32 protein-coding genes, 2 tRNA genes and 1 riboswitch are annotated in these 48,395 nt (G+C 41.9%); of the genes, 10 read left to right on the plus strand and 24 right to left on the minus strand.

Features of this window, described 5'->3' with window-relative positions; genetic code table 11:
* From ACLL8Z_RS12630 to ACLL8Z_RS12650, 5 genes are all read right to left on the minus strand, one after another.
* On the minus strand, nucleotides 1–1,805 hold a 1,805-nt coding region (locus ACLL8Z_RS12630), incomplete at its 3' end, for a homocysteine S-methyltransferase family protein (RefSeq protein WP_411275143.1).
* A 155-nt stretch (nucleotides 1,806–1,960) separates the two neighbouring features.
* Nucleotides 1,961–2,061, minus strand: a riboswitch (SAM riboswitch).
* A 273-nt stretch (nucleotides 2,062–2,334) separates the two neighbouring features.
* On the minus strand, nucleotides 2,335–3,072 hold the full coding sequence (locus ACLL8Z_RS12635; RefSeq protein ID WP_411275144.1) for a Bax inhibitor-1/YccA family protein: 738 nt from the start codon (nucleotides 3,070–3,072) through the stop codon (nucleotides 2,335–2,337).
* Between the two features lie 32 nt (nucleotides 3,073–3,104).
* A complete protein-coding gene (locus ACLL8Z_RS12640; protein ID WP_411275145.1) occupies nucleotides 3,105–3,671 on the minus strand; it encodes a hypothetical protein in 567 nt (188 codons plus the stop codon).
* Nucleotides 3,672–3,709: 38 nt separating this feature from the next.
* A complete protein-coding gene (gene murQ / locus ACLL8Z_RS12645; RefSeq protein ID WP_411275146.1) occupies nucleotides 3,710–4,534 on the minus strand; it encodes an N-acetylmuramic acid 6-phosphate etherase in 825 nt (274 codons plus the stop codon).
* Between the two features lie 114 nt (nucleotides 4,535–4,648).
* On the minus strand, nucleotides 4,649–6,859 hold the full coding sequence (locus ACLL8Z_RS12650) for a TonB-dependent receptor family protein (RefSeq protein ID WP_411275147.1): 2,211 nt from the start codon (nucleotides 6,857–6,859) through the stop codon (nucleotides 4,649–4,651).
* Nucleotides 6,860–7,015: 156 nt separating this feature from the next.
* Here ACLL8Z_RS12650 and ACLL8Z_RS12655 point away from each other — a divergent pair, with 156 nt between their 5' ends.
* A complete protein-coding gene (locus ACLL8Z_RS12655; protein ID WP_411275148.1) occupies nucleotides 7,016–8,629 on the plus strand; it encodes a S41 family peptidase in 1,614 nt (537 codons plus the stop codon).
* A 2-nt stretch (nucleotides 8,630–8,631) separates the two neighbouring features.
* On the opposite strand, the gene ACLL8Z_RS12660 is transcribed toward ACLL8Z_RS12655, so the two are convergent.
* The 3 genes from ACLL8Z_RS12660 to era all read right to left on the minus strand — a co-directional run bounded on the left by ACLL8Z_RS12660 (nucleotide 8,632) and on the right by era (nucleotide 11,182).
* A complete protein-coding gene (locus ACLL8Z_RS12660; RefSeq protein ID WP_411275149.1) occupies nucleotides 8,632–8,835 on the minus strand; it encodes a hypothetical protein in 204 nt (67 codons plus the stop codon).
* A 25-nt stretch (nucleotides 8,836–8,860) separates the two neighbouring features.
* On the minus strand, nucleotides 8,861–10,162 hold the full coding sequence (der, locus tag ACLL8Z_RS12665) for a ribosome biogenesis GTPase Der (RefSeq protein WP_411275150.1): 1,302 nt from the start codon (nucleotides 10,160–10,162) through the stop codon (nucleotides 8,861–8,863).
* A 141-nt stretch (nucleotides 10,163–10,303) separates the two neighbouring features.
* Entirely contained in the window at nucleotides 10,304–11,182 is an 879-nt protein-coding gene (era, locus tag ACLL8Z_RS12670) for a GTPase Era (protein WP_411275151.1), read from the minus strand.
* Nucleotides 11,183–11,337: 155 nt separating this feature from the next.
* Between era and ACLL8Z_RS12675 the strand changes: the two genes are divergently transcribed.
* A tRNA-Met gene (locus ACLL8Z_RS12675) sits at nucleotides 11,338–11,410 on the plus strand.
* 72 nt (nucleotides 11,411–11,482) lie between these two features.
* A tRNA-Glu gene (locus ACLL8Z_RS12680) sits at nucleotides 11,483–11,554 on the plus strand.
* Nucleotides 11,555–11,732: 178 nt separating this feature from the next.
* On the opposite strand, the gene ACLL8Z_RS12685 is transcribed toward ACLL8Z_RS12680, so the two are convergent.
* Nucleotides 11,733–12,248, minus strand: a complete 516-nt coding sequence (locus tag ACLL8Z_RS12685) for a winged helix-turn-helix domain-containing protein (RefSeq protein ID WP_411275152.1) — start codon at nucleotides 12,246–12,248, stop codon at nucleotides 11,733–11,735.
* A 128-nt stretch (nucleotides 12,249–12,376) separates the two neighbouring features.
* Between ACLL8Z_RS12685 and ACLL8Z_RS12690 the strand changes: the two genes are divergently transcribed.
* Nucleotides 12,377–15,091, plus strand: a complete 2,715-nt coding sequence (locus ACLL8Z_RS12690) for a cation-translocating P-type ATPase (protein ID WP_411275153.1) — start codon at nucleotides 12,377–12,379, stop codon at nucleotides 15,089–15,091.
* A gap of 119 nt (nucleotides 15,092–15,210) precedes the next feature.
* Here the strand turns inward: ACLL8Z_RS12690 and ACLL8Z_RS12695 are convergent, their stop codons facing one another.
* The 15 genes from ACLL8Z_RS12695 to ACLL8Z_RS12765 form a co-directional block, all read right to left on the minus strand.
* The gene (locus tag ACLL8Z_RS12695) at nucleotides 15,211–23,910 is read right to left on the minus strand and encodes a GH36-type glycosyl hydrolase domain-containing protein (RefSeq protein ID WP_411275154.1); all 8,700 of its coding nucleotides are present in this window, start codon (nucleotides 23,908–23,910) and stop codon (nucleotides 15,211–15,213) included.
* Between the two features lie 326 nt (nucleotides 23,911–24,236).
* Nucleotides 24,237–25,091: a universal stress protein gene (locus ACLL8Z_RS12700; protein ID WP_411275155.1), complete on the minus strand. Its 855-nt coding sequence runs from the start codon at nucleotides 25,089–25,091 to the stop codon at nucleotides 24,237–24,239.
* A gap of 102 nt (nucleotides 25,092–25,193) precedes the next feature.
* The gene (locus ACLL8Z_RS12705) at nucleotides 25,194–25,379 is read right to left on the minus strand and encodes a hypothetical protein (RefSeq protein ID WP_411275156.1); all 186 of its coding nucleotides are present in this window, start codon (nucleotides 25,377–25,379) and stop codon (nucleotides 25,194–25,196) included.
* A gap of 165 nt (nucleotides 25,380–25,544) precedes the next feature.
* Nucleotides 25,545–26,735, minus strand: a complete 1,191-nt coding sequence (locus ACLL8Z_RS12710; RefSeq protein WP_411275157.1) for an efflux RND transporter periplasmic adaptor subunit — start codon at nucleotides 26,733–26,735, stop codon at nucleotides 25,545–25,547.
* 1 nt (nucleotide 26,736) lies between these two features.
* Complete coding sequence (locus tag ACLL8Z_RS12715) at nucleotides 26,737–27,900, minus strand: efflux RND transporter periplasmic adaptor subunit (protein ID WP_411275158.1); 1,164 nt, start codon at nucleotides 27,898–27,900, stop codon at nucleotides 26,737–26,739.
* 1 nt (nucleotide 27,901) lies between these two features.
* The gene (locus tag ACLL8Z_RS12720) at nucleotides 27,902–29,158 is read right to left on the minus strand and encodes a TolC family protein (RefSeq protein ID WP_411275159.1); all 1,257 of its coding nucleotides are present in this window, start codon (nucleotides 29,156–29,158) and stop codon (nucleotides 27,902–27,904) included.
* Between the two features lie 3 nt (nucleotides 29,159–29,161).
* Nucleotides 29,162–31,054 carry an efflux RND transporter permease subunit gene (locus ACLL8Z_RS12725; RefSeq protein WP_411275160.1) on the minus strand — a complete coding sequence of 631 codons (1,893 nt, stop codon included), beginning with the start codon at nucleotides 31,052–31,054 and terminating at the stop codon, nucleotides 29,162–29,164.
* A 10-nt stretch (nucleotides 31,055–31,064) separates the two neighbouring features.
* Nucleotides 31,065–32,324, minus strand: a complete 1,260-nt coding sequence (locus ACLL8Z_RS12730; protein WP_411275161.1) for an efflux RND transporter permease subunit — start codon at nucleotides 32,322–32,324, stop codon at nucleotides 31,065–31,067.
* A 327-nt stretch (nucleotides 32,325–32,651) separates the two neighbouring features.
* Nucleotides 32,652–33,851: an MFS transporter gene (locus ACLL8Z_RS12735; protein WP_411275162.1), complete on the minus strand. Its 1,200-nt coding sequence runs from the start codon at nucleotides 33,849–33,851 to the stop codon at nucleotides 32,652–32,654.
* Entirely contained in the window at nucleotides 33,851–34,297 is a 447-nt protein-coding gene (locus tag ACLL8Z_RS12740; RefSeq protein ID WP_411275163.1) for a rhodanese-like domain-containing protein, read from the minus strand. Before ACLL8Z_RS12740 ends, ACLL8Z_RS12735 begins: the two co-directional genes overlap by 1 nt.
* Nucleotides 34,298–34,340: 43 nt before the next feature.
* Nucleotides 34,341–34,670, minus strand: a complete 330-nt coding sequence (locus tag ACLL8Z_RS12745; protein WP_411275173.1) for a YeeE/YedE family protein — start codon at nucleotides 34,668–34,670, stop codon at nucleotides 34,341–34,343.
* The gene (locus ACLL8Z_RS12750; RefSeq protein ID WP_411275164.1) at nucleotides 34,573–34,821 is read right to left on the minus strand and encodes a rhodanese-like domain-containing protein; all 249 of its coding nucleotides are present in this window, start codon (nucleotides 34,819–34,821) and stop codon (nucleotides 34,573–34,575) included. Before ACLL8Z_RS12750 ends, ACLL8Z_RS12745 begins: the two co-directional genes overlap by 98 nt.
* Before the next feature lie 46 nt (nucleotides 34,822–34,867).
* Nucleotides 34,868–35,017, minus strand: a complete 150-nt coding sequence (locus tag ACLL8Z_RS12755; RefSeq protein WP_411275165.1) for a hypothetical protein — start codon at nucleotides 35,015–35,017, stop codon at nucleotides 34,868–34,870.
* On the minus strand, nucleotides 34,975–35,208 hold the full coding sequence (locus ACLL8Z_RS12760) for a hypothetical protein (RefSeq protein ID WP_411275174.1): 234 nt from the start codon (nucleotides 35,206–35,208) through the stop codon (nucleotides 34,975–34,977). The genes ACLL8Z_RS12755 and ACLL8Z_RS12760 overlap by 43 nt, the downstream gene beginning before the upstream one ends.
* A 54-nt stretch (nucleotides 35,209–35,262) precedes the next feature.
* Nucleotides 35,263–36,156 (minus strand): AraC family transcriptional regulator, encoded by an 894-nt coding sequence (locus tag ACLL8Z_RS12765; RefSeq protein WP_411275166.1) that lies wholly within the window; start codon nucleotides 36,154–36,156, stop codon nucleotides 35,263–35,265.
* A gap of 165 nt (nucleotides 36,157–36,321) precedes the next feature.
* Here ACLL8Z_RS12765 and ACLL8Z_RS12770 point away from each other — a divergent pair, with 165 nt between their 5' ends.
* The 6 genes from ACLL8Z_RS12770 to ACLL8Z_RS12795 all read left to right on the plus strand — a co-directional run.
* Nucleotides 36,322–39,552, plus strand: coding sequence for a SusC/RagA family TonB-linked outer membrane protein (locus tag ACLL8Z_RS12770; RefSeq protein ID WP_411275167.1), 3,231 nt, complete (start codon nucleotides 36,322–36,324; stop codon nucleotides 39,550–39,552).
* Nucleotides 39,553–39,586: 34 nt separating this feature from the next.
* Complete coding sequence (locus ACLL8Z_RS12775; protein WP_411275168.1) at nucleotides 39,587–41,290, plus strand: RagB/SusD family nutrient uptake outer membrane protein; 1,704 nt, start codon at nucleotides 39,587–39,589, stop codon at nucleotides 41,288–41,290.
* Between the two features lie 178 nt (nucleotides 41,291–41,468).
* The gene (locus tag ACLL8Z_RS12780; protein ID WP_411275169.1) at nucleotides 41,469–43,694 is read left to right on the plus strand and encodes a PQQ-binding-like beta-propeller repeat protein; all 2,226 of its coding nucleotides are present in this window, start codon (nucleotides 41,469–41,471) and stop codon (nucleotides 43,692–43,694) included.
* A 62-nt stretch (nucleotides 43,695–43,756) separates the two neighbouring features.
* On the plus strand, nucleotides 43,757–45,136 hold the full coding sequence (locus ACLL8Z_RS12785; RefSeq protein WP_411275170.1) for a DUF1080 domain-containing protein: 1,380 nt from the start codon (nucleotides 43,757–43,759) through the stop codon (nucleotides 45,134–45,136).
* 36 nt (nucleotides 45,137–45,172) lie between these two features.
* Nucleotides 45,173–46,087 carry a DUF6807 family protein gene (locus ACLL8Z_RS12790; protein ID WP_411275171.1) on the plus strand — a complete coding sequence of 305 codons (915 nt, stop codon included), beginning with the start codon at nucleotides 45,173–45,175 and terminating at the stop codon, nucleotides 46,085–46,087.
* A 106-nt stretch (nucleotides 46,088–46,193) separates the two neighbouring features.
* Nucleotides 46,194–48,395 (plus strand): PVC-type heme-binding CxxCH protein (locus ACLL8Z_RS12795; protein WP_411275172.1); only part of this gene is annotated, 2,202 nt, incomplete at its 3' end.

Consider the following 48,395-nt stretch of genomic DNA (forward strand, 5'->3'; position numbering starts at 1 on the left):
ATCTCTTCATACACTTCGAGCATTCCTGCATTGACTATACCCATATCGAGTCCGGCCTGGATGGCATGGTAAAGGAAAGCAGAGTGCATTGCTTCACGCACGGTATTATTACCCCTGAACGAGAATGAAATATTACTTACACCACCGCTAACTTTTGCAAACGGTAAATTTTGTTTAATCCAGCGCGTTGCTTCAATAAAATCGACAGCGTAATTGTTATGCTCCTCAAGTCCCGTAGCTACCGTAAGAATATTGGGATCGAAAATAATATCCTGAGGAGGGAAATTCACTTCGTTTACAAGGATATCGTAAGATCGTTGACAAATTTCTTTTCTTCTTTCCAGTGAGTCTGCCTGGCCATTTTCATCAAAAGCCATCACAACTACTGCCGCACCATATTGTGCTATTTTCTTCGCTGAATTAATAAACGCTTCTTCGCCCTCTTTCAGGGAAATAGAATTCACAATTCCTTTCCCCTGAAGACACTTTAAACCAGCTTCAATAACCGACCACTTCGAAGAATCGACCATGATAGGCAATTTGCAGATATCAGGCTCAGATGCAATAAGGTTCAGGAATTTAACCATCGATGCCTCTGAATCGATCATCCCTTCATCCATGTTGATGTCGATAATCTGAGCGCCGCCTTCTACTTGCTGGCGGGCAACTGAAAGCGCCTCCTCAAAATCGCCATTCAATATCAGTTTCGAGAATTTCGGTGATCCGGTGATGTTTGTACGCTCACCAATATTTGCGAAATTTGTTTCTGGAGTCATCGTCACTGGTTCCAGTCCGCTCAGCCGAAGATAAGGCTCCGGGACCGGTGGAACCCGCGGTGGAAACTTCGCCGCTTTTTCAGCTATACACTTAATATGTTCCGGCGTTGTACCACAGCATCCTCCAACCACGTTCACAAAACCGCTTGCCATAAAATCTTCAACTAAATGGGCAGTTTCATGAGGGAGCTCATCGTATGCGCCAAACTCATTAGGCAGACCCGCGTTCGGATATGCAGAGATATAACATCCAGCTTTCTGAGAGAGCTCCTCGATATGAGGGCGCATATCTTTAGCACCTAAGGCGCAGTTCAGACCAATACTTAAAAGATTTGCATGGCTCAACGAATTTAAAAACGCCTCGACTGTCTGACCAGATAAAGTTCTTCCACTGGCATCTGTAATGGTGCCGGAAATCATAATCTCTATCTTCCTGCCTATTTCGTTCTCATAATTCTTAGCAGCAAAAAGAGCAGCTTTGGTGATTAATGTATCGGTGATCGTTTCGAACAGAAGTACATCAGCGCCACCTTCAATAAGTCCTTTAACCTGCTCGTAATAAGCAGATACAAGTTCATCGAAAGTAACAGCACGGTAGCCGGGATCATTCACATCCGGCGACATAGAAGCCATTTTGGTAGTTGGCCCCAATGCTCCGGCCACAAAACGTGGTTTATCCGGATTTCTCAGAGTAAACTCATTTGCAATTTCTTTAGCAATGCGGGCACCTTCAAAACTCATTTCGTAAGAGATGTCCTCCATCTGGTAATCAGCCATAGAAATCCGCTGGGTACTGAAGGTGTTAGTTTCAATAATATCTGCGCCTGCCTCGAGATATTCGGCATGAATAGCCTTGATAATGTCAGGACGGGTTATATTCAGCAGATCATTATTACCCCTTACATCACAAGGATGATCTTTAAATCGTTCGCCACGAAAATCCTCTTCAGTTAGCTGATAGCGCTGGATCATAGTACCCATCGCACCATCAATCACAAGTATGCGTTTTTTTAGTTCTTCTCTTATCATATAGAATCAAGTAGCAAGTATCAAGTATCAAGTAGAGGGGTGTCGTAAGTAGGGACGGGTCGTGCCAAATTTAGCGCAGACCATGTCTTGATACTTAATACCTGATACTTAATACTTTTACAGCTTATCTAGAAAAGTCGGTATGCATTGACTTTCACTTATCTGTTCCGCCTGTGGCGGATAGAATGTAGCACCTTGTTAGCACAGGTTGCTAAGACTTCGTCGGGTCTAATCCCTCCGTCTTTCTGAATAAGCAGTGCAAAGGTGGGGGAATTTTGGGTCAATTGCAAATTTAGTTAGAGTTATCAGTTACCAGTTACCCGATGCCAGGCTGGTCTTCTAGCTGGCGAGTTAATATAACGTGTGATGGCAAGGGTTCTAAAGTGCACGGTGATTCGATGCATTCTACAAGAATTCGTTCGCAATTGCTTTTTGCTCGCTAGGTACGTATGCTAGTTCGGTAGCCTGGTAACGGGCAACTTGCTAGTTCGGTAGCCTGGTAACTGGTAACGGGTAACAAAAGTGACAATTATTTCCTACCTCCAAATAAACGCAACAACATTATGAAAAGATTAATAAAATCGAGATACAGCGTCAACGCACCCATAATCACCATTTTATTTGCTGATGCATCGCCGTATTCAATGCCGGCTGCAATTCGTTTTAGACGCTGCATGTCGTAGGCGGTGAGGCCGATGAAGAGAGCGACTCCAATAAAGCTGATGATATAATCAAGCTGGCTGCTGCCTAAGAAGAAGTTCACTACACTTGCAATAATAATTCCGACCAGGGCCATCATAAGGATCGAGCCAAATTTGGTAAGGTCGGTTTCGGTAGTGTATCCGGCTATAGCCATTACGGCGAATAATACAGAGGCGGAGATAAAACATCCCAGAACCGAGGAGGATGTGTAAACTAATAAAATATAACTTAAACTAATACCGGTTACGGCTGAATAAAGCACAAAAATCAGTGCGAGCACAGGAAAGGACAAACGGTTTAAACCGAACGACATCAGGAGGACGAAGGCAAGAGGTGCAAACATCGCAATTGTACCTAAGCCCGTTCTGCTTCCTGTAACCGGGTCAATTAACAAGCTTAATAAGCCTGCATCTGTCGAAAAGAAATATGCAAATCCTGCAGATAGCCCCAAAGCGATAAACATCCAAAGGAAAACATTTGGAAGAAAGTTTCTGGAAGTAATTGTTCCACCACGCTCAACTAATGGGTTTTGATCAAATTCAAAGGTATTTCTGACTTCTGGCATAAAATGTTTTTCTAAATTTAATTAATTTTTATTCAATTGAGCCTTTTTCCTAATTCCAGCTCCACATTTTTGAACAACTGCAATGGCTTAAGGCTCCTCCAGTTCATGTCATCAAGATTTCCCCCGAAGTTAATGTAGTAATCAATGTTATTACGCTTAAATTCGCTGACAACATGTTCCCGGAAATTTATGCCGGCTATCCAACCATCATCTGCATCCTGAAACCACTCTTCATAATAACAATCGTCTGAAGAATGAAAATTAAGCACATTCTCCCCGATAAGGATGAACTTATTTAATCCGTCAATTACCATCAGGTCAAGAATCTCGCGTTTGAGCAGCATAATATCGTTATGAAGCGCGTCATTCCACTCCCCGATAAATTCCAGAACAACATAACCCCTATCGTAATCTGCGTAAAGAACTTTTAAGTAAAGAGTCTGCGAACCAAAGAAGTCCCATTGAGGATGGATGAGGTAATTGTAGATTTGCTTATCGAATTCGAACTCATTATATCTCGTTTCAAAGAAGGGTGAACGGGGGTCCTCAGCAGCAATATAATCATCGCGCCATCTGTAATATGGTTCTATTTCATGCATTGGTTTTCTAGTTCTGAACGACGAACCTATCAATAATTTTATGCCAGATCCACGTTAGTTTTAGAGGCATTGTCAATAGCATTGCGAACGCTGCCATATAGGTCGAGTAACTTTTGCGCCGATTCCTGATCCAGGTTCGTGGATTGCATAACCATATTGACGGCACGACCAACAAGTTTAATATTGGTCATTTGCATGTCAACCATTTTATTCCCTTTCACTTTTCCCAGCCTGATCATCGTTGCCGTACTTATCATATTAAGAATTAGTTTTTGGGCTGTTCCCGATTTCATACGGGTTGACCCGGTGACAAATTCCGGCCCTACCACTACTTCTATCGGGTATTTAGCTTCCGCGGCGATGGCACTATTTTCATTGCAAACTATACATGCAGTTTCCAATCCGTTCTCATTCGCTTTTCGTAACCCGCCGACAACATAAGGCGTAGTGCCTGAAGCAGCTATGCCTACTACCACATCTTTATCATTAATTCCGTAAGTCAAAAGGTCTTTCCATGCCTGCTGCATGTCATCCTCAGCATTTTCTACTGCTTTCCGGATGGCTTTATCTCCACCTGCAATAATACCTATTACCATATCGAAAGGTACACCATAGGTTGGTGGACATTCTGATGCATCAAGAATCCCCAATCTACCGCTCGTTCCGGCGCCGATGTAAAATAAGCGGCCCCCTTTATTGATCTTTTCAACAATTACAGTCACAACTTTTTCAATGGCAGGTATAACTTTCGCAACTAATCCAGGCACTGAGGCGTCCTCTTTATTTATTCCATGCAGTAATTCTGCAACAGACATCTTTTCAAGATCATTATAATTAGAGTCCTCTTCGGTAGTTCTTTTCATAGTTCACAACTAGGCTATAAAAATCAGAAAATTATCCGGAAACCGAAAATATACACGCTAATAAAAATACTATCCTGAATTTTTAAAGCATGATATTGAACGGGTAGTGAGAGATTAAAAATTAATTTCTAAACCTGCTGTGAGCATCCGTGGTAAGCTCACGCGAATGCCTTCAGGCCGTCTGGTTGTAATATAACGCTGATCTGTTAGGTTTTTTACAGCTACATTAAGTACAGCATTTGTTTTAGAGATTTTGTAAAAAGCATTCCCATCTACGACAAAACGGCTGTCCATTTTCCCTGTTCTTCCGTTTGCTGAAGCGGCTTGGGTATTTAATTCATCTGTAAACTGAGCCCCTATATAGTTTCCTGATACCCTAAACCCAAAGCCATTTTGCAGATTTATTCCCAATGCGTTCCATAGCATCACCTTTGCTGAATAAGGGAGCTGATTGTTTTTTATGTTAACCGCTTGTCCTTTTACTGCAATAAAACGATCGTTGTTGTATTTTGAGTTTTGTAAGGTAATATTGGATTCTATCGTGATGGAATTCCTGGAACCTGAAATGGCACCTAGATCTACTCTAAAGGCTGCTTCAATTCCTGTGTGTAGAGTTTGTCCCCCATTTATCACTCCAGTGGCGTTAAGATTTCCGGATGAATTGGAAACAGGGATGATCTGGTTTTGGAAATCCAGGATAAAGCCTGTTACTTCTGCATTTGCAAAATCTCCTAACTGCATACGTGTTCCTAATTCATAATTGGTGCTAAGTTCGGCATCCAGGTTGTAAGGAACGCCATTGGAGGTTATGGCGTCTTTGATTCTAGGAGGAGCAAATCCTTTATGAACTCCTGCAAAGAAATTAACCTTGTCGCTCGGCGCATAGGTAATTCCTCCGCCCGGGATAATAGCAAATGTGTTATCGTTAGCGATAATGCTGGTATCCCTGATCACGTTATTCACGTTATTTATCCGGTATCTTCCACGAAGAATTTGTCGTTCGTAATCGAAGTTTTCCATCCGGATGCCCCCACTTACCGAAAACCTCGGGGTGATATTAAATCTATTTTGAAGATATGTACTGAATGCTGTGCCTGTCCTAATTTCTTTATCACGTATAGTTCCTGTTGCTGAACTTGCATTATTTCCAATAATGAATTGTTCATTCGCTCTTTCGTAGAGTATACGGACACCTGTTTCAAGTTCATTTTCAAAATTGAAAAGCCGATGCTTGATGCTCAATCTAGGCTCCAGACCAGCCACTTCAAATTGACGGTTACGGTTGCCCGTAGAATTAAGCATGTAAACTGCTCCGTTCGATACATTTTGACTACCCCAGATCACCCCGGTTTGATTAGGTGCAGAAGAACTAAAAGAAAAATCCTGACGCTGCCAGTTCCTGCTTGTCGTATATGCGAAAGCAGTTGTTTTTAACGTAATGCCCTCCCTGATCTCAAACTGGTGCGTTGCACTTGCCGAGTAACGTTTAATGGGCAAATTATCGGAAGCAGACATACGAACAAAATCCTGCCCCCCTGTATCAAACATGGTTTGTGTTAAACCCAGATACGTAGCATTCGACTCCTCATCGTAATAGCCAAGTTTGATTCCCAGTGTCGATCTTGAATTGAGACTGATTTTAACTTTTGCCGACAAATCATTCAAATTAAACCGTGTAGGACCTAATGCATCAGCTCTCTTGTGAAGGAAAGAAACGATGAATCCAGTTTTACCGATCGTATTGCCATACGTTCCAAAACCTGAAAAAAACCCATTTCCGGCACCCATAACTTTTAAGTGGCTGGTTTGTCTGGATGGGGGATCTGCAGTAAAAAAGTTTACAATTCCCCCGATTGTTTGCGGACCATGAAGGATCTGTCCGCTGCCTTTTAAAACTTCAATCCCAACCATTTTATCGATTGAAGGAGTGAAATACATTTCAGGTTCCCCATAAGGTCCCAGCGCAATAGGAACGCCATCTTCAAGCATCAGAACACTCCGGCTTCGATCTGGATCCAACCCACGGATACCTATGTTAACCCTCAATCCCGCTCCTTCTTCATCTACGATGTTCAGGCCACTTACTTTACGCATGACTTCGTTCAATGTTATTGGCGAAAAAAGTTTAATTTCCTGTTGGTTCAATACGGTGCCCGATCCCGGCACTTTATTAATCATACCATCTCTTTTGCCAATGATAACCACCTGAGGCATTGCAATTCTTAGGCTATCTGATAATTTTAGTGGCTTTTCTGAGTTGTTATTTTGGGCAAATGCACTAAAAGTTGTTGCCAGACCCATTAAAAGGATAAAAATATGCTTCATGTTAATTAGACTAATTTTAAATAGTCCGCAATATTAACACTAGTTTTTTAAATTTGCAAATTATTAAGAATGATTATAAATAATATTTTTTTCAAAATGCCGGTTACCATGCTGAATACTGCCGAAGTTTAAATAAATTTGAAGTTTAATGTGGACATGAGAGCTTTTACGAGGAGGAATATTATTATATCGGCAGGCTACGCTGTGGTGTTGATAGCAGGCTTGTTCTTAGGACCCAGATTTTCACCTGAAAACAGAAACAGTAAAAACGGCTCATTTTTATCTTTTGGATTAGGTAACCGCTCTGAAAAGGTTGAGCAGGTTATGCAGATCATTAACGATAATTATGTCGATTCGGTCAAAATAGACACTGTCCAGAATATGGCCATCCAGGAAATATTGAAACACCTGGATCCACATTCTGCCTATCTCGGACCTTCAGAAACCCGTTTATTTAGTGAAGACCTCGAAGGTAATTTTGATGGTATTGGTATTGAATATTATGTTTTAAATGATACCTTATTAGTTACGTCGGTAAATATTGGAGGGCCGGCATTTAAAGCCGGGCTGAGGAATGGAGACAAGATTCTGGCTATAAACAGACATCCCGTTTCCGGAATTCGAATCACCGCTAAGAAAATTGTTGAACAGATCAGAGGCAAAAAAGGTACTCCGGTAGAAATTCTGGTAAAGCGCGACACAGTAAAGAGATATTTCAGCGTTTTGCGTGAGCGGATAGTAGTTAGCAGTATTGATGCTGCCTATATGTTAAATGACCGCAGCGGCTATATCAAGATCAGCAAATTTGGTGCAGAAACTGACGAAGATTTCCGGCTTCAGCTTCAAAAATTACAGAAGCTGGGAATGAAAAACCTTGTTCTCGATCTTCGTGACAATGGGGGAGGCTACCTGAGTGCAGCAACGGGCCTGGCCGACGAATTTTTAAAAGATAATGAGCTGATCGTTTATACTGAAGGTTTGCATGAACCGCGTACTGATTATTTTGCAAGCTCAAAGGGAGGTTTTGAACAGGGAAAACTGGTTGTGTTGATTGATGAGAATTCAGCTTCTGCGAGTGAAATTGTCGCAGGTGCAGTTCAAGATCTGGAACGCGGAACCATCATTGGAAGGCGCTCTTTTGGTAAAGGCCTTGTCCAGGAGCAATTTGATTTTGGAGATGGTTCAGCGCTTAACCTGACTATTGCCCGGTATTATACAGCTTCAGGGAGGTCTATCCAGAAATCTTATAAAAAAGGAAATGATGCATATTACGGCGAAGTTAACGAACGCCTTAAGACTGGCGAACTCGCCTCAGACGGTAAAAATCTGGCTGATACACTTTTTGACAAAAAGAAAACTTTTACTACCAAATCGGGTAAGGTGCTTTATGGAGGAGGAGGTATTATGCCCGACATTTATATACCAGTGGATACTAGCGTTTACACAAGTGCTTATCACACCTTGTCAGGGAAAGGGGTAATGAATGATCTGGTATTCAACAGCCTTGTCAAGTCCAATCCCAAATTCAATTCTACAGACGAAATAGTAAAGAACTTTAAGCTTACCGAACAGGATGTTAAAAAAATCATCCAGATAGCTTCTGCAAAGAATATTAATACCACTGAAAAGCAGATTGAATTATCCCGAAAGGAAATAGAAAACAGGGTCAAGGCTTTATTTGCCCGCTACTATTTTGGCGATGAGGGGTATTATAGGGCTTTAAACTCCGGCGACCAGGCTATTGCCCGATCGCTAGAAGTTTTGAAATAATCTTATTGAATAGAATCTACCGTTAGGGTGTCACTGCCAAGTGAATCCACACTTAATGTATCGGCAGCCATAGCAGCGTTTAAGATAGAATCTGCTGCTGCCGCTGCCGCAATTGAATCCTGGGTTTCTTTTTCCTTTTTGTCAACTGTGTTACATGCTGTGATAACAAGGGCAGTTGCAATGAATGTAAAAATTAATTTCTTCATATTTATCTGTATTAAAAGTGAGTATTTATTTCTGTCGGAAGTAGATTTGAATTGGAACCCCCGTAAAATCGAAGTTCTCCCTCAGTTTGTTTTCTATGAAGCGTTTATAAGGCTCCTTGATGTATTGCGGTAAATTACAAAAAAATGCAAACATTGGCGAGGAAGCATTAATTTGAGTCACATACTTGATCTTCACATATTTTCCCTTCACGGCAGGCGGGGGGAAGTTCTCGATTATAGGCAGCATTACATCATTCAGTTTTGACGTAGGTATTTTTTTAAGTTTGTTTTCATAAACCTTTGATGCCGCTTCCAGAGATTTGTAGATCCGTTGTTTTTCAACTACCGAAGTAAATACAATTGGAACATCACTGAATGGTGCAATTTTATCGCGGATAGTATCTTCAAATACGCCAGTTGTCTTGGTATTCTTTTCGATTAAATCCCATTTATTTACAAGTATAACCACTCCTTTTTTATTCTTTTCTGCCAGGTGGAAAATATTGATATCCTGGGATTCTATCCCTTCAACGGCATCAATCATCAGGATGATCACGTCGGCTTCTTCCAGCGCCTTAATTGTACGCATCACCGAATAAAATTCGATATTCTCTTTGACCTTTGTTTTCTTCCTTAAGCCGGCTGTGTCAATCAGCATGAATTCATGCCCATATTGATTATAGTGAATATGAATTGAATCGCGCGTAGTACCGGCAATCGGCGTAACGATATTCCGTTCCTTACCAATCAAAGCATTTATCAAAGACGACTTACCCACGTTCGGGCGGCCAACTATCGCATATTTAGGAAGCTGATTATCATCTTCGGGCTCATCTTCAAAATGTTTGATCACTTCGTCCAGAAGCTCACCAGTTCCTGAACCCGACATTGCCGATAACGAATAGATCTCGCCCAGGCCCAGGCTGTAGAAAATGCTTGCATCGTTTAAACGCTGGTTATTATCCACTTTGTTAACCACTACAAATACGGGTTTTTTACTCCTGCGCAAAAGCTTGGCTATATCATCATCAAGATCGGTTATGCCTGTCACCACATCAACCATAAAGAGGATCACTGTCGCTTCCTCTATGGCAATAACTACCTGCTCACGTATGGCAGCTTCAAATACATCATCAGAGTGTGCTACGTAGCCTCCGGTATCAATTACCGTAAAAAACTTATCAGTCCACTCAGCGGTGCCGTAATGCCTGTCGCGGGTCACCCCGCTAAAATCATCAACTATTGCTTTACGCGTCTCGGTTAAGCGGTTATATAATGTGGACTTTCCAACGTTGGGGCGGCCTACTATTGCTACTATGTTACTCATTGTGATATGATAAAGGAACAAAGAGCAAAGAACAAAGACCTGGAAGTCTAATGCCTTATACCTTAATCCTGTATTTTATTTTTAATAATATTTCAAAATGAATCAAGGCCAATCCTTAATCCTTGCTCTTTGTTCCTTATTCTAATCTTCGTATCCAAACGATTTCAAATAATTCTTCCTATTCCTCCAATCCGGAATTACCTTCACGAACATTTCCAGAAAGACTTTCTTTTGCAGGAATTCTTCCATGTCCTTACGGGCGTATGTGCCTACTTTTTTTAACATTTCTCCAGCTTTACCGATGATGATATTTTTCTGCGAATCACGCTCGACGATAATTTCAGAGCTGATGCGGATGATTTTAGGCTCCTCTTTAAAAGCGGTGATGATTACCTCGGTGCTGTACGGGATTTCCTTTTCGTAAAGCTTAAAAACTTTTTCACGGATGATCTCCGATACGAAGAAGCGCTCATTGCGGTCAGTTAAAGTATCCTTGTCATAATAAGCCGGATGTTCTGGCAAATTATCCATGATGAACTGCATTACGGCGGGTACATTATGGTCGTGCAGTGCTGACACGGCAAACACCGCTTTCGGCTTCAGAGTTTCTTCCCAATACGCTATTTTTCCTTTTACAAGATCCTCGTTTGATTTGTCGATCTTGTTGATAACCACAGCAATAGGAGAAGTAGTTTTAGCTAATTTTTCAAGCACGTCATTCTCATCATATTTTTCATTGATGTCCGTGACAAAAAGGATAATATCTGCGTCGACCAGCGATCCATTAACAAAACTCATCATGGATTCCTGCATTCCATACACCGGCTTGATGATGCCCGGGGTATCAGAAAATACAATCTGGTAATCATCTTCATTCACGATGCCTAAAATCCGATGGCGTGTAGTTTGTGCCTTTGGAGTAACTATGGAGAGTTTTTCACCAACCAAAGCATTCATCAGCGTAGATTTTCCAACGTTTGGTTTTCCAACAAGACTAACAAATCCGGCTTTATGAGACATGTAAAATTTATTTTGAGATTTATTTGGACTGCAAAGAAACGAAATATATCTTTGCAGTCCAATTTAAAAGCAACGCAGAGACGTTCTTTGAGCTTAAAATTGAAGTAAATGTGGCCTTGCCATCGAGCTTATAACTCGTTAAAAAAATACTATAGTGCGGGATGGAGCAGTTGGTAGCTCGTCGGGCTCATAACCCGAAGGTCGTCAGTTCGAGTCTGGCTCCCGCTACCGGAGAAGTATTAAGTTATAAGTAATAAGTTTTTACTTAATACTTACAACCTAAAACTTACAACTCAACAAGGCCCGTTCGTCTAGGGGTGAGGACGCCAGATTTTCATTCTGGAAACAGGGGTTCGATTCCCCTACGGGCTACAAAGTAGCTGTTAAAGGCATTGTAAATTAAGTATTTACGATGCCTTTTTTGTTTAACTGTCAATCTGGCGGTCATTAGACAGCATTATTATAATTGCTTATAATTTCTAAAACTTAAGAGTCGTAAGTATCAAAGAAGGTATCATTTGCAATTGCCTCAAGCTGCAAGAGATTCTTCCTAAGAGCTGATTTCAAGTTTATACCCTTTCCCGTGAATATTAACAAGTTTAACTGTAGAATCACTTTCGAGCTTTTTTCTGAGTTTTGAAATAAACACATCAAGGCTACGGCCGACAATTATGCCCTCATCTTCCCATATTTCTTTTTGCAGCCTGTTTCTGTCTATAATTTTATTAGGAGGGCTTGCAAAAATGTATAATATTTTAGATTCTTTATGAGTGAGTTCAATTTGTTCATTATTATTGATAAGGTATTGCTTATCGTTGTAGAAATAATATTTCCCAATTCGGAGGTATTTATACTCCAGGTTATTGCCGCCTTCACCCGTTATACTTTTCTTTTTGCAGTAAATCTTTACTGCTGAAAATACTATAACCAACGCAAAGAGGCCGATTCCCGTAGTAACATACTTCGTTGGCAAACCTAAATGGCTGGTACCTGGTAATGTCCAGTTTCGCCACATTTTCCGGGCCCTAAAGTGGCGGCTGGCAACTGATTTCGTAAAGCACAACATATTAAATAACACCATCCGGAATTTCAGATGTTCGTTAGGGATACAGGGATGGGATAACTTAAACCCAATTTCACAACCCCATCTTTGTTACCCTGGAATATAATATACCCATTCTAATAAAATAATTCATGAACATTAAATATCCTGTCGAAGATGCCCATACCCTGTCTATCGATGATGTGCTGCAATCTTTTCAAACAGATTCTGACAAAGGCCTTAGCAAATCCGAAGCAGAAAGGCGGTCAAATGAATTTGGGCTAAATGTTTATGAAGCGCAAAAAAACAAAAGTATCTGGCTAATCCTTCTCTGGCAATTCAAAAGTCCCATTGTGTATTTGCTGGTATTTGGTGCTTCGGTTTCATTCTATTTCCAGGATTATATCGAAGCTTTTGCCATTTTGGTGGTAATTTTAGTAAATGCCCTGATAGGGTTTTTAATGGAGCTGCAAGCTCGCAGTTCAATGAATGCTTTACGTGAGATGGATGTGATACTTTCCAAAGTAATTCGCGACGGAAAGATCCAGGATATTCCATCAGAAAATTTAGCTCCCGGAGATGTGATTGTGCTAGAGGCAGGCGATGTAATACCGGGAGATGGCCGCTTACTGGAATCGAATCAATTGCAATGCGACGAATCATCGCTTACCGGGGAGTCGCTCCCTTCGGAGAAGATTACAGAAAAGCTTCCCAAAGATACTTTGCTTGGTGATCAGCACAATATGGTATTTAAAGGAACCTCGGTAATGAATGGGAAAGCGAAAGCTGTGATTACCGGCATTGCAAAAAATACGCAATTGGGAACTATTACATCATTGGTAGAGAGTTCAGTTGAAACTGCTACCCCGCTTGATAAGAAGCTCCATGCTTTAAGCAAGAAACTTATTTGGTTAACATTAACTCTAACGATGTTATTTGCCGTCACGGGAATCATACAAGGCGAAAAGTGGGTGTTGATCATTAAAACCTCCATTGCTCTAGCCGTTGCTGCTTTCCCCGAAGGCTTGCCAATTGTAGCCACAGTGGCACTGGCTTATGGAATGGTTCTTATGGCCCGGCGAAATGCTCTCGTCAAAAAGCTTTCTTCTGTAGAAACGCTGGGGAGTACTAATGTAATTTTGACCGATAAGACGGGTACCTTAACTGAAAACAAAATTTACGTGGAGACTTTTTCTTTCCCTGAAGAGCAATTAAAGGTGACTATCGAAAAAAATACCTTAAAATTTGAAAACGGGAAGATTGAAAAAAGCCCGGAGAATTTTGAGAAACTGAGGCTGGTAGGAGCTTTGTGTAACAATGCCACCGTGGATCCGGAAGATAAAAAAAAGAAGTTGCTGGGCGACCCCATAGAAATAGCTCTAATTCATTTAACCGATGCTTCGGGTGACTCTGCCGATAAGATAAAGAAACAATACAAGCGCCTGGCCGAAATTCCGTTTAGTTCTGAGACTAAAGTTATGGGCACCTTGCATAAAGGTCCCCATGGTCATTTCGCAGCGGCCAAAGGCTCAGTAGAACATTTGCTCGAAAGCTGCAGCAAAATACAAGCTGGAGCATCAATTAAGAAAATGAGCACAAAGGACAGTAAAACCATTCTGGCAGAATCCGAAAAAATGGCTGCTGAGGGGCTTAGGGTTTTGGCATTTGCTTACAGAGAGGGCTCCGGAATTACAAAAGAGAATTTATTGGATGACCTGGTATATGTGGGCATGATCGGTTTTCTGGACCCGCCCCGTCTAGACATTAAAGACACTATTTCTATGTGTCGCAAGGCCGGTATTAAGATTGTGATGATCACTGGCGACCATCCTATGACGGCGCTTAATATAGCTAAAAAGGTAGGTTTGGTTGACCCCGAGGAACAAAACGTAATCACCGGAAAGGATTTGCCATCGATGAAATCGCTTACAGCTAAATGGAAGAAGAAAATTCTTGAAACTGCTGTATTTGCACGTACTACACCCAAACAAAAACTTGACATTGCAGATATATATCAAAAGGCAGGAAACATAGTAGCTATGACGGGTGATGGTGTAAACGATGCTCCTGCCCTGAAGAAAGCTGATGTAGGCATTGCCATGGGATTGAGAGGTACACAAGTAGCTAAAGAAACGGCAAGCATTATATTGAAAGACGATTCGTTTAAGTCTATCGCAGAAGCGATAGCTCACGGCCGAACGATTTTTCAGAACATCCAAAAGTTTGTGATCTATCTTGTTTCATGTAATTTGAGCGAGATATTTATCGTAACCATTTTAGGTTTCATGGCTCCTGCGTCGACGTTGCTTCCACTGCAGATATTGTTCCTGAACATGGTAACCGATGTGTTCCCGGCGTTGGCTTTGGGGGTTGGCAGCGGCGACGAAACTGTAATGGAAAAAGCACCCCGCGACCCTAAGAAGGACATTGTTACGAACAAAAGCTGGATCGCTATTACCTTATATGCATTAGCTATGACTTTGTCAGTGATTTCGGTAGTTATTTATTGCAAGCAAGTTTTCTCCGTCAGCGACCAAGTGGCCAACAACATTGCATTTATCACTTTGGCCTTTGCCCAACTATTTCATGTGTTTAATATGTCGTCAACCCATTCACGATTTCTTGTAAATGATATTACCAGCAACAAGTTTGTTTGGTTAGCCTTAGTAATTTGTTCAGTACTTTTGATGACTGTTTATTTTGTACCTCAATTACGTTTGGCTTTGAATCTTACAGTACTTCCTATTAATTTATGGATTGCATCTCTCGTGGCTAGTTTCATACCGCTTGTGATCGTTCAGCTTTACAAATTTATATCGGGGAAACTGCATCCTAATAAATTGCAGGAATCTAATAAAAGAATTTAAATGGGCTATCAGTTTCCTTTTTCTAACTGTGGGGGGCTCAAATTATTAACACTATTGTGGGTACTCTGTAGCCTCCACTGGCCTTAATTCTATCCTGGCTTATTTCCGTTAACTACCATTTAAATCCGGATATACACCTCTCCTTCATGATCTATACCATCATCTATTAATTGCAGTGTGTCTCCTTTACCCTGTATATTATCCATCTTCCAATATGAACCGCCATTTTCAGTAACCTGAAATACAGTAATCTTGTATGCAGACTTTCCAAATTGATATTGTATGGATACAGAAGGCCAATCCAGCGGAAAACATGGTTTAAACCTTAATTGGTCTTTTTGCAGTTCCATCCCTAACATAGAACCCATTATAAACTGGTACATCCAACCTGCCGAGCCTGTGTACCAGGTCCAGCCTCCCCGGCCTCTATGAGATTCGTTTGCATATACATCAGCTGCCATGACATAGGGCTCAACTTTATAAATTTTCGAAGATTCCGGATCTGAAGAATGGCTCAAAGGCTGGATCATGCTAAATAATTCATAAACTTTATCACGATCGCCTAAAGCAGCAAAGGCCATTAAAGCCCAGATAGCAGCATGCGAATACTGGCCGCCATTTTCCCGAACTCCGGGTACATAACCTCTGATATAACCGGGGTTGGGACCATTTTTATCAAATGGCGGATCGAGCAACTGAATAAGCTTCAGGTCTCTTCTTACCAAGAATTTATCGAGGGATACCATTGCCTGTTTCCTTCTTCCCACATTGCCTGCGCCCGATAATACTGACCAGCTTTGGGCAATGGCATCAATGCGGCATTCTTCGTTTTCTTTTGAACCCAGTGGACTGCCATCATCAAAATAAGCACGGCGATACCACTCTCCATCCCAACCGGATGCTTCAATATTTAATTGCAATTCGGATGCTTCCTTTATACAAGTTTCCGCAAACGGATCATCACCATAACTTTTTGCTACACCCTGGAAGCGGATCATCACATCGTATAGGAAGAAGGCTAGCCAAACACTTTCGCCAACACCTTTGTGTCCAACCTGATCCATACCATCGTTCCAATCTCCGGCACCGATAAGTGGTAAACCATGCTGGCCATATTTTAAGCTATACGTAATGGCCCGAACACAATGTTCGTACAATGTTCCGCTTAATAGTCCGCTGATAGGCAGATCGTACAGTGTTTCTTCCCCCTCAAGTAAAATCCTGCTTTCCAGGAAGCCAATCGGTACAGTTAGAATATCAGTATCTCCTGTAGCAGTCACATATCTGGACACTACAAAAGGCAACCACAGCATGTCATCTGAGCAACGAGTACGAACGCCTCTTCCCTCTGGCGGATGCCACCAGTGCTGAACATCGCCTTCGGCAAACTGCCTGGAAGCACTCAAAAGGATTTGCTCGCGTGCCAAATTTGGTTGGGTATGTAACAGAGCCAGAACATCTTGCAGTTGATCCCTGAAACCAAAAGCACCACCAGACTGGTAAAACCCACTTCGAGCGAACATTCTGCAGGCCAGGGTTTGATAAGTGAGCCAACCATTAGCCAATAAATTAAGAGCCTTATCGGGTGTGCTTATTTGAACGGAAGTTAAAATTTCATTCCAATATTCTTTTACATCCTGCAAAGACTGGCTCACCACTACCGGATCAGTAAATTTACGGATCAAAGCATCTGCTGCATGGGTATTCTCCTCGTTGCCCAGCATGAAAACAATTTTCTTTTCTGCTCCATCCATTAAATCGAACTTTACCTGGAGCGCAGCACATGGGTCTATTCCTGCACCAGTTCTGCCTGATAGCCTTTTCCTGTGCATAGATTGCGGGTTTTCTAAACTCCGGTTTCGGCCAATAAATTCGGAACGATCTGCAGTAAAGCTAAAATCTACACCTCCATCAACTTTGAAAAAAGCAACGCGTTCAGAAAAAGCGGAATTATACCTGTTTCTTAATAGCATTGCCCCGGTGTTCGGGTCTTGTTCAGATACCACATGCATGTTGGTTTTTGAGCGTACATCACCGAGTATGATCTCGACAAAGCCTGTGGAAGATAATTTACGTTCGCGGCCGGAATTATTTCTTATTTTCAGTACAATCAATTTTACCGGCGACACTTTGTCTACATATATACTCATTTCGGTTGAAATGCCTAGTTCTGCATGTTCAAATGTAGTATAGCCAAATCCATGGGTAATAATATACGGGGAGATGCCACTTCTTGGAAATGGCGACGGAGACCAAAAATGTCCAGTTTCTTCATCGCGTAAATAAAACGCTTCGCCTCCGATATCGCTTACCGGATCGTTGCTCCATGGCGTAATACGGTATTCATGCGCATTGATGGCCCAGGTATAGGCCGATCCGCTTTCGGATATTACGGTTCCAAAATTGGGATTTGCGATAACATTAACCCATGGTGCGGGAGTAGTTTCTTTTTTGTCTGTTATCAGTTTATACTCCTTGCCATCAGGTGTAAAACCTCCTGTTCCATTATAAAACAACAGGTCATTTGGCAAGGTAATAGGAGGTTCAATTTTATTTTCAATAATTGATTTTGTTTCCAGCAATTGAGGCAATACCCGCTCTATATTATGCCGGTTTACCTGTTCTGATAAAGTACCCTTATTATCAAAGATTATCACCCGAGCCACACTTTCGAAAAGTATCCGGTCTTCTGACGATAATTGATCTACGGATTTAACATAGATATTGCCGGGTGTGTTGTAGATCATACCACTGTTAACTTCTGCGGTTATCAGCCCCAGGATTTGCTCTTGTAATTCCTGCCGGTACGAACCATGGTCTTCGTTCCATATAACGAGGTCGACCGCAAGCCCCTTTAAACGCCAGTAAGCATGAGCCTGAACCATTTGCTTTACAAGGTCCATACTCTCCCGGTCGTAAATATGAAGCAATATGATCGGCAAATCGCCCGAAATTGAATGACTCCATAACCAGGATTGTCCCCTGAAGTTATTCTGGATCAACGCAGAGTCTGCACGTAAATTAGGATTGGCATAAATGACAGATCCTGCAAGACGTCCGAACAATTGGGCATCACCTTCTGTTGCGTTGATTTGTCGAAGTGTAACCTGACTATGCGTCCAGGATAGCTCAACCGCGCGATTTTTATAGTGCTGATCCTGATATTTATGCATCAGTGCTATACAAGATTCCCTGGTTTCAGTTATTCCATAAATCAGGTCGGTGGTTGCAATCTGGTTAGGTTTTAGACTAAAGCGATAACGCACAGAGAGGATAGGATCCAAAACAGATCCCTGATTACCCGAAAGCGCATCAGTATGCATGGCTTGAGGATTAACCAGTGACTTGCCCCGGCCAATAAACTGCATCCGGTCTGTTTCATATGATATAGCTTCCACATCAGCACCCCGAATATCCATCCGATGAAACATCCATGGCGGAACTTCTTCTTCAGATCGGGGCCGTCGGGTACACAAGACAGCATTTTGTTCAGGCAAAATTTCAGTTTGAACAAAAAGATTACTAAAAGCGGGGTGAGCTTCATCAGAAGCCTGGCTTGCCATTACTATTTCGGCATAGCTGGTAACCTCCAGTACCCGTACAGCGTTGGTTCTGTTAGTTATCTTTACCCTTCTCATTTCGGTATCATCCTCGGGAGAAATTACTACTTCTGTTTTGGTCTCGATACCGTAATCTTGCCGGCGAAATTCAACATGTCCCAACGAAAATATGGTCTCGTAACTATTTGCCGGTTTCAGAGTTGGTTGATGAGTGTTTGACCAGAACTCTCCGGTTTCTACATCCTTAATGTAACAATAAATACCCCGATCGTCCTTGGTTGCATCTTCACGCCAGCGTGTTACGGCGATATTTTTCCACCTACTGTATCCACCCCCCGAATTGGTAATCATTACCTGGTAACGACCATTGCTCAAAAGCTGAAGTTCTGGCATGGCGGTATTCGGTGTGGTAATTAATCTCACCGGCACATTTGTTTCTGTAGTGTGAGTTTGAAGCAGGTCGGCAGTGTGAGCATAAAATAAGGTGGTTCTTGGAATCCGTTCCTGAAGCAACAATAGGGTAGCCTGAAAACGAATTTCTGATAAAAACCTGTTTTGCATTGGCTTATCAAGTAAAACATAGGCCAGTGAAAGTAGCCCCATACCCTGATGGTGAACCATATAAGACTTTACAATAGTGCTGGTTTTTCCTCGTGGCAGCCTGCTGTTAGTGTAATCTATTGCTTCATAAAAGCCATACTGTCCCTCGAATCCTTCTTTCGATAATGCCTGCAAATTGGCACATGCCTTTACGGGGGATATCATAAGGGCCATCATAGAAGCGTAGGGTGCAATGACAAGATCTTCTTCTAATCCACGTTTCAAACCCAGCCCCGGTACTCCAAATGCACGGTATTGGTAATTTAGATTAGCATCTACCATATTATATCCCGATTCTGATATACCCCATGGCACTCCGCGCTGTTTTCCGTAGTCTATCTGGCGCTTGACCGTAGCTTTATTTGTTTGATGAAGCAAAGTATTCTCATAACTGGGCATTATCAATTGAGGCATTAGGTACTCGAACATAGAACCACTCCACGACAATAATATGGGGTCACCCCCAGAATTTGTAAGTAAGCGTCCTAAGGCAAACCAACTTTCCTGAGACAATTTACCCTGAGCAATGGCAACAAAGATTCCCAGCCGTGCTTCTGATGCAAGCAAATCATAAAAGCTGTCATCCTTTCGCTGGTCGTCCACATTAAATCCAATCCTTAAAAGGCTGGTCGATTTCTCATAAAGGAAATCATATTCTACATCACTTAACTGTTCACACCGTTCTGCAAGATCCTCCAGAAGAGTAATTCTTTCAATTGCCAAACTGCTTCCAACAATAAGAAATTGATGCATTCTGCTTAGCCATTCCTTTTCGTCAGAAGTACTTGCCTCCTGCTCGTAAGCATGAATTATTTCAAAAAGCTGATCGGGCATATTCCTGATAGAAAGCAGTGAGGGAATACGATCTATAACGATAAGATTCTGGAAACGAGCCGGTATAGGCAACAATTCAACCCAGGGTACATATCTGATCAGATCTTCACGGATTTGTTTTAATTGAAATCTTAAACGGCTTTCCCAATTATATAAATTGGTTTGAATAATTGTATCATGTGCAGAAAATTCTTCAGCAAGAGAGATCAGTTCATCTAACCCTTTTTTGATTAGGCTTAAAGAACTAGTATCACCATTTCGCAGGACGGATAACAGGGACTTTATTTTATTTATAACTTCTCCGTCATCACTTTTCGAAAAATCTTCAATGATGCTGAGGGTCGTTGCTATTCCTTGATATATACTTTCGCTAACTATCGGTTGACTATTAAGGGCCAGAAGTCCCTGTCTTAAGGTTAGTAAATGCCCGATCAGGTTACCACTGTCCACGGTAGAAACATATCTGGGCTGCAATGGCAATAACGAGAGCGTGTTATACCAATTATAAAAATGCCCCTTGTACCGTTCAAGCATTAGCATGGACTGTAATGTATTGTTAGTCCGGTCTATAAGTTCGGCACTGCCTATGTATCCAAAATCATAAGCACTAAGATTGGCGAGCAGAGCCAGTCCCATGTTTGTAGGTGAAGTTCTGTGCGCGATGATAGCCGCTGGTTGCTCCTGGAAATTATCAGGCGGCATCCAGTTTTCTTCGGCAGATACAAATTTTTCAAAAAAGCCCCAGGTTTTACGAGCCGTTTTATGGAGGAACAACAGCTCTTCCTCGACAAACTCCGGACTGTCGTCTTTCAGTGGAGAATTCAGCCGCCATGAAATTACCGGCGCCGTCAACCACAATATAAGGATGGGCCATGCAACTAAGAGCCCTCCCGGATTGATATATAAGAGCGTTACGATGAAGATCAATGCCAATAGCGGGGCCATCCACATAGATGTATATGCGGACCAAATATCATTGCCCGAATTTCGGGATGCCGATCCAGATGGGGTCCATTGCAATAGTTTTTTACCCGTAACAATCATACGCCAGTTAGTACGTAGTACTGCATCTGTATATTTAAAGGCCTCATGCGGCAGAACCGCCATTCCGAATACGAAACGGATCAATACATCCCTTAATGAAGTAAATACTTCTAGAAAATGCACTTTAACAGTGATTTCCTGCGGCTTATTAAGCAACTGCCAGCCTGTCGCCGCCATCACCGGCAATAAAACGATCACGGTGACCGTTAGGGTCCAGAACCATGGGAAAGGCAGTACTGACCATCCTAATATCAAGATTAATATTAGCGAGAGTGGCAAAACGCTCCGGCGAAGGTTATCCAGAATTTTCCAGCGTGATAAAGCAGAAAGTGGATTTAATGTTAAACGGCCATTACCTCCGCTAACAAAAGGAAGCATCCATGCACCAATCTGCCAATCTCCCCGGATCCATCTATGGTGGCGTTTTACATCTGCAAGGTATTCTGAGGGATTATCTTCATATAAAATAACATCGCTCATCATCCCCGAACGGGTATAGCATCCCTCGAGCAAATCGTGACTCAGTATACGATTCTCGGGGAATATCCCATCTATTGTTTTTTCGAAAATATCAACGTCATATATTCCTTTGCCGATGAATGATCCTTCAGCAAAAAGGTCCTGGTATACATCTGAGGAGACTTTGGTGTAAGGATCAATTCCGGAAACACTTCCCTGCATCCGTAAATAGAGGGAAACGGCTGTTTTTGGGATACTGGCTGCCACCCTTGGCTGAAGGATTCCGTAACCATCGATAACCCGTTTCCTTTTTGAACTGTAAACGGCCTGGTTAAGTGGATGTGCCATGGTAGCTATAAATTTCCAGGCAGTCTCCCTCGGGAGTTGTGTATCTGAATCTAAAGTGATAACATATTTTACCTGATTTAATAGCGCATGATTCCCGACAATTAGCGAAAATTCATCCTTGCTTCTTCCGCGTATGAACGCATTTAATGCGGATAATTTCCCTCTTTTCCGTTCATAACCCATCCATTTTCCTTCTTGGGAATTCCATTTTCGGGGGCGGTGGAATAGGAAGAACGTATCATGACCTGTTGGATTATACTTTTCATTCAATGCGTTGATATGATGGCTAGCCAGCTCAAGTAGAGACTTATCTTCCGGCATGCTCTCAGCATCGGCGTCAATAAAATCCGTCAGTAAAGCAAGATGGAGGTTAGATTCTCTATTGGCCAGGAAACGGATCTCCAATGCATCGATAAGCTCCCCAATGTAAGCACTGCTAGTAAGCATAGTAGGAATTGCCACCAGTGTGCGGCATTCGGCAGGAATGCCTGTGGAAAAGTCCATTCGGGGAAGAAAGTTGGGTTTCACCCAAAGTGTGCAAAGCCAGTTAACCAACGAAACTGCTAGCTGGGCCGAACCCGAGATAGACAATAAGGCTACCACAGTCAACGTAAGCCAACTATGTGCACCGTATACATATGCCAGTCGCCACATGGCTGCAGCAACGGTAAATGTTAAAAAAGTTATGGAAAACAAGTATAGAAATACTGGTATTTTCCTGGCACTGCGAATTAACTTTTGCCTAACGGAATAGCGCATTCCGGCGGCCTGTTCAGCCTGTTCAAGACCTTTATCGATTAGATAATATCCAATGTGCTCTTTTCGTTTAGTTATTGGATCAGTGGCGTTATGCTTTTCTGTCAGTTCGAGCACTCTTTGTGCTACTTCGGTTTCTGATAAAGGGGAGAACTTAGAAATAGATTCGACTACATGCCGGTACCTGTCTCTAGTAGAGAAGTCCATGTGTGGGTAAATCCCGGTAATATCATTTCTTAGTACCTTTTCAACGCTGCTCAGCGATTCTACAAAGTCCCGCCAGTCGGTAGCTCCAATGAAACGAAGTGTTCCGATACTATTCCTAACCGACACCTGATCAGCCGCCTGTTTTTGCGATTCCAGTCTTACTAAGTCATTGCTGCTGAGTCCAATGCCCGACAACTGTTGTTCCATCCAGCTTAGTGGTAATGCCAAGGCGGGTCCCTTACCCTGTAGCTCGCGAATAAAAGTAGCTACAAAAGAACTGGTTAATATAGGTTTCAACCGTGCCATGTCCGCAATAGTGAGAATTAGGTCCCCCGGCTCATCCTTAACAGTCGTCAACATTCTCTCGGCCCAATGGTTGGCGAGATTGTTATCTATCATGTCCAATGAGATGATCGTCCCTACTCGTCTTAAATTTTCAAGTACGGCCAGACGAAGCATGATCGGTATTGCCCATAATTCGCCCAGAGTAAGGACGGTATTGGTTTGGTAGGAAGCGATGAAACTCGTGAGACTTTTAATATCTACACGACCGTCACTATGCGAAATAATTTCTAAAACTATATCGTAAATACGAGGCATTCCTGTCGAAACACCGTTTGCAAGGCCTGGAAGCCCTTCGCTGTAGCCTTTAGGTAAATGCTTTCGGGCCAGCACAACCTGTTCTTCTATCAGGTAGAAATTATCCAGTAACCATTCGGCACCCGGAGTAATGTCTTTCCCCTCCCTGATACTTTCCACAAGTATGTTTCGAACTTCAAGTAAGCTTACTTCATTATCTTCCAGCCTCTTCAGCAACTGGTCAGAAGACTGGTGTACAATAACTTTATGAGATTTAGCAACAGCTTTTGCGTGTTCATCCAACTGGGTGGAACTAAACAGCTCAGAAAGAAAAGGCTCCTCCTTATTAAACTTCACAAGAGCGCTATCACCCTGGAAATAAGCCCGCAGGCCTGATAATAAATCAAAAACTGAATTGGAATTAACCTTCATAACAACACGAGGACTTTTAAAGGTTAATAAATGTCAGCTGTTATAAATATAACAGCATTTTCATATCTCTAAATATTATAAAGATAGAAGTATTTATTGCAGTAAGAAACTCGACATAGAGTTACACCAGTTCGATTTGTATCCAGATAATGAGTGCAAAAGCCAGGAAGATGCAATATGTCCACCCCCAATACATATCCTTGTATATATTCAATAGTTCCGCGCATGCCAAATAGTTTTCCTTAAGGAGAGACTACCAAAACAGTTCCACCGAAAATTGCTCCAGACCCTAGAAACGCCAGTAGTAAAATGGGAATGTTCTTCATTTATTCCATTTTAAGCCCCCTTAACCGTTTTGAAAAAATTAGCAAGGGGACTTTTGCCTTAAACGCATAGGAGACTGTGGCCCCAGGCAAAAATAGTCTTTCAAAAAAGTCTCTATTTTGCTGAGTGAACATAACTACCATAGAAGGTTTGGACTTATTAATTGCCAAATCCAGATTCCTGGACATGCTTTCCAAAAAATTAAATTTAGAGACCTGCAATTGTATTTTAAAACCGGCAAACTTTTTGGTGGCTTTTTCAATAAGATCCAGGTTTCTGTAAGAATCAAATGGCAGCTCGAAATGCAGCAATTCAAGTCCCGCCTTTAAGGTGCGGGCAAATTCAATGACGCTGCCTGATTCTTTTTCGAGATTTGATAAATCAGAAGCATAAAGTATCCTGGTTATTTTTGCTGGCCGGTAATTCGGAGGCACAGCTATTACAGGGATTGCTGAATTATTGATTAAACTTGAAGAAGTTGTTCCAAAAATATTCTTATGAATACCACATCCCCTTCTGCTGATACAGATAAAATCAAACATATTTTTTTCGGCATAGTCCATTATAGTTTTCTCTGTGAACGAAGATGTCAATATAACACATCTATAATCCCCGGGCTTTATACCTGTCTTTGCATAAGCTGCACTTACCATGCGCTCCAACTTTCTCTCCATCAATTCAGTCTCACTTTTTTCGAATGATTCGAAAACTTTGTCGCTCCATGATGTCGGCCTCATAAGCTGATGCGAATAAAAAAAGGTTAGATTATACTTATCCTGCGAAGCCAGTTGGATGGCGAAATATAATGCCGCTTTCGAGTTTGACGAGAGATCCGTAGTTACTAGTATGTTTTTCATCTGTTTATTTATTGTTTTTTAACGGTGATGAAGCGACCATGATTTGATAATCATACCCCTGCGGGTTTTTGCAAAATCATGATGGTTTCATGGTTTCATTTACTAAAGCTCTTTTAAGGCAGATTCCTGTTCAGTCCGGGAGTGAAATAGCATGGAATAACAAAGGCGGTCTTTGGGATTGGTTTTATTAGTATATAGTTCCCATTCTGTGTTTCTTCTTCGTAAAGATATTGAGTGATGAAACCCGGGCAAATGACTCACATCAGTTTGGTATGTGATGATGATCATTTATTAAAAACATTATCAGGTATTCTACAGCCGATTATAAGACTAAACTACAAATTTTGTTTTTACTTTCTCTGAGGGCATCAATTATAACCGGCTTTCGGACAAGTGTCGACTTGGTAATTTGAAACTTGATTCCTTCCCTTTGCACAAGAATTATACATAAAGTTAATGCCCCTCCATTGGCGTAGCGCCGTTTTTAAAGATATATTCGCTATTAATTAAATATGCACCTGTGATCACTACCAAATCACCAGGCAGCAAACCGCTTTTTATTTCTATTTTGTTATTGGCCTCTGCACCTAGTTCTACCATTTTACTTTTAAACCTATTTTTACCGGATTGCACCCATACTGTAGCTCCGTTTGAATCACGTATGACGGCATCAACCGGTAATGTGAAAGATGACCGCTTCGCGTTGCTGAGATAGACATAAGCAGGCATACCTGGCTTCAATCTTTTATTTCGATTCGGAATGGAAATCCTTACCAGGTTAATTCCCGATCCGGATGCAATTTCCGGATTTACAAAACTTACTCTGCCAGGAATTTCTTCATCTCCCATATCGGGGATACGAACAATAGCAGGAGCATCCTGACGTAATGCTGAGAATTGCGAAGCGTACACCTGCGCTTCAGCCCATAAAGTTGAAAGATCAGCCAGTTCGACAATGGTGCCGCCTTCAACAGTATAATCGCCCTGGAGTATATTCAAAGAAGTGATATAGCCACTGCCCGTAGTATAGAAAGTGGTAGTGGGATCAGCCTTTCCGGTCTGTGCAAGTTGCCTGATCTGACTGCTGGTCATTCCCCATAACCGGAGTTTATTTTCTGCACTTTGTTCAAGAGCAGCAAAATCAATGAGCTCATTGCCGACAAGTATTTTTCGCCTTTCCCTTGTCTGTAGATATTCTTGTTTCGCGTTATTTAATTCTTCGCTATAAATGTCATATAGCCTATCTCCCTTTCGCACATAATCCCCTTTATTTTTGAAGTACAAACGTTCTATTCGTCCCATAACCCTTGAACTGATCGCTGAAGTTTTTGTCTGGTCATAATTCAGGACCGCTGCTAAAACAGTTTGACTGCCAATATCTCCAGAGCGAATGGTATCCACACTAATATTCCCCAATTGAATTTGCTGATCACTTAATTGCAGCTCATCTTTATCAGGCATAGTTGAGTTTTTTACCTGAATTAATGTCATTTGACAGATAGGGCATTTCCCTGGCTTACTTACCATTACCTGGGGGTGCATGGAGCAGGTATAGTAAACCTCGTCGTTTACGGTATGGGCATCATGCTTTTTCTCTGAACAGGCCCATAAAAAACAAACGAAAAATATTAGCAGATAACGCATATTACTCCTTTACTTTAATGAAGCTTTCACTGTCAATTAGAAATTGTGCATTTAAAGCCAAAGAATCTGATTCCGATAGTCCTTTAATGATTTGAATGCTTTTACCAGCTGTGACGCCAGTAGTTACCTTTTTAGGTTTGAAGCCATTTGGCACTTTTAAAAAAACAATCTTATTTATGCCTAGTGATGTTACAGATTCTTTTGGCAGCCAGTAAGCCATGTCAGTATTAGCCCTGATACGGCCCCGGACCTGACTTCCTATGGGTAAGCGCAGATTTGAATTATCAAAGTAAACTCTAATAGAGGTGGTGCGGCTTTTATCCCTGTAAAAGGGTTCAATAAAATCAACACGACCCTGAAAAGATGTAGAGGCTGATGATTCTGGATAAATGTTCACCAGCTGACCTTTTTTGAGTAATGCTTGTCTGTCGGTGTAGATATTCAATAGAGCCCATGCTTTTGAAGGATTATAAATACTAAAAAGTGTCTGTCCCTTTTGTATGTACATCCCTTCTTTTAAGGTCAGTAATTCAGTACCTGGCTCAGTACTTTCCATTGATGTCGGAGGCTTTTGTTGCTTCATAGGGTTCGAAACCTCGCTTGTATTATGTAAATGTCCTGTGTATCTGCTATAGATACGCACTGCCAATAATGAATTTCCTGTTTGCAGTACTTTTTTTATCTGCTCTGCACTCATCCCCAACAAGAGTAATTTTTGCGTGGCAGCTCCGATCAAAGAGCTGTTAGAGGGGTCATTTCTTGTAACAAAAAGGAGGTTCTGTTGTGCAGTAAGTAATTCCGGACTGTAAACGTCCATGATTTTTTGCCCTTTCTGGATGTGCTGGTATTTATACCGCACATATAATTTTTCTATTCGTCCGCTTACTCTCGCCGAGATGGAACCGATCATACGGGTATCGTACTCTACACGGCCCATGGCGTCAATCTCAACCGTTATTCTGTCCTTTTTAATTGCAATAACCGGAATCGTAGAAATGACAAGCTCGTTTCCAGATTTCAGTGATGATTCTAAGCTCAACTCTGAACGTACCAACTCCTTCTTACCAGCTTCATTATGAAGGGTATGATCCTCTTTTTTACCATTATTACACGCTAATATGAGGAGCAATACAAAAAATGCCGGAAATCGTGTAGAAACTGTCATTTTACTTAATTTCTAAAATCCGTTCTAATTCAACCTGTAATGTTAAAAGTTGCTGTAATTGATCCAGATATTCGAGTTGTATCATGTTTAAGCTCTCCCATGCATCATATAATTCAAACAGTTCTTCAGTATTTTGCCCGTAACCAAGCTGCATTATTTTGTAATTGTTCTTGAGCGCGGGGATTATGTTCTCTTCGTATAATTTTAATTGCCGGCGCTTAGTATCAGCCTCTGTTTGCATGCCGGATGCCATACCAGACAGCTCGTTGATCCGCATCTGGCGCTCAAACCCAAGGCTCTCCCGGCGCAAGCGCAGGCTTTCAATGTTTGCTTTATTCATGCGGCTTGCCCAGCTTGTAAAAGGGATACGTACCATCGCCATGGCAGTATATTGCAGGGGTTGACCGCCAAAGCCGAACATGTGCTCATATCTGAAGCCAACTTCTGGCTTTAGTCGTGCACGTTCCAACTCTTGCTGTAAGACGGTTAGTTGAATATCCCTGTCAATGGCTTTCAAGTCACTTCTGGCATTAACAAGCGCCAGGCTCACGGCTCCCACGTTAAAGAGATCTTTTATCAGGGAAGTAGTATCGACATCGAAATAGGTCTCCTTTTCCCTATTCATCAATGTATTTAAATTAATTCGGCGAAGGCGCATATCATTTTCAAACATCAGCCGCATACTTTGGATATTGCCAAAAGCAGCTTTTGCTTTATAATAGGCACCTAATTTCCCCAGACCGTTTTTGTATCGTATTTCTGCGTCCTTTACCATAAATTCAAGGAGCTTCTCATTCTGTATTATTACCTCAAGCTTCTTTTTAATTACCACCCATTCATAATAATTTTTCTTGGCATCGGCAATCAACTCATTTAAAACGGCTTGCTTTTTTTCTTTTACCACTGTAGACATGGTACTCATGTAACCGTATTCAGCTGCCTGCTTTTTTTTATTGGGAAGCATCTGCTGTACAGCAATAGAGTATTGTCCCATACCTTCACCCATGTCCGTTTTGCGCGCATATTTGGGATTATAAGGCATCATAAAAAAGCCTGTTCCCAGTTCTGGTGGCATCCAGCTCCAGGCTCCTTTTGCTGCTGCATCCATAGATTCCGCTTCAGAATCGTACATCCGCAACGAAGGGTGGTTCTGAAGTATGCTTTCTTTCACCTGACTAATACTCAGTTGCTGAGCTTCGGATGAAATTACCAACAAAAGAAAAATGACCAGCGCCAGAATGGATTTTGATATTTTCATTGTTTAATCCTTTAATTCTTCCATCACAAGTCTGCCTTTTTTCTTTAGTTCATATTCACGAACCAGGGCATACATAGCGGGCAGGACAATCAACACAAAAAAGGTAGATGTTACGAGCCCAAACACGAAAGGAATAGCGATAGGTTTCATCACGTCGCTGCCTGTACCTGTAGCGAGCAAAAGGGGTGATAAGCCAATTATATCTACAAAAACTGTCATTAATTTCGGGCGGAGTCTTAATGCAGCTCCTTCGTAAACTGCCTCCTCAATGTCAATATCGGTTAGTGGCTCGCCAGAGGCATTTTTTTCCAGCACTTTGTTATTTAAGGAGTTATTCAAGTATACCAGCATAAGAACACCAGTTTCTACTGCTATGCCAAACAGTGCGATAAAGCCTACGGCAACAGCTACAGAAAAGTTTACATCAAAAAAGAAAAGGGAATAAGCACCTCCTACCAGGGCTACAGGAATGCTGGACAATACAATCAGCACTTCACGGAATGTATGGAATGTGAAATAAAGTATGATTGTTATGATTAGCAGTACAATCGGTATCAGGACCATTAATCTTTTTTCTGCACGTACCTGATTTTCATATTGCCCGCTCCATTCTATAAAATATCCTTTGGGCAACTTTTGTACGAGGTCTTCGAGCTTCTTTTTTGCATCATTCACTGTACTGCCCAGATCCCTTTCGCGGACATTAAATAGCAATGTTCCACGTAACATGGCATTTTCTGAGTTGATCATGGGCGGTCCCTCTGCTATAGATATATCCGCAACAGCAGAAAGTGGCAGAGGGCCACTCGGACTGGTAACCAAAACATTTTTTAATTGCTCAATATTGCTCCGAAAATCCTGGGCAAAACGGGCATTTACTGAAAAACGCTGGCGACCTTCAATCGTGGTAGTCACATTCATTCCTCCAATAGATGCCTCGATTACCATGTTGACATCGTCGACACTTAAGCCATAGCGGCCAATTTCATCTTTCTTAACTTTTATCTCTACGTACTTTCCTCCCACGATAGGTTCTACATAGAGATCCTTAACCCCATCCAGGCCCGTCAGAGCTACCTTGAATTTTTGGGCCAGCTTATTAATGGAGTCAAGGCTCTGGCCATAAATTTTCACTCCTACATCGGTACGTATTCCCGTGGAAAGCATATTGATGCGGTTGATAATGGGCTGTGTCCAGCCATTTATGACACCGGGTATTTGCAGTTTGCTGTTTAATTCGTCGATGATCTTATTTTTTGTCATCCCCTCGCGCCATTCGGATTTGGGTTTTAAGAGTACAATGGTTTCGATCATACTCATTGGAGAATTGTCGGTTGCTGTATTTGCCCTCCCTGCCTTTCCCAATACATTAAGCACTTCAGGTACAGTTTTAATCAGTTTATCCTGTACCTGCATGATGCGTTTAATCTCACTATTTGAAACGTCGGGAAGCGTCACAGGCATGAATAATAGAGAGCCCTCATCTAAGGGTGGCATAAACTCTGACCCCAAGCGCATTACAAGCGGAATACTTCCGGCAACCAGCACAAAGGCAATTGCAATAGTGACTTTTTTCCAGCGAAGGCACCACCTGATAACGGGGTCATAAATCCATAGAAAAAACCTGGAGACCGGATGCTTTTTCTCGGGTCTGATTTTACCTTTAAGCATAACCGCCATAAGTACCGGCACAAGAAAAACAGCCGCGAAAGCAGAGCCTATCATGGCGAAGGTTTTGGTAAGAACCAGGGGAGTAAACAGTTTATTTTCCTGACCTTCCAGCAGCAGTATCGGGGCAAATGATACCAGAGTTATCAAAATTGAATTAAAAACTGCTTTTCCAACCAGAATAGAGGAGCTTTCAATTCTTTTTAACCTTTCTTCTTCTGATATCATGGCAAATACATTAGGACTCTTCAGTTATAGATTTCAGAGCATTCTCTACCATCACTATTCCCGCATCTACCAGATCTCCTACAGCTAATGCTACGCCGGCCAGCGACATAATGTTGGAGCTTACATTAAACCAATCCATCATAATGAATGAAATCAATACACTCATTGGGATCGTTATTATCACGATTAAAGCACTGCGTACATGTAAAAGGAAAATGAAAAGCACCACCGCAACAACCAGTATTTCTTCGATTACGGCTTCTTTTAAAGTAGCTATTGTGGCTTCGATCAGGTCCGAGCGATCATAGGCTACATGAAACTTTACACCGGGAGGTAAACCTTTTTCTACATCTTTGAGCTTCTCTTTGAGCTGATCAATTACTTCTTTTGCATTTTCTCCGTATCGCATTACCACTATGCCACCCACTTTTTCTCCTTGACCATTTTCCTCTATAATCCCTAAACGTAGCTCGCCACCCATCTGCACAGTAGCTACATCTTTAACCCGGATGGGAATTGATTCCTGGGTCATTAAGGGTATTTCCTCGATGTCTTTAATTTGTGTGATATAGCCAATCCCTCTGACGATATAACCCATATCTGCCATCTCAAACTTCCTTCCGCCAACATCATTATTATTCGCCCTCACTTTTGATAGAACGTCCATTAGAGAGATTCCGTAATAATTTAACTTATGCGGATCAATTACAATCTGGTACTGCTTTTGAAAACCACCAAAGGACGCAACTTCACTTACTCCAGGCACGGTTTGTAAAGCAAATTTTATATACCAGTCCTGCAAAGCACGAAGTTCACCCAAATCATGGGATGGCGCATCTAACGTATACCAGAAAATATGTCCTAATCCAGTGCCATCGGGACCTAAGGTGGGAACTATTCCCTGTGGTAATAGACGCTGAGCATAGTTTAGGCGTTCGAGCACACGTGTGCGGGCCCAGTATATATCCACATTATCTTCAAAAATTATAAATACGAAGCTCATTCCGAACATGGAGTTGGCTCGGATGCTCTTGATTTTGGGGATACCCTGGAGATTACTCACTAATGGGTAGGTTACCTGGTCTTCGATAATCTGCGGACTTCTGCCCATCCATTCTGTAAAAATGATTACCTGATTTTCAGATAAGTCGGGTATGGCATCAACTTTGGTATTCTTAACCGAATAAATGCCGTATATTATAACTGCGGCAGCTATCAGCAGGACAACCATGCGATTCTTTAAGGCCCACTTAATAGAATAGCTTATCATATTTTTCTAGGACTGAACAACCGAAAAACCCTTTCATCCTCCACGATGAATTTTTAATTGAATAGTTATCCTTCGAAAATCGCGAGAAAACTATTTTTATCACCTGATTGCAGTCATGAAAAAAAATGATTGTGATCATTTAAAACTGCAGAATCCCAGAAAAAGCTGTATGCAGGTGGTTCTCTTATCTGGAAGTTATAAGGAATGCTTTTGCTGTTTCATTTGACATACTTTAGCCAATTGTATTATAACTTTCTTCCTCCAATGATTAAAAATTTTATACTCATCCTGAAAAAGCATAAACGATCGGAAGCATTTTATAAAAACTCAGGACATCCTGAATTTTATCAGAAAGGCAGATAAGGCCGTAAGAACACCAATATTTATTACGGCAGCCTCCAGACCAAAAGCGTCAGCTAAGGCACCTGATAGAAGCGCTCCAAAAACATACCCAGAATCCCGCCATAGCCGGAAAACACCTATACTTTCCGCTCTTTGTCCAGGATTGGTATAATCTGCAATAGCTGCTAAAAATGCAGGGTAAACAATTGCTGTTCCTATGCCGAGTATGATGGAGATCAATATATAGTGATACATTGCAGCAGCATATCCCATAAATATAATTGCGATACCCTGGATCAACATCCCCCAAAATAGCAAGGTCTTTTTGGGGAAGTTATCGGCTAGTTTGCCTGTAAATAGTTGCCCTAGGCCCCAAATTGCCGGATAAACAGAAACAACTATACCAATATCCTTAAGTCCATAGCCTTTGGCAGCCAACAAAACCGGTAATAAGCCCCAAACCATTCCGTCGTTTAAATTATTTACTAAACCTGCCTGGGTAATTGAAGAAAGATTTTTATGCCGGAATGTGGTATCAAGAAAAATATGATTCAGGGGTTTTACTAATGAAAACTTCTTTTCCTGAAGAGCAAATTTCCTCGTATCTTTTATCAGAAATATACTGGTTAATAAGCCCAATAGTGATAAGCCGATTCCAATATAAAAAGGATAAGGTCTTAATCCATATACACTGGCAATGTACCCGGTAAGCAGAGCCACTAATGCCACTGCCAGGTAACCGGCGAATTCATTAAGTCCCATTGCAAAGCCGCGATCCTTCTCTCCCACAAGGTCGATTTTCATGACAACGGTAGAAGACCAGGTTAAGCCCTGACTAATCCCTAAAAATACATTAGCTATGATGATCCAGTTCCAATGGGCGGCTAAAATTAGCAAGAAAGGGACAGGCAGAGCAAAGATCCATCCTATGACCAGTAAATTTTTTCTGCCAACTTTGTTAGATAATGCACCGGCAAAATAATTGCTAGCTGCTTTGGTAAGGCCAAATACTACAATAAAGGAAAGTACAGCTGATTTGGTTGCGAGCGAGAATTCCTGCAAGGCCAGTTCAGGAATAATAGCGCGTTCCATGCCAACCATTCCCCCAACAAAGGCGTTAACAATAACCAGAAGAGAAAACTGTCTCCAATTTTCCCGGAGTCCAAGTTTGACTTGTTCAACCACTATTTGGCGAGAGGATAACCCTTATTGATCCAGTCTACTTTAATGTTTGTAGGAAGGTTTAATAAGTGTGCTTTTGTAAACCCACCGCTCTGTAATGCTTTAAAAGCCGGGCGAATATTTGGACACTTCTCAAACGGACAACACCCACAATACACCACAACTGGTGTGGTTTTCGGCAATTTGGTCAGCGCTTTTTTGAAGCGTTCGAGATTTTCTTTTTCGCTGGCAGCGCCCATGTTTTTGGCCCCCTTAATATCTTCAACCACGCCGATATTGAAAATCAAAGGCTTTGCAGCTTTAGGATTATTTATTAAACCAGCTAATTGACTGGGCTGAATTAACTGGTTTTTTGACCAGGGATCGTTTGTTCCAGCCAGTCCCTTGTTAGGGAACTGCTGTGCAAATGTGCTAAACGTTATAAATACTGCGATTATACTTAAGATCATTCTCATTTTTTTTAAATTATATATCCTTTTAATTCCTTCAAATTTAATGCGGGAGCCTGTCTTTAATTAAACCGTAGATGTATGTTCCTACTAAAGATCCGAGAACCACAATGATCATTGCCCAGTATCCATAACCTATATTAACAAACATTGGTCCCGGACAGGCCCCTGTTAAACCCCACCCTAAGCCAAAAATCGACCCCCCGATTATATACCTGGGCCAGCTTCTATCCTTATCTTGAAAAACGATGGGGTTCCCGTGAAAGTCTCTTATTTCAAACTTTTTTATTGAATATACGGCTAAAACTCCCAGAACTACAGCAGTTCCGATGATCCCATACATATGAAACGACTGAAAACGGAACCAAAAAATCTATGTTTGTAGAACCGAGAATGGTTCCGCTCTTATATTCTTCAGGGGTTCTCATGTCGACCAGTATGGCATTGCCGGTATTTTGAAAATTCTTTCTAAAATGATATCCATCCAGATCGTTTTCGTTATTCTTGAAAAAGCTATTAAACATCGTCTCCTATCTTAATTAAGGTTACATTACAAGTAATTCTTTATTACTATATATACAGCGTACAAAATTGAGCATTTAGAGTTGATTGCTTGGTGACTTTTGTCACAATGGCTTTTTTAATGGGTAATTTAATTAGGAATTTCAAAACCGGAATCAGCAAGAAGCCGCCACCTGCGCCCAGCAGCCCGGTAACCACCCCAATGCCGGACCTTCACGGTAAAGCTTAATTCTTCCCTCTACAACAAGTATCGTGGAGCGAAAATATTGTCCGGTAGTCATCAGCATTTCGCCCGGTTCAAACTCTTTTATCGAAGCATTGTGGCCGATTTTTTCCATAAGAGCCGGTTCGAAGTTTTTAAAGTTGTGTTTTAAATATTCTTTGATCATTTGCAAATAGTGAATTATGGATGGAGAATTAAAGCTTGTGCTGGGAATTACAGTTTAAAAATTACCATCTACCTCGATCTGTACTTTAAGACATTCAATGCGGTAGTGAAACGGATGATCACCTGTTACTTTCTTAAATTGTTTGTTAAAGTTAGAAATGTTGTGGAAGCCACATTCATACCCGATCTGGTTGATGTTCATATCTTCTTCGCTAAGTAATTTACGTGCATAATCAATTCTGATCTCCTTTAAGAAATCGGAAAAGGACTTGTTTACCCGGGATTTAAAATACCGGCTAAAGGAGGTAGGCGTCATATTGGCAATAGCAGCAACTTCTTCCAGTCTTATCTTTTGTTTGAAATTTTTCATTACATATTCGTAAACTTTATTCATTCGGTTTGTTTCTGCTTCTGTATTTATAGGAACGTAATGCTTGTGGGTAATAAAATGACACTCCGGCGAATTTGCTGTAATATCTAATATTTTCAATAACTGAATAATACTTTTTATTCCCTTCAGCTCAAGTAGTTCAACCATCATTTTACTGACCTTGCGATTCGTATCTCCGTTTATTTCCAGACCCCGTACAGACTTTTGAAGCAAATGACGAATATTTTCAAACTCTTCTTCATGATGAATGGGTTCTCCCAGGAAATGATCATGGAAATAGATAACAATTCCTGTAGTTTTTAAATTATTGGTTTTATCAAAATAGCAGTTGTCACTACGCCACACATGTGGAAGATTTGGCCCTGTAAAAACTAAATCACCTTTTTTGAAAGGTTTCATATTATCGCCTATAAAACGGGTCCCTTCCCCTTGCAAAACTAAAAATAGCTGGTATTCCTGATGGAAATGGAAAATAGGGTCGAAATATGGCGCCTCCAGTTGCTTAATCACGAAGACTTTCGAGTCTGGAATAGCCACTTTTGGAATACTATTTTTCATTAGCTTGTATATTTTATCTTAAAAATAACCAAAATCACGTGTTTCGAGATATAAAAACATCAACATTGGATAGAATAAGGTTTTTTTTAAAAAGAAACAAAGAATAAAATTGTTATTGAGTTTTGAAACCATTGCATAACAAAAACAAATAAAACCTTAAGTAAAATGAGTAAATTCAGACTAACACTATTAGGGGAGTATCGCACTGCTTTCATTCTCCTTTTTATTATTTTCTCGTCTGTTAATCCCATTTACGCACAAAACTTTCCACGTCCGGTAAAGGGAAAAGTGACAGATAATAAAGGGAATGCGTTGATTGGGGTAACCGTTAAACTAAAAGGAACTGCAAGCGGTGCCAGTACCGATATACAGGGTGAATACTTAATCCAGGTTCCGGATGATAAGAGAATTTTGGTATTTACTTATCTGGGGTATAGGTCCGAGGAAATTGCCGTTAACAGTCAATCAACTATCAACGCTGTACTGGAAGAGGATAATCAGCAGTTGGAAGAAATAGTTGTTGTTGCTTACGGTACTCAGAAAAAGGCCAGCGTAACCGGCGCAGTAGCCTCTATTGGATCAGAAGATTTGAATGCCGTAGCTGTGGGAGATGCGGCATCCCGGCTACAGGGTCGCATAGCGGGTGTTACCGTTACCACCAGTAATATTCCTGGCGGAACTGCTACAGTGCGGGTACGAGGTTATGGTTCATTGGGTAACAATAACCCTCTTTATGTCATTGACGGCATCCCCCGAACCGATATGGATAATATTAACCCCAATGATATCGAATCAATGACCGTACTAAAAGATGCTTCTTCTTCAGCCATTTATGGTTCCCGTGCCGCTAATGGAGTTATCGTGGTAACCACAAAAGGCGGTAAAGAGGGCAAGACCACTATGAACTTTGATGCACGAATTGGAATGCAGGATAAAACGAATAGCCCTGAACTGATGAATTCGGAAGAAATTGGATTGAACTTATGGCAAAAATATAAAAATATGGGACTGGTCCAAGGCGGCACTGGATGGGGAAATGTTCAGTACGGTAATGGCGCTGCGCCGGTTGTTCCGGATTATATTTTCCCGGCAGGTAAAATGGCAGGGCAAGTGGACGAAAGCACCTATACCTGGCCTACCCCGTACAACGCCATAACTAAAGCAAATAAAGGTGAAACAGACTGGTATGAGACCATTTTTTCTCCTGCTCCGCTGGAAGACTATAACCTCTCATTGAGTGGCGGAAATGCAGGAAGTGTATACAATGTATCTGCTGGTTATATGAATCAAAAGGGCATCATAAATTATGGAGGCGACGCGTTAAATGCTGCTACGAATAGCGGATTTAAGCGTTATTCATTGCGCTCGAATACCGATATTAAAGTCAACGACTGGCTAAAAATAGGTCCCAGGCTCAGTGCCACCTATCTCGACAGAGCAGGCCTTCTAAGCGGCGCGCCTGCGGGCGATGTACTTACCCTGCATCCTATACTTCCTATTTATGACATCAAAGGCAATTTTGCAGGTTCAAAAACTCCTGCAACAGGCAATGGTACAAACCAGGTAGCTAACCTTGTCAGGAATAATGACGACTATGACCGTGGAATAATTCTCCAGGGAAGTACGTATGCGCAAGCCGGAATAACAAAAGATCTGCTCTTTAGAACGATGCTTGGCGTTAGTTATAACACGAGAAATAGCCACGACCGGAGCCTGGCTGATCCGGAATGGAACCAAACTGCTCTTGTTAGCAGGCTGAATACAGGTTCGGATATTAGCCTTCAATATAACTGGATCAATACGCTGAATTATATGAAGACCATCAGGGCCAATCACAATATCAATGTATTGCTGGGCTCAGAGGCGCTGGATAATCGTAACGAATCAGTAGCTGGTGGACGATCAACTTTTGCATTTACAGATCTGGACTATATGGTATTGAACGCAGGTGAAAAGGATATAACTAATGCAGGAACTTATAACCAATCGAGACTGTTTTCCTATTTCGGACGTCTAAATTATGATTATAAGGGAAAATACCTATTGGAAGGAGTTATCCGCCGCGACGCTTCTTCACGTTTCGTCGGCAAATACCGCTGGGGAACTTTTCCTGCATTTTCAGCAGGTTGGAGAATTTCGGAAGAACCTTTTATGGATAATGTAAGCTGGCTTGATGATCTCAAGCTGCGTGTGGGATGGGGAACAAATGGTAATGATAACGTAGGTAATTACAATGCCTACAGTACCTACATCGCAAACGGGAACGAATCCTATTATAATATCAGCGGTTCAAGCAGAAGCTCATCAGCCGCAGGTTTTCATCAATCATCTGTAGGAAACGAGCAAGGTCGGTGGGAGACCAATGTTGCAAAAAATATCGGGCTGGATATATCCCTTTTGAAATCTAAGCTGGAAGTCACCCTTGATGTTTATGAACGTGTTACATCTGACATGCTCTATAACGATTCAAGGCCGGCTACCTGGGGCCAGGTGAACTTACCTAATATAAATATCGGTGAAATGAAAAACACAGGGGTTGATCTGATCTTAACCTACCGTGGCCAGGCAGGCAGAGACTTCAGTTACTCCTTAAATACAAATCTTTCTCATTTTAGAAATGAGGTGGTTAAGTTGAACAATAACCCCAATGAGCAACGTTTTGGGAACGCAGTCGAAGCGAGTTTTAGTACTGTGACTCAAGCTGGGAAGCCCCTTAATACATTCTACGGGTATGTAGTTGAAGGAATTTTTAATACGCCTGCAGAAGTTGCTGCCTGGCCTAAATTCAATCCTAACCTTGCCGGGGTGGATGTTTATAGTATGCCGGGGGTTTTCAAGTATAAAGATGTGAACCAGGACGGAAAAATCACTCCATTGGATCGTACATTTCTTGGAGATGGTTATCCTGATTTGTCTTACGGGTTTAATCTGGATCTGAAATATAAGGCATGGGACATGACTACGTTTGTTCAGGGCGTAAGCGGGCGTAACATTGTTAATAATGCAAAACGGGGTGTCTTGTTCGTGCGCTCTGATGGTAACTACTTAAGGTCACGTCTTTATGAGTCATGGACTCCGGAACGTTACGCAAGTGGTTCAAAAATCACCTTGCCCATTACTATAAACAATGATGCGAATATGTCATTGCCCAATTCCTTTTTTGTGGAGGATGGGGATTACCTGCGTTTGAAAAATGCCCAACTCGGTTATACTGTTCCTGCAACGGCTTTGTCAAGAATTAAAATGCAGGGGCTTCGGGTTTACCTGCAGGCCACAAACCTGTTTACTTCAACAAAATATAGCGGAATGGATGTGGAGGTAAATGAGACCGGCATTGACGGAAGCGTTTACCCAACCCCCCGAATCATTGTATTTGGTTTTAATATGAAGCTTTAAGTTAAAATATAAATTGTCTATAATTTAGTATGTTATGAAAAAGATATTCATTTTTTCTGCTGCCATTTTAACCTTGGTCCTGGGTTCATGTAAAGACGATTGGTTTACAATTCAACCAAAAGGCGAAGCAAACTTCGAAACTTTACTAAATAAAAGTGGCGTAAATTTCCTGCTGATCGGCGCGTATTCTAACGTTGATGGAGCTAACAATAGAAGTGCACAAACCCAGGCCTGGTCTACAACGGTATCTAATTGGGTATGGGGAAGCGTTCGTGCTGATGATGCTTATAAGGGGTCTAATTCTGGCGATCAGGCTCTGATCAACGACATTGCAGGACATTTTTTAACTGCCGATAATACATATGTTAACAGTAACTGGCAGCAAAAATATGATGGCGTGCTGCGCTGCAATGATGTATTGAAAGCTGTTGCCAAGGCTACAGATATGAGCGCTCTTGAAACGACACAAGCTATAGCCCAGGCCAGATTTCTACGGGCTCATTTTTACACCGAGCTTACCAATTTATATGGTAAAATTCCGTACATCAGTGAAACAACAGAAAACCCGTCGACAGTACCTAATGACCGGCTTTTATGGCCCGAAATAGAGGCAGATCTGAAGTTTGCGCAGGACAATCTTCCTCACCGCTGGAGCGACAAGGGCCGCGCAACTAAATGGGCTGCTAAAACTTATCTGGCACGAGTATACCTTGCTCAGCGAAAATACGCAGACGCAAAACCTTTACTGGAAGATGTTTACACTAATGGTGGATTTACCTTAGCTCCTCAGTTTATAAATAATTTTCTGATAGCAACAGTAAACAATTCCGAATCGATTTTCGAGGTTCAATACTCGGTGAATGATGGATTCGGAGCTAATAACGCCAATATTGGGGATGCCCTTAATTCACCTTCATTTAAATCATCGAGTAACTTCTTTCAACCTTCTCACTCATTAGTCAGTGCTTATAGAACAGGCAATGATGGCCTCCCGGTAAACCTGGATCCAACCACTTATATCGCAGCCGAGCAACTCCCGTACAGCACGGCTACTTCCAATGCTACTGTACTTTATACCCAGCCGGTTGACATGCGTCTAGACTGGACGCTATCCCGTCCGGGTGTTCCTGACTTTGATTGGGGCATTCCTAACATCACATGGATTCGGGACCTCAACAATGGCGGGCCATATATGAGCAAGAAGTCGACCTATTTACAGTCTGAAAAGAACATTTATTCCAGCACTACGGTACGGCCGGGTGCTAATGCAAATAATTACCGTAAGTTTAAATTGAGCCATGTAATACTTTGGCTTGCCGAATGTGAGGCGGAAGTAGGTTCATTAGCTACTGCTACCAAACTGGTAAATGAAATACGTAACCGGGCTAAAAATTCTACTGTTGTTAAATTCTCAAATGGAACACCTGCAGCAAATTACAAGACAGAGCCCTACCCCGTAAATTTTGCGTCGAAAGCATTTGCGCTTTTGGCTATCCGGCATGAAGAACGACTTGAATTTGCATTGGAGGGCGTTCGCTTTTTCGACTTGGTAAGATGGGGTATAGCCGGGCCGGTATTAAATCAATATCTGGCTGTCGATGGCTTAAGAATGCCATCCATTTCAGGTAAAAAATTCCAGATTGGGCAGAATGAGATTGTACCTATTCCATTAACCCAGATTGATTTATCTAAAGACAAAAATGGAAAATCAGCCCTTACACAGAATCCAGGTTATTAATTATCTTAGCAATAATGAAGCTGTTAAATCCAGGCAGCTTCATTTGCCAGGGAAAATAAATTAGACTGGAACTCTGCGGCTTGCTTCCGTATCGGCTACAATTGACAATTATTGAAAAGTGCTGATAAGAATAAGCTCTATTACTAATTAATAAAATAGAGCTTCATATATACTATTTATGAGAATTAATTATGTTTCCGGGCGTCACCTGCTATTTTTAAGTGTATTGCTGTTTTTTATAGCCTGTACTGCAAGAATGGATAGTTTGCAAAACCCTTCGGGCACTAATAAGAGTAGTGGAGCACAGGAGGGCCAGTGGAAAAACAGGCTCAATAATCATAAAGAGTGGGGAATTTACAGGGGACACTCCAGCGGGATTCAATATTCTGAACTGGATCAGATCAACACTGGAAATGTTCAAAAGCTGGAAAAAGCATGGGAGTACCATCATGGCAATCCTGTCGGGCCAGGAATGTATGCCAACCCAATCATTATTGATGGCCTATTATATTTTACTACACCAGAGGTTAATGCGGTAGCTTTAGATGCGGCCACGGGCAAGGAAGTGTGGGTATTTAAGCCCGGTAAGCACGTCAATGCCGCACGTACTTTTCGGGGCCGTAACCGGGGCCTTGTATATTGGGAAGATGTGAATGGCAAAAATAAGCGGATCCTGAATTTTGTAAAAGACAGGGTTTATGCCGTAGATGCAAAAACCGGAGCCCTTATCCAGTCGTTCGGGGAAAATGGATATATAGATCTGCGAAAAAATATGCCGATAGCGCCGGAACTGGTCGACATTGAGACTACGACCCAGGGTATAGTATATAAAAATATCCTGATAGTGGGTGGACGTACGCCTGAAGAGAGCCCTTCGACCCCTGGCGATGTTCGCGGCTATGATGTACTGACCGGAGAGTTTAAATGGATATTTCATACCATACCGCAGCCGGGAGAGTTTGGATACAACACCTGGAAATTTGAAAAAGATGAGAGATACGGGGGAACGAATCCCTGGGGAGGACTAACGCTGGATGAAGAAAGAGGATGGGTATTTTTTGCAACAGGATCGGCGGCCCCTGATTTTATTTACGGTGGGATGAGAAAAGGAGCGAATTTATTCGCCAATACCGTACTGGCATTGGACGCCACAACTGGTAAGCGCATTTGGCATTACCAGACAGTACATCATGATATCTGGGACTACGATGCTCCTCCTGCCCCCATTTTAGCCACGGTCACTTCCAACGGGAAATCCCGTGATATTGTCGTTCAGCTTACAAAGCAGGGCCTAACCTTCGTGCTGGACCGAAAAACCGGGGAGCCGGTATTTCCAGTAGTAGAACTTCCTGTACCGCCATCAAAGGTTCCCGGGGAGGAAGCCTGGCCAACGCAGCCCTTTCCTTTAAGGCCCCCGCCTCTTAATCGTACCACCCTACGGGAGTCCGATTTAAGTAACATTACCCCGGAAACCCACGCCTATGTTTTGAATAAATTCAGGCAACATGAAACAGGGCCGTTATATACGCCGGCTTCCATGGCTGGAGTAATTACCATGCCCGGCCATCAGGGTGGCGTAGAATGGGGAGGTGCTGCTTTCGATCCCCGTACAAACGTAATGTTTGTCAATGTTAATGAAGCGCCCACAATACATAGTCTCAAGCCTTTAGCTGCCAATGTCGACATGGCGTCGGCAACACCTCTTCAGCGTGGCGCGATGATCTATAATACAAACTGTACCGCATGCCACGGGGTAAACAAAGTGGGTAATCCGCCATTATTCCCCCCGCTTACCAACTTAAAACTAAGCAGCGATTCCATTAAATCTATACTTACTCACGGTCGCGGCATGATGCCAACCTTTAAACAAATTATGGGCGGACAGTTAAACGACCTGGTTGCCTATTTGAAGAGCAGCGATATTGAAGCCGAGCCGGTCAAGACTGCTACGACGGACCCTGCCTCTGACCGGGCACCGCGATACGCCAATATGACCCCGTTTTTTGTTGATCAAAATGGCTACCCAGCTATATCCCCACCCTGGGGAACCCTAAATGCTATAGACCTGGATAAGGGCGAAATTCTTTGGAAGGTTCCCTTGGGTGAATACCCCGAATTGGTTGCCAAAGGAATTCGTAATACAGGAACAAAGAGCTTCGGCGGGCCGGTAGTAACAGCGGGGAACCTGGTGTTCATAGCTGCCACAGCCGACGAGAAGATCCGGGCATTTGATAAGCGCTCCGGTATCGTACTATGGGAATACCAACTGCCTGCCGGAGGTTACGCTACGCCAAGTGTATACATGATCAATGGTAAACAATATATTGTAATTGCTGCTGGGGGCGGTGGGAAGAACGGTACCAAGCACGGCGACTCTGTCATCGCTTTTGCATTGCCCAATTAAGAGACTTTAAAGCTTTTTTGCGCAAAATAAATTTACAGGAAATAGGAATTAGAATGATCCGCATGAAAAAAATAGAATTTCCCGGCATATGGATAATGTTAATTTCTGTGCTATTATCTGTGCCATGCAAGGCTCAGGAAAATAATTGGCAGACCATTTTCAATGGCAAAGATCTTGACGGCTGGCAACAGCTCAACGGGAAGCATATATGGGAAGTTAACAATGGAATGATCGTTGGAACAACGGTTCCGGGCGAGCCAAACGGTTTTCTTTGCACGAATAAAGAATACGGGGATTTCGTACTGGAGTTGGACGTGTCAATAGATACTTTAATGAATAATTCGGGTATTCAATTTCGCACACTTAGTTATCCTGATTATAATAACGGCCGTGTACACGGTTACCAGATGGAAGTGGATCCAAAACCACAGCAATGGAGTGGTGCAATTTATGAAGAGGGAGGGAACAGGGGTTGGATATATCCTGGGGAGCAGCTCAGTCCCGCCGCTAAAAAAGCTTTTAAAAGAGACCAAAAAAGTGGGTTTCAGTGGAATAAATATAGGATTGAATGTATAGGCACCACGATCAGGACCTGGATAAATGGAATTCCGGCTGCGCACCTTATTGATGGAAGATTTCTAAGAGGATATATTGGACTCCAGCTACATGCTAATCAGGCAAACGATCCGGCCGGGAGCTATAAAGTGCGTTTTCGTAATATTCGCTTACAAACCGGCGATTTGAAAATTTCACCTTTGGATAATGCATTTGTAGTTAACCTTCTTCCTAATAATCTGTCATCCCAGGAGGAAAAGAATGACTACTCTTTATTGTGGGATGGCAAATCTACCAGGGGTTGGAGCGGTCCCAATAAATCTGAATTTCCTAAAAATGTCTGGTCGATTAAAGACGGAGAAATGAGTGTGTTAAAACCTGATGGTACAGAATCAGCCGGTGGTTCCTATATAATAACTGAAAAACAATATGGTCCCTTTGAGTTGAAATTTGATTTTAAACTTTCAGAAGGAGCTAATAGCGGGGTTAAGTATTTTGTAAACGAATCTGAAGGAAACAGAAGTACAGCCCTATCCTCATTGGAATATCAGATAGTGGATGATTCCGCTTCCGGCGTAACGGGTAATCGAACACTCGGATCACTAGCTGATATATTGGCATCAAAAAAGACATCTGCCATAGCTAAAAGAATAGGTGAATGGAATCAGGCTTTTATAAAAATGCTCCCAGATAAGCAGGTGGAATATTGGCTGAACGGGAACAAAATTCTAGAATACAAGCTTGGATCTGCTGAATACAAGGATTTGATGTCAAAAAGTAAATATAAAGACTTGCCAAACTTTGGTATGTCGTTTAAAGGCCATATACTTCTTGAAAATAATGGAAGCTCAGTATCTTATCGTAGCATGAAAATAAAGGAAAATTAATATGGGAATAATAAGCATTACGAAATAACAGTTATTATGAGATTAATTGCCTTATTTATAGTTTTTGTTTTTATAGGTTACCCGGGCAACGCTCAGATCCTCAAAAATAGGAAACAACAGTCGAAAACAATATTACGTATTCAGCAAGACCAGGCTGCTGAGACTATCTCTGTCTTTTCCCGCAGTGCTAAGGAACCAATACTTACACAAATTGCCAAGAGGGATGAGCGCCCCTACATTCATCCCATTATTGCTCCTGATGGTAAGGGAATACTTACCGAATACCGCCCGGAGCACCATTTACATCAAACTGGAATTTACTGGGGATTAAAATTGGTCAATGGCCGTGATTACTTTATGAAGTGGCAAGGTGATTATTGGCGTGGCATTTCAGCGAGTGTAATAAAGGAAAAAGGGAAGCAGGTCAAATGGCAGACCGTTTATGATATGCTTGACGAAAAGGGCAATACTATAATGGTCGAAACGCAAAACTGGACAATGCAGAAATATGATGGAAAATATCTGCTGGACCTGGAATGGAGAGGAGAAGCAAAAACAAACGTCACAATGGGAAAATTCTACGTGGGAGGCTTATTTGTTCGTATGCCCTGGGTTAAAGGAACTATTGGTGCGATTATTAATTCTGCCGGGCAACGTAATATGGAGATGGAAGCCCAGCGAGCTATTTGGAGCGATGTAGGGATAAAGATTGATGGGCGTGATGATTTTGCTCATATCGCGATCTTTGATCACCCGGATAACAAAGCCTTTCCTACCCCTTGGCGGGTTGATACTCAATTGGGACTTGGCCCTTCACGACAAATTTTGGGAGACTGGAAACTTGCCAAAGGTGAAACTGAGGTTATCCGTTATAGATTGTTTGTCTATACTGGAGAGCTGAACAATGCAGAGTTAACACATTCATGGAAAGAATTTATTCTTGATCATTGAAACCTTAGACATTTCTTTTTATAAGAGATGGCAAGATATCTTAATTTTAAGACAGTTTCTGAGCGATTTTATAATTATCAAGCCTAAATTAAAGAACAATAAACTTATGATCCGTTCATTCATTCTATTTATTTCTTTTATCATTTTCAATTTCTGGGTTGGGTTTAAATACATCTCTCATAATGGGTTTCCATTTTTAAAAGATAAAGAAGTTGAACTTAATATTAAAGAAGACAAAGCTGCAGGTACAATTTCGGTGTATAGTGCAGACATGAAAGAACCCATATTGACTCAAAATGCAAAAGCTGATTTCCGGCCATATATACATCCAATTGCAGCGCCAGACGGAAAGGGCATTTTAACTGAATACAGCCCGGGGCACCATAAACATCAAACCGGACTTTACTGGGGTTTTACACGTGTAAATGGACGGGATTATTTTCATAATCCTTCAGGTGATTACTGGAAAAGAGTTTCAGCTCGTGTACTGGAAGCGGTAGGAAAAGAAGTAAAGTGGCAAACGGTGTATGATCTGCTTGACGAAAAGGGAAATAAGGTTTTAACCGAAACCCAAAACTGGTCAATGAAAGCGCAGGACAGTAAGTTTTTTTTGGAATTGGAATGGAAAGGTGAAGCAAAAACAGATATAACTATCGGCAAATACGATTACGGAGGTTTATTTCTCCGTATGCCATGGCGTGAAGGTATTAAAGGCGAAGTGGTTAATGCCGCCCGTCAGCGTAATGAAAAAGCAGAAGGACAGCCCGCAATGTGGGTTGATGCCGGTATGCAGGTTGAAGGTAGGGACGATTTAGCACATATTGCGATTTTTGATCATCCTCAAAATAAAGGTTATCCTCAAACATGGCGTGTGGACAATCAATTTGGAATTGGCCCTGCAAGATCCCGTAATGGCGATTGGAAAATAAATAAAGGAGAAACAGAAGTTATCAAGCATCAACTTGTTGTTTATACCGGTGCCTTAAATGATTTGGAGCTTACGGATATGTGGGGCGATTATACCGGAGAAAAATCCATGTATTCGACAGTGGCTTTATGGGCGATTGCTCAAAAGGAAGGTCTTGAGGCCAAGTTTTTAACGCCACAACAAGCTGTGGAAGCCATTACCGTTAAGGACGGCTTTAAAGTGAATGTTTGGGCAGCAGAACCAATGATGACGCAGCCTATGGCATTTTGCTGGGATGATAAAGGCCGCCTATGGATTGCTGAAAACAAAGATTATGAATCACGGGGGTATGGTTTTTCAAATGCTGGTAATAGCCGGATTTTAATTCTGGAAGATACCAATGATGATGGCGTTGCCGATTCGAAGAAAGTATTTTTAGAAGGGATTCCGTTTCCTTCGGCCATAGCGGTTGGTTTTGACGGCGTTTTTATTGGCGCCCCGCCAAATTTGCTGTTTGTTCCTGATCGCAATCATGATGATAAAGCAGAGATGGAAGATATTGAAGTTCGTTTAACCGGCTGGGGCATTCGCGACCGGCATGAAACCCTGAACAGTTTACATTGGGGCCCGGATGGCTGGTTGTATGGTTTACAGGGTTTTGCAACGCCTTCCAAAGTGCGGAAACCTGCTGGCAAGGGACGGATCTATAAACATAAAGAAGCATTTCCGGAAGATATACTGGAAGGGGAAGGGGTGGACATTAACGGTGGTGTTTGGCGCTATCATCCAACAAAAGACCGCTTTGAAGTTGTGGCACATGGCTTCAGTAATCCATGGGGGATAGATTATGATGCTAAAGGGCAGCTTTTCATCAGCGCATGTGTAATTCCGCATTTATGGCATGTAATTCCGGGTGGGATTTATCACCGGCAGGGAGGGCAGCATTTTAATCCTTTTGTTTATGATGATATTAAAACCATAGCTGATCATAGCCACCGTTCTGCCCATGGAGGGGCAAGGATTTACCAGTCGGACGCTTTTCCGCAGGAGCATCAGGGCAGGATATTTATGGCTAATATTCATGAACATGCTGTACTGTCAGATATCTTAGAGCGAAAAGGTTCTGGATTTTCAGGCTATCACGGGGACGATTTTATGATGGCAAACAATGCCCAATGGGTAGGTTTTAGTATGGAGATAGGCCCTGATGGGGGTATGTATGCTCTGGATTGGCATGATGCGGATATTTGTGGGAAAGAGGTTTTGAACTCAGAAACCGGGCGTATCTTCAGAATTACACCTAAAGAATCTAAAGCACAAAACTTTAATGGCCGTTATGATGATTTAAGTGAGATGAGTGATAAACAGCTGGTTGAATTTCAAACAAGTAAGAGCGACTGG

Origin of the sequence: Daejeonella sp. (assembly GCF_046590655.1) — a bacterium.
In the GTDB taxonomy this organism is placed as follows: domain Bacteria; phylum Bacteroidota; class Bacteroidia; order Sphingobacteriales; family Sphingobacteriaceae; genus Daejeonella.

What these genes read in the sequence shown, in the direction of transcription:
- ACLL8Z_RS12635 (WP_411275144.1), bottom strand. Translation starts at nt 3,072, where the DNA reads ATGCCAGAAGTCAGAAATACCTTTGAATTTGATCAAAACCCATTAGTT.
- ACLL8Z_RS12640 (WP_411275145.1), bottom strand. Translation starts at nt 3,671, where the DNA reads ATGCATGAAATAGAACCATATTACAGATGGCGCGATGATTATATTGCT.
- murQ (WP_411275146.1), bottom strand. Translation starts at nt 4,534, where the DNA reads ATGAAAAGAACTACCGAAGAGGACTCTAATTATAATGATCTTGAAAAG.
- ACLL8Z_RS12650 (WP_411275147.1), bottom strand. Translation starts at nt 6,859, where the DNA reads ATGAAGCATATTTTTATCCTTTTAATGGGTCTGGCAACAACTTTTAGT.
- ACLL8Z_RS12655 (WP_411275148.1), top strand. Translation starts at nt 7,016, where the DNA reads ATGAGAGCTTTTACGAGGAGGAATATTATTATATCGGCAGGCTACGCT.
- ACLL8Z_RS12660 (WP_411275149.1), bottom strand. Translation starts at nt 8,835, where the DNA reads ATGAAGAAATTAATTTTTACATTCATTGCAACTGCCCTTGTTATCACA.
- der (WP_411275150.1), bottom strand. Translation starts at nt 10,162, where the DNA reads ATGAGTAACATAGTAGCAATAGTAGGCCGCCCCAACGTTGGAAAGTCC.
- era (WP_411275151.1), bottom strand. Translation starts at nt 11,182, where the DNA reads ATGTCTCATAAAGCCGGATTTGTTAGTCTTGTTGGAAAACCAAACGTT.
- ACLL8Z_RS12685 (WP_411275152.1), bottom strand. Translation starts at nt 12,248, where the DNA reads ATGTTGTGCTTTACGAAATCAGTTGCCAGCCGCCACTTTAGGGCCCGG.
- ACLL8Z_RS12690 (WP_411275153.1), top strand. Translation starts at nt 12,377, where the DNA reads ATGAACATTAAATATCCTGTCGAAGATGCCCATACCCTGTCTATCGAT.
- ACLL8Z_RS12695 (WP_411275154.1), bottom strand. Translation starts at nt 23,910, where the DNA reads ATGAAGGTTAATTCCAATTCAGTTTTTGATTTATTATCAGGCCTGCGG.
- ACLL8Z_RS12700 (WP_411275155.1), bottom strand. Translation starts at nt 25,091, where the DNA reads ATGAAAAACATACTAGTAACTACGGATCTCTCGTCAAACTCGAAAGCG.
- ACLL8Z_RS12705 (WP_411275156.1), bottom strand. Translation starts at nt 25,379, where the DNA reads ATGATCATCATCACATACCAAACTGATGTGAGTCATTTGCCCGGGTTT.
- ACLL8Z_RS12710 (WP_411275157.1), bottom strand. Translation starts at nt 26,735, where the DNA reads ATGCGTTATCTGCTAATATTTTTCGTTTGTTTTTTATGGGCCTGTTCA.
- ACLL8Z_RS12715 (WP_411275158.1), bottom strand. Translation starts at nt 27,900, where the DNA reads ATGACAGTTTCTACACGATTTCCGGCATTTTTTGTATTGCTCCTCATA.
- ACLL8Z_RS12720 (WP_411275159.1), bottom strand. Translation starts at nt 29,158, where the DNA reads ATGAAAATATCAAAATCCATTCTGGCGCTGGTCATTTTTCTTTTGTTG.
- ACLL8Z_RS12725 (WP_411275160.1), bottom strand. Translation starts at nt 31,054, where the DNA reads ATGATATCAGAAGAAGAAAGGTTAAAAAGAATTGAAAGCTCCTCTATT.
- ACLL8Z_RS12730 (WP_411275161.1), bottom strand. Translation starts at nt 32,324, where the DNA reads ATGATAAGCTATTCTATTAAGTGGGCCTTAAAGAATCGCATGGTTGTC.
- ACLL8Z_RS12740 (WP_411275163.1), bottom strand. Translation starts at nt 34,297, where the DNA reads ATGATCTTAAGTATAATCGCAGTATTTATAACGTTTAGCACATTTGCA.
- ACLL8Z_RS12750 (WP_411275164.1), bottom strand. Translation starts at nt 34,821, where the DNA reads ATGTTTAATAGCTTTTTCAAGAATAACGAAAACGATCTGGATGGATAT.
- ACLL8Z_RS12760 (WP_411275174.1), bottom strand. Translation starts at nt 35,208, where the DNA reads ATGATCAAAGAATATTTAAAACACAACTTTAAAAACTTCGAACCGGCT.
- ACLL8Z_RS12765 (WP_411275166.1), bottom strand. Translation starts at nt 36,156, where the DNA reads ATGAAAAATAGTATTCCAAAAGTGGCTATTCCAGACTCGAAAGTCTTC.
- ACLL8Z_RS12770 (WP_411275167.1), top strand. Translation starts at nt 36,322, where the DNA reads ATGAGTAAATTCAGACTAACACTATTAGGGGAGTATCGCACTGCTTTC.
- ACLL8Z_RS12775 (WP_411275168.1), top strand. Translation starts at nt 39,587, where the DNA reads ATGAAAAAGATATTCATTTTTTCTGCTGCCATTTTAACCTTGGTCCTG.
- ACLL8Z_RS12780 (WP_411275169.1), top strand. Translation starts at nt 41,469, where the DNA reads ATGAGAATTAATTATGTTTCCGGGCGTCACCTGCTATTTTTAAGTGTA.
- ACLL8Z_RS12785 (WP_411275170.1), top strand. Translation starts at nt 43,757, where the DNA reads ATGAAAAAAATAGAATTTCCCGGCATATGGATAATGTTAATTTCTGTG.
- ACLL8Z_RS12790 (WP_411275171.1), top strand. Translation starts at nt 45,173, where the DNA reads ATGAGATTAATTGCCTTATTTATAGTTTTTGTTTTTATAGGTTACCCG.